The organism is Microbispora sp. CSR-4 (assembly GCF_008033685.1).
Classification (GTDB): domain Bacteria; phylum Actinomycetota; class Actinomycetes; order Streptosporangiales; family Streptosporangiaceae; genus Microbispora.
Genome location: NZ_VJVX01000067.1, coordinates 1 through 41,134, shown reverse-complemented (window position 1 = coordinate 41,134; position 41,134 = coordinate 1). Strand labels below are relative to the sequence as shown.

38 protein-coding genes are annotated in these 41,134 nt (G+C 72.6%); 27 read left to right on the top strand and 11 right to left on the bottom strand.

The genetic code is table 11. The annotated features are described in order from the left end of the window. Positions 1–601: RICIN domain-containing protein (locus FLV34_RS41925; RefSeq protein WP_222709730.1), on the top strand; the 601-nt coding region annotated here is incomplete at its 5' end. Between the two features lie 104 nt (positions 602–705). Here FLV34_RS41925 and FLV34_RS34255 read toward each other — a convergent pair. After that, positions 706–1,938: a PP2C family protein-serine/threonine phosphatase gene (locus tag FLV34_RS34255; protein ID WP_187280804.1), complete on the bottom strand. Its 1,233-nt coding sequence runs from the start codon at positions 1,936–1,938 to the stop codon at positions 706–708. Between the two features lie 275 nt (positions 1,939–2,213). Here FLV34_RS34255 and FLV34_RS34250 point away from each other — a divergent pair, with 275 nt between their 5' ends. Next, positions 2,214–2,480: a hypothetical protein gene (locus FLV34_RS34250; RefSeq protein WP_147945077.1), complete on the top strand. Its 267-nt coding sequence runs from the start codon at positions 2,214–2,216 to the stop codon at positions 2,478–2,480. 39 nt (positions 2,481–2,519) lie between these two features. Here the strand turns inward: FLV34_RS34250 and FLV34_RS34245 are convergent, their stop codons facing one another. Next, positions 2,520–2,723: a hypothetical protein gene (locus tag FLV34_RS34245; protein ID WP_147945076.1), complete on the bottom strand. Its 204-nt coding sequence runs from the start codon at positions 2,721–2,723 to the stop codon at positions 2,520–2,522. Positions 2,724–2,761: 38 nt separating this feature from the next. Here FLV34_RS34245 and FLV34_RS41920 point away from each other — a divergent pair, with 38 nt between their 5' ends. Both FLV34_RS41920 and FLV34_RS41915 read left to right on the top strand, forming a co-directional pair. After that, positions 2,762–3,178, top strand: coding sequence for a hypothetical protein (locus tag FLV34_RS41920; protein ID WP_222709729.1), 417 nt, complete (start codon positions 2,762–2,764; stop codon positions 3,176–3,178). Next, positions 3,175–3,726 (top strand): hypothetical protein, encoded by a 552-nt coding sequence (locus tag FLV34_RS41915; protein ID WP_222709728.1) that lies wholly within the window; start codon positions 3,175–3,177, stop codon positions 3,724–3,726. Before FLV34_RS41920 ends, FLV34_RS41915 begins: the two co-directional genes overlap by 4 nt. A gap of 12 nt (positions 3,727–3,738) precedes the next feature. On the opposite strand, the gene glpK (FLV34_RS34235) is transcribed toward FLV34_RS41915, so the two are convergent. Beyond that, positions 3,739–5,250: a glycerol kinase GlpK gene (glpK, locus tag FLV34_RS34235; protein ID WP_142652492.1), complete on the bottom strand. Its 1,512-nt coding sequence runs from the start codon at positions 5,248–5,250 to the stop codon at positions 3,739–3,741. A gap of 47 nt (positions 5,251–5,297) precedes the next feature. Continuing rightward, positions 5,298–6,089, bottom strand: coding sequence for an IclR family transcriptional regulator (locus tag FLV34_RS34230; RefSeq protein WP_147945075.1), 792 nt, complete (start codon positions 6,087–6,089; stop codon positions 5,298–5,300). 288 nt (positions 6,090–6,377) lie between these two features. On the opposite strand from FLV34_RS34230, the gene FLV34_RS34225 reads away from it, so the two are divergent. From FLV34_RS34225 to FLV34_RS34215, 3 genes are read left to right on the top strand one after another with little or no spacing between them, the layout of a single operon-like run. Further along, positions 6,378–7,202, top strand: a complete 825-nt coding sequence (locus tag FLV34_RS34225) for an MIP/aquaporin family protein (RefSeq protein WP_142652490.1) — start codon at positions 6,378–6,380, stop codon at positions 7,200–7,202. Between the two features lie 59 nt (positions 7,203–7,261). Next, on the top strand, positions 7,262–8,779 hold the full coding sequence (glpK, locus tag FLV34_RS34220; RefSeq protein WP_142652489.1) for a glycerol kinase GlpK: 1,518 nt from the start codon (positions 7,262–7,264) through the stop codon (positions 8,777–8,779). Between the two features lie 33 nt (positions 8,780–8,812). Next, positions 8,813–10,528, top strand: coding sequence for a glycerol-3-phosphate dehydrogenase/oxidase (locus FLV34_RS34215; RefSeq protein WP_147945074.1), 1,716 nt, complete (start codon positions 8,813–8,815; stop codon positions 10,526–10,528). Here the strand turns inward: FLV34_RS34215 and FLV34_RS34210 are convergent. Continuing rightward, complete coding sequence (locus tag FLV34_RS34210) at positions 10,525–13,743, bottom strand: cation-translocating P-type ATPase (RefSeq protein ID WP_147945073.1); 3,219 nt, start codon at positions 13,741–13,743, stop codon at positions 10,525–10,527. The two genes, FLV34_RS34215 and FLV34_RS34210, sit on opposite strands and share 4 nt — an antisense overlap. Positions 13,744–13,903: 160 nt before the next feature. On the opposite strand from FLV34_RS34210, the gene FLV34_RS34205 reads away from it, so the two are divergent. Genes FLV34_RS34205 through FLV34_RS34195 form a run of 3 tightly spaced genes read left to right on the top strand, consistent with a single transcriptional unit; the run spans position 13,904 to position 18,165 of the window. Beyond that, entirely contained in the window at positions 13,904–14,107 is a 204-nt protein-coding gene (locus tag FLV34_RS34205) for a heavy-metal-associated domain-containing protein (protein WP_142652486.1), read from the top strand. Then, positions 14,104–15,177: an NAD(P)/FAD-dependent oxidoreductase gene (locus FLV34_RS34200; RefSeq protein ID WP_147945072.1), complete on the top strand. Its 1,074-nt coding sequence runs from the start codon at positions 14,104–14,106 to the stop codon at positions 15,175–15,177. Before FLV34_RS34205 ends, FLV34_RS34200 begins: the two co-directional genes overlap by 4 nt. Before the next feature lie 42 nt (positions 15,178–15,219). Further along, entirely contained in the window at positions 15,220–18,165 is a 2,946-nt protein-coding gene (locus tag FLV34_RS34195; RefSeq protein ID WP_222709727.1) for a BTAD domain-containing putative transcriptional regulator, read from the top strand. Here FLV34_RS34195 and FLV34_RS40880 read toward each other — a convergent pair whose 3' ends face one another. Further along, positions 18,166–18,417: a heavy-metal-associated domain-containing protein gene (locus FLV34_RS40880; RefSeq protein ID WP_168066607.1), complete on the bottom strand. Its 252-nt coding sequence runs from the start codon at positions 18,415–18,417 to the stop codon at positions 18,166–18,168. A gap of 138 nt (positions 18,418–18,555) precedes the next feature. On the opposite strand from FLV34_RS40880, the gene FLV34_RS40875 reads away from it, so the two are divergent. The 3 genes from FLV34_RS40875 to FLV34_RS34180 are packed head-to-tail and all read left to right on the top strand — an operon-like array spanning position 18,556 to position 21,983. Continuing rightward, positions 18,556–18,708, top strand: coding sequence for a hypothetical protein (locus tag FLV34_RS40875; RefSeq protein WP_168066605.1), 153 nt, complete (start codon positions 18,556–18,558; stop codon positions 18,706–18,708). 18 nt (positions 18,709–18,726) lie between these two features. Beyond that, positions 18,727–19,437, top strand: coding sequence for an ABC transporter ATP-binding protein (locus FLV34_RS34185; protein ID WP_142652482.1), 711 nt, complete (start codon positions 18,727–18,729; stop codon positions 19,435–19,437). Positions 19,438–19,442: 5 nt separating this feature from the next. Next, positions 19,443–21,983: an ABC transporter permease gene (locus FLV34_RS34180; RefSeq protein WP_261986004.1), complete on the top strand. Its 2,541-nt coding sequence runs from the start codon at positions 19,443–19,445 to the stop codon at positions 21,981–21,983. A gap of 301 nt (positions 21,984–22,284) precedes the next feature. Here FLV34_RS34180 and FLV34_RS34175 read toward each other — a convergent pair whose 3' ends face one another. The 3 genes from FLV34_RS34175 to FLV34_RS34165 all read right to left on the bottom strand — a co-directional run bounded on the left by FLV34_RS34175 (position 22,285) and on the right by FLV34_RS34165 (position 25,950). Continuing rightward, positions 22,285–24,036 (bottom strand): YncE family protein, encoded by a 1,752-nt coding sequence (locus tag FLV34_RS34175; protein ID WP_147945069.1) that lies wholly within the window; start codon positions 24,034–24,036, stop codon positions 22,285–22,287. Positions 24,037–24,109: 73 nt separating this feature from the next. Continuing rightward, positions 24,110–24,784 carry an HAD hydrolase-like protein gene (locus tag FLV34_RS34170; protein ID WP_168066617.1) on the bottom strand — a complete coding sequence of 225 codons (675 nt, stop codon included), beginning with the start codon at positions 24,782–24,784 and terminating at the stop codon, positions 24,110–24,112. Positions 24,785–24,807: 23 nt separating this feature from the next. Continuing rightward, positions 24,808–25,950: an ROK family protein gene (locus FLV34_RS34165; protein ID WP_205831247.1), complete on the bottom strand. Its 1,143-nt coding sequence runs from the start codon at positions 25,948–25,950 to the stop codon at positions 24,808–24,810. Between the two features lie 105 nt (positions 25,951–26,055). Here FLV34_RS34165 and FLV34_RS34160 point away from each other — a divergent pair, with 105 nt between their 5' ends. The 14 genes from FLV34_RS34160 to FLV34_RS34095 all read left to right on the top strand — a co-directional run bounded on the left by FLV34_RS34160 (position 26,056) and on the right by FLV34_RS34095 (position 39,554). Next, positions 26,056–26,784: an amino acid ABC transporter ATP-binding protein gene (locus FLV34_RS34160; RefSeq protein WP_147945068.1), complete on the top strand. Its 729-nt coding sequence runs from the start codon at positions 26,056–26,058 to the stop codon at positions 26,782–26,784. Positions 26,785–26,806: 22 nt separating this feature from the next. Continuing rightward, entirely contained in the window at positions 26,807–27,736 is a 930-nt protein-coding gene (locus FLV34_RS34155) for a glutamate ABC transporter substrate-binding protein (protein WP_142652517.1), read from the top strand. Beyond that, the gene (locus tag FLV34_RS34150) at positions 27,736–28,380 is read left to right on the top strand and encodes an amino acid ABC transporter permease (RefSeq protein WP_142652518.1); all 645 of its coding nucleotides are present in this window, start codon (positions 27,736–27,738) and stop codon (positions 28,378–28,380) included. The genes FLV34_RS34155 and FLV34_RS34150 overlap by 1 nt, the downstream gene beginning before the upstream one ends. Continuing rightward, positions 28,377–29,210, top strand: coding sequence for an amino acid ABC transporter permease (locus FLV34_RS34145; protein WP_142652519.1), 834 nt, complete (start codon positions 28,377–28,379; stop codon positions 29,208–29,210). The genes FLV34_RS34150 and FLV34_RS34145 overlap by 4 nt, the downstream gene beginning before the upstream one ends. Continuing rightward, positions 29,197–30,147: an asparaginase gene (locus tag FLV34_RS34140; protein ID WP_142652520.1), complete on the top strand. Its 951-nt coding sequence runs from the start codon at positions 29,197–29,199 to the stop codon at positions 30,145–30,147. Before FLV34_RS34145 ends, FLV34_RS34140 begins: the two co-directional genes overlap by 14 nt. Positions 30,148–30,188: 41 nt before the next feature. Then, complete coding sequence (locus FLV34_RS34135; protein WP_147945067.1) at positions 30,189–30,935, top strand: copper homeostasis protein CutC; 747 nt, start codon at positions 30,189–30,191, stop codon at positions 30,933–30,935. 91 nt (positions 30,936–31,026) lie between these two features. After that, positions 31,027–31,743: an alpha/beta hydrolase gene (locus FLV34_RS34130; RefSeq protein WP_142652522.1), complete on the top strand. Its 717-nt coding sequence runs from the start codon at positions 31,027–31,029 to the stop codon at positions 31,741–31,743. Positions 31,744–31,783: 40 nt separating this feature from the next. Then, positions 31,784–32,686, top strand: coding sequence for a LysR family transcriptional regulator (locus tag FLV34_RS34125; protein ID WP_142652523.1), 903 nt, complete (start codon positions 31,784–31,786; stop codon positions 32,684–32,686). 306 nt (positions 32,687–32,992) lie between these two features. After that, positions 32,993–34,708 carry an ABC transporter substrate-binding protein gene (locus FLV34_RS34120; protein ID WP_147945066.1) on the top strand — a complete coding sequence of 572 codons (1,716 nt, stop codon included), beginning with the start codon at positions 32,993–32,995 and terminating at the stop codon, positions 34,706–34,708. 5 nt (positions 34,709–34,713) lie between these two features. Then, the gene (locus FLV34_RS34115) at positions 34,714–35,652 is read left to right on the top strand and encodes an ABC transporter permease (protein WP_260617559.1); all 939 of its coding nucleotides are present in this window, start codon (positions 34,714–34,716) and stop codon (positions 35,650–35,652) included. After that, the gene (locus tag FLV34_RS34110; RefSeq protein WP_147945065.1) at positions 35,649–36,506 is read left to right on the top strand and encodes an ABC transporter permease; all 858 of its coding nucleotides are present in this window, start codon (positions 35,649–35,651) and stop codon (positions 36,504–36,506) included. Before FLV34_RS34115 ends, FLV34_RS34110 begins: the two co-directional genes overlap by 4 nt. Further along, positions 36,503–38,326 (top strand): ABC transporter ATP-binding protein, encoded by a 1,824-nt coding sequence (locus FLV34_RS42870; protein WP_147945064.1) that lies wholly within the window; start codon positions 36,503–36,505, stop codon positions 38,324–38,326. Before FLV34_RS34110 ends, FLV34_RS42870 begins: the two co-directional genes overlap by 4 nt. Beyond that, positions 38,323–39,102, top strand: a complete 780-nt coding sequence (locus tag FLV34_RS34100) for an SDR family NAD(P)-dependent oxidoreductase (RefSeq protein ID WP_142652527.1) — start codon at positions 38,323–38,325, stop codon at positions 39,100–39,102. Before FLV34_RS42870 ends, FLV34_RS34100 begins: the two co-directional genes overlap by 4 nt. Positions 39,103–39,128: 26 nt before the next feature. Then, positions 39,129–39,554 (top strand): ester cyclase, encoded by a 426-nt coding sequence (locus FLV34_RS34095; RefSeq protein ID WP_142652528.1) that lies wholly within the window; start codon positions 39,129–39,131, stop codon positions 39,552–39,554. A 104-nt stretch (positions 39,555–39,658) separates the two neighbouring features. On the opposite strand, the gene FLV34_RS34090 is transcribed toward FLV34_RS34095, so the two are convergent. Both FLV34_RS34090 and FLV34_RS34085 read right to left on the bottom strand, forming a co-directional pair. Continuing rightward, entirely contained in the window at positions 39,659–40,096 is a 438-nt protein-coding gene (locus FLV34_RS34090) for an SDR family NAD(P)-dependent oxidoreductase (RefSeq protein WP_222709726.1), read from the bottom strand. After that, positions 40,093–41,134 (bottom strand): thioesterase domain-containing protein (locus FLV34_RS34085; protein ID WP_147945063.1); only part of this gene is annotated, 1,042 nt, incomplete at its 5' end. The genes FLV34_RS34085 and FLV34_RS34090, both read right to left, overlap by 4 nt.

Below are 41,134 nucleotides of genomic sequence, written 5' to 3'. Positions count from 1 at the left end.
GTCGTCGTGGACCCGCACCCGCTACGGCGACACAAGCACCCAGGCCACCATCGAAGGCATCAGCATCTCCGGCGTCGGCCACCAACTCCCCATGAACGGACAGCTCGCCTACGCCATCTCCTTCCTCGGCCTCGACAGCACCACCACACCCTCACCCTCACCCAGCCCCTCGGCGAGCCCTTCGCCCAGCCCGTCGGCGACCCCCACCACCGGTGGCGGTAGCGGGGCGATCAAGGGGGTGGCCTCCGGCCGCTGCCTGGACGTGCCCGGCGCGACCACCGCCGACGGCACCCAGGTGCAGCTGTGGGACTGCAACGGCCAGACCAACCAGACCTGGTCGTCCACCTCCGCCGGCGAGATCCGCGTGTACGGCAACAAGTGCCTCGACGCGGCCGGCACCGGCAACGGCGTCAAGGTTCAGATCTACAGCTGCTGGGGCGGCGACAACCAGAAGTGGCGCCTCAACTCGGACGGCTCCATCCAGGGCGTCCAGTCCGGGCTGTGCCTGGACGCCGTCGGAGCCGGCACCGGCAACGGCACCAAGATCCAGCTGTACTCCTGCCACGGCGGCACCAACCAGAAGTGGACCTGGAACGGCTGACCCCGCACTCGGCACCCGTCGCCGGGGACCGCGCGAGCACGTCCCCGGCGGCGGATGACGGTCCTGCCGTTCAGGCCCGGAGCTGGAGTGCCGCGCCGTACGGGTCAGGGACGGAGCTTCTCGTGCGCGTTGCCGTGCCACTCGACCAGCAGCACGGTGGCGTCGTCGTGCAGCCGGTTGTCGTGATAGTCCATAACGGTCCGGATCAGGCGGCGCAAGGTCTCGGGCACCGGCAGCCCGGCGGCGTTCTGCTTGATCATGAACTCGACGAACCGGCCGAGGCCGAACTCGCCGCTGTCGGGGCTGCGCATCTCGGTGATGCCGTCGGTGTAGAGGAGCAGCCGGTCGCCGGGCTCCAACTGTTCCTGGCAGGGCACGACGGGCAGGCCGAGGTCGAGCCCCATCGGGTGGGCGGGCGGGCAGTTCAGAGTGGACGTCCACCGGCCGCTGCGGATCAGCACCGGCGGGTGGTGACCACGGTTGACCCAGGTGAACAGGCCGGAGCCGAGGTCGAGGTCGCCGATGATCCCGGTGACGAAGCGGTCGCCCCGGCCGAACTCGTCGATCAGGACCCGCTCGATCTCCTCGCTGTTGCGTACCAGGCTCATGCCCTGCCGCCGGTGGTTGCGGCAGGCGGCCACGGCGAGGTTCGCGGTCAGCCCGGCGGCCACGTCGTGGCCCATCGCGTCGAAGACGGCCATATGCGCCATCGAGCCGGAAGTGGAGTAGTCGAAGGCGTCGCCGCCGATCTCGTACGCCGGCTCCAGCACCGCGCCGATGGTCACCGCCGGCGTGGCGAAGGTCAGCGGCGGCATGAGGTTCCACTGCATCTCGGCCGCCACGTTCATCGGCCGGCTGCGCACCAGTTGCGCGTGACAGTCGCTGAACGAGCGCGTGCTGACGATGATCAGCGCGATGAGGGACGCGATGTGCCGCATGCGCTCCCCGGTGTCGTCGCCCTCCGACACGGGGGTCATGCGGAGCACGCCGAGGCGCTCGGTGCCGTCCAGCACGGGAACCCACCACCGGACGGGGCCGTCGCCCTCCGAACCGCCCCGCAGCATGCGCACCTCCTGCAGGGCGTGCCCGGCGAGCGTGGTGTCGATCTTCAGCTCCTCCGGCTGGGCGTCGTCCCCGCCGGGGCCGCACAACCGGCGCAGCACGCTCTGCTGCAGGTCGGCCAGATAGACGGCGATCTCCTCGAAGCCCGCCTCGCGCTTGTGCCGGTCCACCAACGACGGGATGTCCTCGAACGCCACCAGATGGCTGCCGTCCAGCATGCCCGTCAGCGCGCGCAGCAGCCCACGATCGTGAGAAGGGGGGATGCCCTGCTCCATCTGCCCACCCCCGTGGTCCTCCGCCGCCTGCCCACCGATGTGCCACTACCCCTGGTGGAAGCCCGGACACCACGACGATCCGGGCACGTCGGGGACCCGGTGGCGCTCATCGGAGGCGGGCTCCCGGCCGTCCCTCGCCGGGATGCCGCCCGTCCCTCGCTCCGATCACCTGTCGTCCAGCCACCTGTCGTCCGGCGCTGGACGGCCGGGGCGTACGAATGACCGGCCTTTGCGAGGATGAATGAAGGCCACACGACGGGGGCAGGTGAGCGGTCATGCGCGATCCGCAGGCCGGGGGGACCGGCGGACAACAGCGAGGGCACGTGGGAGGAGACGCGGACGTGGTGGCGGAAAGATCAGGAGCGCGGGACGCGCGGGGCGCCTCGCCCGAGCCGCTGACGCCGGAGCCGGACGACGGGGGCCTGGAGGAGATGATCGGCGACGCGTCCGACATCGAGACGCCGGCCGAGGAGACGCCCCCGCCGACCGGGTCCGAGTCGGCGATGCCCGAGCCCGAGCCCGACGTCGGCCCGACGTCCTGAGCCGCTCCGGCTCCGCCCGGCCGCGCCGCCCGGCGGGTGTCAGACGGCGCCGGCCTGGGAGCCTCCGGTGTAGCCGAGCCGGCGGTCCTGCTCGTGCTCCTGGCGGGTCCACTGACCGGGCACCGCGTCCGCCTCGGCGAAGTGCTCCCCGACACGGGTCCCGTACCGGGCCTCCAGGTCCCGCAGCAGCTCACATGCGGGCCACCTCGCTGATCGAGTGCTCCACGGCCGCAGCCTAATCACTGGACCTTCTCGTTACGTCGACTTCTAGCGTCGGCGGCATGAGCACGCATCAGCCCTTCACCATCGCCGGTGTCCGTGTCTTCGGCGGCCGCGGCCTGATCTCCGGTGTGACGCACGTCCGCGTCAGCGACGGCCGTATCGCCGCCGTGGGGAACGAGTCCGTGACGCGGCCGGGCGACGAGGTGATCGACGGGTCCGGCGGGACCCTCCTGCCCGGCCTCGTCGACGCGCACGTCCACCTGCTCCCGGGGTGCACGCAGTTGGCGGCCCTGTTCGGCGTGACCACCGTCGTCGACATGTTCAGCAAGCCCGAGATCATCGATCCCGAGCGTGCCGCGGTCGCCGTCTCGGAACGCGGCCGGGGGCCGTCCTCGCCGACATACGCACGTCGAGCGTCGGCGCGACCGCTCCGGGCGGGCACCCCACGATCGCGTACGCGCCCTTCCCCTACGTGACCGGACCTCGGGACGCGGCGTCCTTCGTCGCCGGCAGGGTCGCCGAGGGGGCGACGCAGCGGATCCGGGACGTGTGGGTGCTCGGCCGGCGCGTCGATCCGCGCGCCTACGCCGGCGGTGAGGCCGAGCGCGAAGGCGTGCGCCGGCAGCGGGATTCGGCGGAGAAGATCGTCAAGGCGATCGGGGAGAGCCTGCCCGCCTTCCCCGCGCCGCACGAGGTGCGGCGCGACGACGGGGAACCGCTGGGCCGGGTGGTGCCGACGGCCGGAGGCTGGCAGGCGGTGACGATCTTCGGTGTGCCGCTCGGCGGCCCGGCAGGCCGGGACGACGCCGTCCGCATCCTGCATGACCGGGGGCTCGCCTGCCTCGCGGAGCCATGGTGGGCCCGTGTCGGCGACGACGCCGCCTGGCGGGAGGCCAGGATCGTCGAGGCCGCCCCAGACCGGGTCCGGCTGCGCTGGAGCGACCCGTTGGCCGATCAGCCGCCGTCCGGGGAGTGGTTCGGCCTCGACGACGTGGACCTTTCGCCGGACCCGCCCGCCTGCTGACCCCGCCCGGCGTCAGCCGGCCGTGGGCTTGATCCAGTCGAAGGCGCGCTCGACCGCCCGCCGCCAGTTGTCGTACTCCTCCTCGCGCCGTGCCGGGTCCATCGCCGGCGTCCACTGGGCGGCGCGGTGCCAGTTGCGCCGCAGGCCCTCCAGGTCGGGCCAGTATCCGACGGCGAGCCCGGCGGCGTACGCCGCGCCGAGAGAGACGGTCTCCGCGACCATGGGCCGCACCACGGGCACGTCCAGCACGTCGGCGATGAACTGCATGAGCAGGTTGTCGGAGGTCATGCCGCCGTCGACCTTGAGCGTGGTGAGCGCGATGCCCGCGTCGGCGTTCATGGCGTCCACCACCTCGCGGGTCTGCCAGCCCGTGGCCTCCAGCACGGCGCGGGCGAGATGGCCCTTGGTGATGTACGAGGTGAGCCCGACGATGACGCCGCGGGCCTCACTGCGCCAGTGGGGCGCGAACAGCCCGGAGAACGCCGGGACGATGTAGCAGCCGCCGTTGTCTTCGACCGTGCGGGCCAGGGTCTCGATCTCCGGGGCGGTGCTGATGATCCCGAGCCGGTCCCTGAACCACTGCACGAGCGCGCCGGTGATCGCGATGGAGCCCTCCAGGGCGTACACCGCGGGCTGGTCGCCGATCTGGTAGCCGACCGTGGTGAGCAGGCCGTGGGTGGAGGCGACCGGCTCGGTGCCGGTGTTGAGCAGCAGGAATGCGCCGGTGCCGTAGGTGCACTTGGCCTCGCCGCGGTGGAAGCAGGTCTGCCCGAACAGCGCGGCCTGCTGGTCGCCGAGCGCGGCGGAGATCCGCACGCCGGGCAGGACCCGCCGCGCCGTGCCGTACGTCTCGCTGGACGGGCGGATCTCCGGCAGCATCGCGCGGGGGATGCCGAAGAAGCCGAGCAGCACCGGGTCCCAGTCGAGGTCGCGAAGGTTCATCAGAAGGGTGCGGCTGGCGTTGGTCACGTCGGTGACGTGGACGCCGCCGTCCGGGCCGCCGGTGAGGTTCCAGATGAGCCAGCTCTCCATCGTGCCGAACAGTACGTCGCCGCGCTCGGCGCGCTCGCGCAGCCCGGGGATGTCGTCCAGCAGCCAGCGGACGGTGGGGGCGGAGAAGTACGTGGCCAGGGGCAGGCCGCAGCGCTCGCGCACCACGTGCGCGTCGGGGCGGCGGGACAGCTCGTCGACCATCGTGTCGGTCCGGGTGTCCTGCCAGACGACGGCGGGGGCGACAGGGACGCCGGTGTGCCGGTCCCACAGCACCGTCGTCTCCCGCTGGTTGGCGATGCCGACGGCGGCGACCTCGCCGGGCCCGATGCCCGCCTGGGCGAGCGCCTCGGGGCCGATCCGCTCAAGGTTGCGCCAGATCTCGACGGCGTCGTGCTCGACCCAGCCGGGACGGGGGAAGTGCTGCTTGTGCTCCCGCTGCGTCACCGAGACCAGCCGGCCGCGCTGGTCGAACAGGATGCACCGGGTCGAAGTGGTGCCTTGGTCGATGGACATCACATAACGCTGGGTCACGGCGGCCTACCTTCTGGCGGCTGAAGCGGTGTGGGGGGTGGAGAGGGTCACCAGCGGGAGGCGCCGAGGTCGCGGGAGACCGCCCGCGCCGCGTCGCGCACATAACCCACCAGGTCGGGGCGGGGACGCCCGCCGGAGTCGCAGATCCGCTCGGTGGCGCCGGAGATGCCCATCGCGCCCACCACGAGACCTCCGTACCCCCGGATCGGGGCGGCCACCCCAGCCTTGCCCATGCCGGCCTCGTCGACGTCCGACGCCCAGCCGTGCTCGCGCACGGTCGCGAGCATGCGCGACATCTCCCGGTGCGTCCGCACGGTGCGGCGGGTGAACTGCTCGAGCTCCCCGTCCTGTGAGGCGTCGTGTGAGGCGTCGTGCAGTGCGGCGGCCGCGTTGGCGTCGTAGGCGAGCAGCACCTTGCCGATCGCCGTGGCGTGCATGGGCATGAGCATGCCGACGTCGAGCGTCTGCAGGCTGTCGTCGGGCCGGAAGACATGGTGGACGACCAGGACCTTGCCCTGGAGGTGGGTGCCGATCCGCACCGCCTCGCCACTGCGCGCGGCCAGGGCGTCGGCCCAGTTGATCGCCCGGGAGCGGAGCTCGTTCACGTCGAGATAGCTGGTGCCCAGGTGCAGCAGCGCCGCGCCGAGCTGGTATTTGCCCGTGGCCTCGTCCTGCTCGACGAAGCCGACGAGCTGGAGCGTGCGCAGGATGCCGTGCGCCGTGCCGCGGGCCAGTCCCAGGGAGTTCGCGATCTCGGTGAGGCCGAGCCGCCCCGATCCCTGGGCGAGCAGCCGCAGGATCGCGGCGGCGCGTTCGATGGACTGGACCGGACCTGGCACGTTCCGGATCCTAGCGATGTCGAATGGTGTTCGACAATGCCGACACCTGGCCGGACATGGGGCGTTGAGCTGGTGAAAGATCTTCGGTCAGGGGATGGGTTTGCGCGAAATGTGGTTGTTCGCGTCATACCCGGGGAGCGTAGTACGCGGTTCTCAATGTGACCAGTGTTCGACAATGCCGACGATCATTCGTTGACGCTCCCTTGGGCGGCGTTTAACGTCCGGACGACCGGCAGTGCTCACAGCGGGCACTTCCGGATGTGACGGGCGCGGTCAAGGAGGAGACACATGGCGGAAGGGCGAAGCGACCGGCGGCTCCTCGGCGAGCTGGCGGCGGAGTTCGCGGGCACGGCGATCCTCATCCTGTTCGGCGCCGGAGTGGTCGCCCAGGTGGTGGCGGGCGGCATCGGCGACCACGACAGCATCGCGTGGGCATGGGGGCTGGGGGTGACCCTCGGCGTCTACACGGCCGCCCGCATCAGCGGCGCCCACCTCAACCCGGCCGTCACGGTCGCCCTCGCCGTCTTCAAGGGCTTCTCCTGGCGCAAGGTCCTGCCGTACGCGCTGGCGCAGACCCTCGGCGCCTTCGTGGCGGCGCTGCTCGTCCGGTGGAACTACGCCGAGGTCCTGGCCAAGGTGGACCCCGGGCACACGATCAAGACGCAGGGAGTCTTCTCCACCCTCCCCGGCAACGGCACACTGCCGGTCACCCAGTGGGGCGCGCTGCGCGACCAGATCATCGGCACGGCCATCCTGCTGTTCCTGATCTTCGCGATCTCCGACGAGCGCAACTCCGCGCCGCTCGCCAACCTCGCGCCGGTCATCGTCGGCCTGCTCGTGGTCGCGATCGGCATGGCGTGGGGGACCGACGCCGGCTACGCCATCAACCCCGCCCGCGACTTCGGCCCGCGCCTCGCCTCGTTCTTCACGGGGTACGGCTCGGCGTTCCGCGACCAGTACGGTGGGCTCTACTTCTGGGTGCCGATCATCGGCCCGCTGGTCGGCGGCGTCATCGGCGCCGGGCTCTACCAGCTCCTGGTCGCCCGCTTCCTGCCGCGTACGGACGTGCCCGAGCCCGGCCGTACGCCGGAGCCCGCGGCCCAGGCCGGCTGATCACCCCCGGGGCCGAGACCAGCAACGTCCACCTCATCAGAACGAGAGGCGCAACGAGAATGGCAGACTACGTCGGCGCGGTCGACCAGGGGACGACCAGCACCCGATTCATGATCTTCGATCACGGTGGCAACGAGGTCGCGCGCCACCAGCTCGAACACCAGCAGATCCTGCCGCAGGCGGGCTGGGTCGAGCACAACCCGACCGAGATCTGGGAGCGCACCCGGGCGGTGATCGAGACCGCGATGCGCACCGCGGGCCTGCACGCCTCCGACCTCGCGGCGCTCGGCATCACCAACCAGCGGGAGACCACCGTCGTCTGGGACCGGCGCACCGGCCGCCCGTACTACAACGCCATCGTCTGGCAGGACACCCGCACCGACCGCATCGCCTCGGCGCTGGAGCGGGAGGGCAAGGGCGAGGTGATCCGGCGCAAGGCCGGCCTGCCGCCCGCCACCTACTTCTCCGGCGGCAAGATCCAGTGGATCCTGGAGAACGTCCCCGGCGTGCGCGAGGCCGCCGAGCGCGGTGACGCGATCTTCGGCAACACCGACACCTGGCTGCTGTGGAACCTGACGGGCGGAGTGGACGGCGGCGTCCACGTGACCGACCCCACCAACGCCAGCCGCACGATGCTGATGAACCTGGAGACGCTCGACTGGGACGACGAGCTGCTGTCGTTCTTCGGCGTGCCCCGCCAGATGCTCCCCGAGATCCGGCCGTCCTCCAACCCCGACCTGTACGGTGTGACCCGCGCCGACGGCCCGCTCCGCGGCGAGGTTCCCCTCGCGGGCGACCTCGGCGACCAGCAGGCCGCGACCGTCGGCCAGGTCTGCTTCGAGCCCGGCACGGCCAAGAACACCTACGGCACCGGCAACTTCCTGCTGCTCAACACCGGCACCGAGCTCGTGCGCTCCCAGCACGGCCTGCTCACCACGGTCTGCTACCAGTTCGGCTCGGCCAAGCCCGTGTACGCTCTGGAGGGGTCGATCGCGGTCACCGGCTCTGCCGTGCAGTGGCTGCGCGACCAGCTCGGCATCATCTCGGGGGCGTCGCAGAGCGAGGCGCTCGCCCGGCAGGTCGAGGACAACGGCGGCGTCTACTTCGTGCCCGCGTTCTCCGGCCTGTTCGCGCCCTACTGGCGCTCCGACGCCCGCGGCGCCATCGTCGGCCTGTCCCGCTACAACACCAACGCCCACCTGGCCCGCGCCACGCTCGAATCGATCTGCTACCAGACCAAGGACGTCGTCGGCGCGATGGAGCAGGACTCCGGCGTCGTCCTCGACGTGCTGCGGGTGGACGGCGGCGTGACGGCCAACGAGCTGTGCATGCAGCTGCAGGCCGACATCCTCGGCGTCCCGGTGTCGCGTCCGGTGGTCGCCGAGACCACCGCGCTCGGCGCCGCGTACGCCGCCGGGCTCGCCGTCGGATTCTGGAAGTCCACCGACGACCTCAAGCGCAACTGGCACGAGGACCGCCGCTGGGAGCCCACCTGGACCGACGAGCAGCGCGAGCGCGGCTACGCCGGATGGCGCAAGGCCGTCCAGCGGACGCTCGACTGGGTCGACGTCGACTGAGCCGACTGTAAGAAACAAGGAGTCGATACCGATATGTCTGTACCCATGGGTCCCCGCGCTCGGGAGGCGGCGCTGCGGAGGCTGGCCGAGGACGAGTTCGACGTCCTGGTCGTCGGCGGCGGGGTGGTCGGTGCCGGGGTCGCGCTCGACGCGGTCTCGCGCGGCCTGTCCGTCGCGCTGGTGGAGGCCCGTGACCTCGCGGCCGGGACGTCCAGCCGTTCGAGCAAGCTGATCCACGGCGGGCTGCGTTATCTGGAGCAGCTCGACTTCCGGCTGGTGCGCGAGGCGCTCAGGGAACGGGGCCTGCTGGTGACCCGGCTGGCCCCGCACCTGGTGCGTCCGGTGCCGTTCCTGTTCCCGCTGCGCCACCGGGTGTGGGAGCGCGGCTACGTCGGCGCGGGCGTGCTGCTCTACGACACGCTCGGCGGCGCCCGCGTGCTGCCGCGGCACCGCCAGCTCAGCCACAGCCGGGCCCTGCGCGAGGCTCCCGGCCTGCGCAGCGACGCGCTCGTCGGAGCGATCCAGTATTACGACGCCCAGGTGGACGACGCCCGATTCACGATGACGGTGGCCCGCACCGCCATGCAGTACGGCGCCTGCGTCACCACCCGCACCAAGGTCACCGGGTTCCTGCGCGACGGCGGCAGGGTGACCGGAGCGGTCGTACGCGACCTGGAGGGCGGCGCGGAGCTGCACGTCAGGGCTCGTCAGGTGATCAACGCCACCGGCGTGTGGACCGACGAGATCCAGCGGCTCGCGGGGGCGTCGCCGGGATCGCGGGGGTCGGTGACGGTCCAGGCGTCGAAGGGCGTGCACCTCGTCGTGCCGCGGGAGAAGATCCGGCTCGACACCGGGCTGATCCTGCGCACCGAGAAGAGCGTGCTGTTCGTCATCCCCTGGGGCCCGCACTGGATCGTCGGCACCACCGACACCCCCTGGGACCTCGACAAGGTCGAGCCCGCCCCCACCCGGGCCGACATCGACTACATCCTGGAGCACGTCAACGCCGTGCTGCGGAGACCGCTCACGCACGACGACATCGAGGGCGTCTACGCGGGCCTGCGCCCGCTGCTGGGCGGGTCGGGGTCGTCCTCGCCGACCGTCAAGCTGTCCAGGGAGCACGCGGTCATCCGGCCCGAGCCCGGCCTGGTCATCGTCGCGGGCGGCAAATACACCACCTATCGCGTCATGGCCAAGGACGCCGTCGACGTCGCCGTGGCCGGCCTCGGCCGGAAGATGCCCGCGTCGGTCACCGACCGCGTCCCCGTCCTCGGGGCCGCCGGGTTCGAGGCGCTGCGCAACAACCGGCGCCGCCTGGCCGAGCGCGCGGGGCTGCCCGTCGAACGTGTCGAGCACCTGCTCGGCCGGTACGGCTCCTGCGTCGAGGAGGTGCTCGCGCTGGTCGAGGCCGACCCCGGCCTGGGCGAGCCGATCCCCGGCGCGGAGGGCTACCTCAAGGCCGAGGCCGTGTACGCCGCCACGCACGAGGGGGCGCTGCACCTGGAGGACGTCCTGGTCCGGCGCACCCGGGTCTTCATCGAGGAGCGGGATCACGGGCTCGCGGCGGCCCCCGAGGTCGCCGCGCTGATCGCGCCCGTCCTCGGCTGGGACGACGACCGGGTGCGCGCAGAGCTCGACGCCTACCGTTCCGGTGTGGAGGCCGACCTCGCCGCGCAGCGGGAGATCGACGACGCCGCGGCCAACGCCGTACGCGTCGCCGCCGCCACCCCGGCCGACCAGGTGGCCTAACGGGCCTCCACGGTGAATGTCGTGGTGAGGACCCGGCCCTCGGAGTCGCGGAACTGTCCCCACATGCGGTAGAGGCCGGGGCGGGGGAACCGGGCATGCAGTCCGAGCTCGGGCCCGAAGGTCTGACCCGGCAGAGCGAAGACGGGGCGGCCCTGGCCGTCCTCGGCCTCCGCGTGTTCGTGGGCGAACCCCTTGCCGTCGAGCGGCATGATCACCACGTGTCCGGCGGCGGCCAGATAGGGGCGCAGGCCGGCGACGGGCCTGCCGGTCGCGGCGTCGGCGAAGCGGAAAGTGAAGTCGCTCCTGCTCCCGACCTCGGCCTCACCGATGAGGGTGACCCGCAGGCCGCCGACGACCTGCTCGCGGGGCGACGGCGACGCCGTGTCCGAGGAGGTGAAGGCGCCAGGACGGCCGACTGTGATCTCCTGCCGGTCGAGGACGTCGGTCATCTCCCCGCGCAGCCGGAACTCGTTGTGGATCGTGTATCGGCCCTCGGTGGGGAACGTGAAGGGGACGGCGAACTCCCCTGGCCTGCCGGTGGGCCGCGGATGGATGTGGGCGAACGTGCCCAGGTCCTCCCGGGTGACGACGACGTGCATCCACGCCTCGTGACTGCGTACGACGTCCTCGACGGGCCGGCCGGTCCGGGCGTCGGCGACCCGGATGCGGAGGGTCGCCGGCCTGCCCGGGGCGACGCCGGAGGGTGCCTCGACGGAGACCTTCAGGCGGGCATCCTCGGCGGGGACGGGCTCCGACTCGGTGGTCATCATCACGCTCATGGCCGGGCGCATCGGCATGCCGGTGTCCTGAGCCCAGGCGAGCACGCCGTTCATCCCGCGCTGCGCCGCCTCCGTGCGGCTGAGCGCGGTGAACCCGGCGCCCACGGCCGCGGCGAGGCAGGCGATGCCCGCGAGGTAGCCCCAGTCGGCGAGCCGGGACACCCGGGAACCGGGCCGGAACCGGCGCAGGCGCAGCGCGTTGGTGACGACGCTGACCGAGCTCATCGCCATCGCGGCGGCGGCGAGGGAGGGGTCGAGGAGCACGCCGTTGAAGGGGTACAGCACCCCGGCGGCGACCGGGATCAGCAGCACGTTGTACGCGAACGCCCACAGGAGGCCCTGTTTGATCGTCCGCACGGTACGCCGGGACAGGTCGATGGCCGAGACGATGCCGCGCAGGTCGCCGCCGACGAGGGTGATGTCGGAGGCCGCGATGGCGACGTCGGTCCCGGTGCCGATGGCGATGCCGAGGTCGGCCGTGGCCAGCGCCGGGGCGTCGTTGATCCCGTCGCCGACCATGGCGACGACCGCGCCCCTCTCGCGGAGGGCGGTCACCCGGGCCGCCTTGTCCTCGGGCCGTACGTCGGCGATGACGTGGTCGATGCCGACCTGCCGGGCGACGACGTCGGCGGTGACCCGGTTGTCGCCGGTCAGCATCCACACCTCCAGGCCGAGCGCGCGCAGCCGTTCGACGGCCTCACGGGACTCGGGCCGGATGGTGTCGGCCACACCGATCATTCCGGCGAGCCGGCCATCGAGGGCGACGTACACGGGGGTCGCTCCCTCGGCCGCGGCCTCGGCGGCGATCCGCTCCAGCTCGCCGAAGCCGAAGCCGAAGTCGTTCCCGAGATGGCGGCGCATGAGTGCGGCGTTTCCGATGAGCACGGACCTGCCGCCGACGCGGGCCTCCACCCCGTGACCGGGCACGGCGTCGAAATGCTCGACCTCGGGCAGGCGGAGCCCCCGGTCCCCGGCGTGCGTGACGATCGCCTCGCCGAGAGGGTGCTCCGAACCCTTCTCGGCCGCGGCGGCGTACGCGAGAAGCTCGCCGGCGTCCCCGCCCGCGACGGTGACGAGGCGGGTGACCTCGGGCCGGCCCCGGGTGATCGTGCCGGTCTTGTCCAGGACGACCGTGGTGAGACGGCGGGCCTGTTCGAGCGCGTCGCCGCCGGAGATCAGGATGCCCGACTCGGCGGCCTTCCCGGTGCCCACCATGATCGCTGTTGGGGTGGCCAGGCCGAGCGCGCACGGGCAGGCGATGATGAGGACGGCGATGGCGGCGCCGATGCCGAACGTGAGCCGTCCCTGGCCGGGTCCGAAGACCGCCCAGACGACGAAGGTGAGCGCGGCGACGCCGATGACGGCGGGCACGAACCACCCGGACACCGTGTCGGCCAGGCGCTGCAGGGGCGCCTTCGACCCCTGCGCCCGCTCGACCAGCCGGACGATCTGCGCCAGTGTCGTGTCCTGCCCGACGGCGGTGGCCCGCATCACCACCGAGCCGGTCAGGTTGATCGTGGAGCCGATCAGCGGGTCGCCCTCGCCCCTGCGCACCGGCACGCTCTCCCCGGTGATCATGCTCTCGTCCACGGTGGAGACTCCGGCGGTCACGACGCCGTCCACGGGGACCTTCTCGCCGGGGCGCACCCGTACGAGGTCGCCGACGGCGACGTCCTCGACCGGGACCTCGACATCGCTGTCGCCGCGCAGCACCCGCGCCGTCTTCGGCCGCAGATCGAGCAGTTCCCCGATGGCGGAGGTGGTCCGCTTCCTGGCCCTCGCCTCCATCCACCGGCCCATGAGGACGAGCGCGATGACGACGACGGAGATCTCGAAGTACACGTGCGGCGGAAGCCCCAGCCGCTCCGCCGTGGCCGGCCACAGCGTGACGAACGCGCTGTAGCCGTACGCCACGGTCGTGCCGAGCGCGACGAGCGTGTGCATGTTGACCGCGCCGTGCCGGGCCGCCGCCCAGGCGGCGCGGTAGAAGGGACGGCCCGCCCAGAACTGGGCGATGGTGGCGACGACCAGCAGCAACGGCATCAGCCAGTCCATCGCGTCGATGGGCAGCGGCAGGTACATCAGCACCATCATCGACAGCCCCGCGGCGAGGGTGACCTGCCAGGTGCGCTTCAGCCGGATGACCTCCCGATCCGGCTCCGCATCCGGCTCCGGCGCGGTCTCGGGCGCGGACCCAGGCCGAGGCTCGGGCCCGGAGATCTCCGCGGTGTACCCGGCACGTGCGACCGACTCGGTGAGCATCCCGACGGTCACGCGGGCGGGATCGCAGGTGACGGTGGCGACCTCGGTGGCGAGGTTCACCTCGGCCGACTCCACGCCGTCGACCCGGGTCAGGGCCTTCTCCACCCTGCGGACGCAGGACGCACAGGTCATCCCGCCGATGTTCAGCGTACGCACGGTCGTCGTGACCGTCATCGCTTCACCTCCTGGTTGAGGACTTCGCTGCGACGGTCGCGCGCGTCGCTTTCCCGCCGCTGACCGTCCCCTGTCCGGCTCGGGACAGGGGATGGACAGCGCCGCCCGGCATGGTCGTGCCATCCGGGCCGTACGGAGCGGTCCGCGACGTGAAGGAGTCATGATGAACCAGCTCGTCCTGTCCGTGCCGGCCATCAGCTGCGGCCACTGCGTCAAGGCGATCGCGGAGTCCGTCGGCGAGGTGCCCGGTGTCGGTTCCGTGGCCGTCGACTTCACCGCCAAGACGGTGCTGGTCACCGGCACGGCGGACCCGGCCGCGGTGCGCACGGCCATCGCCGAGGCCGGTTACGAGGTGGCCGGATGAGCGCGGCGGCGTACGACACGCTGATCATCGGCGGGGGGCAGGCCGGGCTGGCGCTGGGATATCACCTGCGCCGCGCGGGTCTGCGGTTCGTCATCCTCGACGCGCACCAGCGGGTGGGAGACGCGTGGCGTCACCGGTGGGACTCTCTCACGCTGTTCACGCCGCGCCGGTACGACGCCCTGCCCGGCCTGCCGTTCCCGGGCGACCCCGACGGTCATCCGGGCAAGGACGAGGCCGCCGACTACCTGGAGACGTACGCCGAGCGCTTCGCCCTTCCGGTGCGGCTCGGCCGCCAGGTCACGGCCGTACGGCCGGAGGGGGAGCGGTTCCTGGTCGAGACCTCGGCCGAGACGTACACGGCGGCGCGGGTCGTGGTCGCGGTGGGGGCGTTCCACACGCCGCGCACGCCCGCCTTCGCGTCGAGCCTCGACCGAGGCGTCACCCAGCTGCACAGCAACCGGTATCGCCGTCCGGACCAGCTCCCCATGGGCGAGATCCTGGTCGTCGGCGCGGGCAACACCGGTGTGCAGATCGCCGATGAGCTGGCCGGCACCGGGCGGCGCGTCCGGCTGTCGGCCTCGTCGATGGGCCTGGCGCTGCCGCAGCGCATTCTGGGCCGTGACGTGTTCTGGTGGTTCTCCCGTCTGGGTTTCATGGACATCCGCGGCGACAGCAGGATCGGGCGCCGGGTCAGAAGCAGGGAACTGATCATCGGGACGGACGTCAAGCGGCTGCTGCGGCGGGTGGAGCGGGGGGGCCGCACCGTGGACGTCCAGGGGCGGGACGTCGTCCTCGCGGACGGCCGCCGCGTGCGACCCGACGGCGTCGTGTGGGCGACCGGTTTCCGCGCGCACTATCCCTGGCTGCACGTGCCGGTGCTGGACGAGCAGGGGGCGCCGGTGCACCGTGAGGGCGTCACGGCCTGGCCGGGGTTGTACTTCCTCGGCCTGCCCTGGCAGCGGACTCGCGGATCGTCCGTGCTCGGGTGGGTGGACCGCGACGCGCGTGCCCTGGCCGAGCGGCTGACGGCCTCCGCCAACACTCCCGGCAAGTCGCTCATCGCCCCTTAATATTGGGCAATCCCGGTGGAGTCGGGGATGACGAGGAGTGACATGCCGAACACCGCCGTGACGTTCGCGGTTCTCGGACCCACCGAGGTGCGGGCATCCGACGGCTCCGTGGCGGCGTTGCCTCCGTCCGTACGGGCGTTGCTGGCCCGGCTGGCCCTGTCCTGCGGCCGCGTGGTGCCGGTGGACGCCCTGACGGACGCGTTGTGGGGCGACGAGGGTGACGACCTGCCGGCCGACGCGGCGAACGCCCTGCAGATCCGGGTGTCCAAGCTGCGCCGCGCCCTCGCCGCCGCCGGGTTGGGCACGGACGTCCTGGTCACGCAGGCTCCGGGATACCGGCTCGCCGTGCCCGCCGAGGCCGTCGACGCGCACGTGTTCGAGCGGCTGCTCGTCCGCGCGCGGGAGGAGACGGCCGCCGGGAACGTCACCGCGGCGTCGAGCCGCCTGGACGAGGCGCTGCGGCTGTGGCGGGGCCCCGCGCTGGCCGACGTCGGCCGGACGACGTGGGCGACCACGGAAAGCGCCCGGCTGGAGGAGCTGCGGCTGGGCGCGGTCGAGGACCGGATCGAGCTCCTGCTGGAGTCCGGCGGGCACAACGAGGCGATCGCCGATATCGAGCGCCTGGTGGCACTGCATCCGCTGCGGGAGCGGCTGCACCGCCTGCTGATGCTCGCGCTGTATCGCGGCGGACGGCAGGCGGAGGCGCTGGCCGCCTACCAGGCGCTGCGCCGTGGTCTCGCAGACGAGCTCGGCATCGACCCGTCGCCGGAGCTGCAGGCCATCGCCGAGGCCATCCTCCGCCAGCAGGTCCCGGCCGCCGCCCAGCCGTCCGTCCAGCCGTCCGTCCCATCGTCCCCCGGGCCCGCCGGGCAACGAGCACCGGAAGGCGCCGAGCGGCTGCCGCGGCGGCTGACGTCGGTCATCGGCCGCCAGGACGACGTCGCGGCGGTGCTGGAACGGCTCGCCGAGGCGCGGGTGGTGACGCTGACCGGCCCGGGCGGGATGGGGAAGACGACGCTGGCGTTCGAGGTCGCACGCAGGGTGAGCGAGACGCCGGACGAGATGCCGGCCGATCGAGTGCTGCTGGTCCGCCTGGCCGCCCTGGAGCCGGGAGCCGATGTCGCCGGCGCGTTCGCCGCCGAGCTCGGCGTGGCGGCGCAGGGCACCGCGCCGGCCGACGTGGTCGAGGAGCACCTGCGGGACGGCCGCACGCTGCTCGTGGTCGACAACTGCGAGCACGTGGTGGACGACGTCGCCGTTCTCGTGGAGCGGCTGGCCGCGGCCTGCCCGCGCCTGCGCGTGCTGGCCACCAGCAGGGAGGCGCTGGCGATACCCGGCGAGGTGCAGGTCGCGGTCGGCCCGCTGGGCGACGATTCCGCCGTCCGGCTCTTCGAGGAGCGGGCCCGTGCTGTACGGCCCTCGTTCACGCTCGACGCCGGGAACGCAGCCGTGGTGGCGTCCGTCTGCCGCAGGCTCGACGGCATGCCGCTCGCCATCGAGCTGGCCGCGGCCAGGGTCAAGGCGCTGTCCCCGGCCGACATCGAGGCCCGGCTGGCGGACAGGTTCTCGCTGCTGACGGCGGGACCGCGCACCGGCGAGGCGCGCCACCGCACGCTGCGCGCCACGCTCGACTGGAGCCACGACCTGCTGACGGATGCCGAGCGGCGCCTGCTGCGCCGCCTCGCGGTGTTCCGCGGCGGCTGGACCCCGGCCGCCGCGGAGGAGGTGTGCGCCTTCTCCGGAGCAGGCGGCGGCGTCGGCAGAGGAGAGGTGCTCGACCTGCTGTTCCGGCTGGTCGACCGGTCGCTCGTGGTTCCCGAACCGGCCACAGGGCGGTTCCGGCTGCTCGTCACCGTACGCGACTACGCGTGGGCCCGACTGGAGGAGGCCGGGGAGGTCGCCGAATGCCGCGACCGTCACCTGGCCTGCTACGTGCGCCTGGCCGAGGAGAACGGGCCGTACGTACGGAACCTCACCGTCTTCACCCGGCTCTACGACGAGCACGACAACTTCCGCGCCGCCGTGGACCACGCCCTCGACCGCGGTGACGTCGAGAACGGCTTCCGGCTGGCCAACGCGCTCGTGATGTTCTGGAACTACGGCGTGCGCTACGAAGGCACGCGGGCGCTGACCGCGCTGCTGGAGACCGGTGGCGGGTCCGCGGGCGCACGGGGCCGGGCGTTGCAGGGCATCGGGCTCCTGCACGTGTACTATCCGACCCCGCACTCGGTCGCCGCCACGGAGGAGAGTCTTGCGATCTTCGAGGAGATCGGTGACGCGCGCAACGCCGCGATCTCCCGGCTCGTGATGTCCTGGGCCGGCCAGTACGGCGGGGACGCCGCGCATTACCGCGCCATGATCGAGCGGAGCAGGCGGGAACTCGGCGACTCCGACGACGGCTGGTGGCTGTGCATGACGGAGTATCTGGAGGCGCTGCTGGCCCTGCGCCTCGGCGACTTCGAGGACGCGGCCGTCCGGTGGCGGCGCGCCCTCGACCTGGCCAGGGCAGTCGGCGACCGCATCATCGGCAGCGCGATCCTCGCGCATCTCGGCATCGCCCTGCGCGAGTCGGGACGGCACGAGGAGGCTCTGGCCGTCCTGCGGGAGTCCGTGGACGAGGTGCGCGGCCGAAACTCCTTTCACGGGCTGACCTTCGCGCTCGTGCACACGGCCCACACCCGGCTGGACATGGACGAGGGCGACGACGCCTCGGCGCTGCTCGCCGAGGCGGACGAGGTCGCTCGCCGGGTGCGCAACCCCCGTTGCCAGGCGTGGGCTGCGTGGGGGCGGGCACGCATGGCCCGCGTGCGTGGGGACGCCGGTGCCGCCGTCCGCGAGTGCCGGGACGCGCTGGCGCTGTTGAAGGAGGGCGAGTTCCCCTGGGCCAGGGCTCGCCTCTGGTCGTTCCTGGCCGAGTGCGCGGAGGCGGCGGGCGTCCCCGACGAGGCCGCCCACGCCCGCGAGACGGCCGCCGCGCTCACGAGCTGATCACATACTGACATCCCGGTGTTCGCACCGGTCGCCCGAGAACCCCGCCGACGCCAGCGCCGCCCGCAGCTCCGCCGGGTCCACGACCCCGCGTACGCGCAGCAGGCCCCGCCCGGCGTCCACCTCGAACGAGGAGACGCCGGGAACGTCTCGTACGTGTCTGCTCAGGAGACGGACGCATCTGCGGCACAGCAGGGCCGGCACGCACACGGTCGTCTCCGCCGCCGCCCCCTGACGGCTCTGGTCTGCCATGCCGTTCAGCGTGCCGTCCCGGCCTGGCGAACGGCTGTCCGTCCGCTGTCCGGAGCTGTCCGGGTCTGTCAGGTGCCGCAGGGGACGCGCAAAGCCGGCGGCCAGCCCCCGGACAGCCCGGACCGCGACGCTCCTGACATGAACATCATCCTCCCCGTTCTTCCCGAGCTGATCCGGCTGAGGCATCACGAGCTGCTGCGGCAGGCCGAGCAGCACCGACGAACCCGGCAGGCCCGAGCCGTCCCCGCCACCCGGCGCTGGGTGCGGCGCGGCCCGCTCGACCTCCACTGATCACTCGAGGAGCACGCCATGACCATCACATCCGTGCGTACCGACGTCGCCGCGCTGGCCCGCGACGTCGTGAAGATCTACGGCCGCGGCGAGACCGCCGTCCGGGCCCTCGACGGTGCCACCCTGTCGATCCCCGCCGGGCGGTTCACCGCCGTCATGGGCCCGTCCGGGTCCGGCAAGTCCACGCTCATGCACGCCATGGCCGGTCTGGACACCGTGGACGAGGGACAGGTGCTCATCGGGGACACCGACCTCGGCCGGCTCAGCGAGCGGCAGCGCACACTGCTGCGCCGCGACCACGTGGGCTTCGTGTTCCAGAGCTTCAACCTGGTTCCCACGCTGACCGCCGCCGAGAACATCGCGCTGCCGCTGACCCTCGCCGGCCGGCGGGCCGACCAGGCGTGGATCGACGAGATCGTCGCGATGCTCGGGCTGGGCGACCGGCTGCGGCACCGCCCCGCCGAGATGTCCGGCGGACAGCGGCAACGGGTCGCCGTGGCCCGCGCGCTGGCCGCCCGCCCGCGGATCGTCTTCGCCGACGAACCGACCGGCAACCTCGACTCCCGGGCGGGGGAGGCGCTGCTCGGTTTCCTCCGCCACGCCGCCCACGAGCTGGGCCAGACCATCGTCATGGTCACCCACGACGCGAACGCCGCCGCGTACGCCGACCAGGTGGCCCACTTCGCCGACGGCCGGGTGGCCGGCGTCACCCGCAACGAGGAGAAGTGATCGCGATGTGGTACCTGATCATCCGCAACACCGTCGCTCGCCGGGGCAGACTGGCGCTGACCCTGCTCGCCGTCCTGCTCGGCGTCACCTTCGTCACCGGCAGCCTGGTGCTCACCGACACCTCACAGCGGCTGCTCGACGACCAGTTCCGTACGGCCGCCGCGGGGGTCGACCTGACCGTCCGCGACGCGGTCGCGTTCGACTCGGCGATGGGAGTGGAGGTCGAGCGCGACCCGCTGCCCGCCGAGGTCGCGGACCGCGTCCGCGCGGTGCCGGGCGTGGCCGCCGCCACCCCCGTCGTACGGGGCAAGGGACTGATCGGCGTCGGCGGGAAGACCATCGTCCCGGCGGGCCCGTCGCTGCTGCTGTCCTGGGACCCCGCACCGGTCGGCCCGTTCACCCTGCGCGCCGGACGCGCTCCGGTCACCGAGGGCGAGGTCGTGATCGACGCCGCGACCGCCCGGCGGCACCGCATCGGCCTCGGCGCCGAGGTGACCGTACGGGCCGAGCGCACGAAACGGCTCCGAGTGGTGGGGCTGGCCGGGTTCGGGCCGGGCGAGGGGCTGCCCGAGACCACGGTCGCCCTGGTCACGCTACCTGCGGCGCAGCGTCTGCTCGCCCTCGGCGGGGGCTCGTCGGAGGTCGCCGTCGTCGCGGCGGAGGGCGCGGACGTCCGGCGGCTGCGCTCCGCGGTGTCGGCCGCGCTCGGCTCCGGATATGAGGTCTCCTCCAGCCGGGACGTCGCCGCAGCCAGCGCGGCGGCGGCCAAGACGCAGATCTCCTCCCTGCAGATGATGCTGCTGGCTCTGGCGGCGGCGGCCCTGCTCGTCGGCGCGTTCCTCATCGCCAACACCTTCTCGATCGTCGTCACCCAGCGCACACGTGAGCTGGCCGTGCTGCGCGCGGCCGGGGCCACCGGCGGTCAGGTGATGCGCTCGGTGCTCGGCGAGGCGCTGCTGGTTGGGCTGGCCGCCTCCGTGGCGGGCGTGGGCCTCGGCGTCGCCTGCGCGGCGGGGCTGCGCGATCTCGCCGGCGTCTTCGGAATGACGCTGCCCGGCGGCGGGCTCGTCGTCACGCCCCGGACCTTCGCCGTCGCGTTCGTGGTCGGCGTCGGTGTCACGGTCCTGTCGGCGTTCGGGCCGGCTCGCCGCGCGGCCGCGGTGGCGCCGGTCGAGGCGATGCGGCGCTCGTCGGCCGACCATCTCTCCGGGCGGGCGGGCTGGGGCCGCACGGTCGCCGGCGCGGTTCTCACCGCGCTCGGTGCGGCCGGGCTGTCGATCGTCCTGGCCGGGCCGGGGTCGGTCGTCGTGCTCGGCGAGGCGGCGGTGAGCACCGTCGTGGGGCTGGCCCTGCTCGGACCGGCGGTCATCCCGGGCCTGGTCCGGCTGCTCGGCAGGCCGCTCGGCGTGGCCGGGGTCCCCGGACGGCTGGCGCGCGAGTCCGCCGCGCGGTCGCCCCGGCGGACCTCCGCGACCGCCCTCGCCCTGGCTTTCGGCCTGGCGCTCGTCAGCTTCACGACCGTGCTGGGGACCTCGATCAAGGAGTCGACCGCACGGTCGTACGCCGAGACGATCACCGCCGACTACGTGGTGGAGAGCGCACGCAACGAGATGCTCGGCGGGCTGCCCGCGCATGTCCATCACCACGTCAGCGAGCTGCCGCAGGTCGCCGTGGCCTCCCGGCTGCGCTACGGCCACTGGAAGGACGGGCAGTCGGTCGAGGCGCTCACCGCGGTCGACCCGGTCACGCTGCCCCGCGTGACCTCGCTCCACATGGTCGCCGGACGCCTGGACGCGGTCGCGGGCGGCGGCGTCGTCCTGGCGGCGAACGTCGCCAAGGAGCGGAACCTCAAGGTCGGCGACACCCTGGCGATGACGTTCTCCCGCACCGGCGTCCAGCGCCTCCCGGTGGTCGGCCTGCTGCGCGACCGCGACGCGCAGGCGCTGTCGACCGGCTACGTCATCTCCCTGGACACTTACGAACGGAACTACCGAGAGGACGTCGACGCGAGCGTCTTCGTCAAGGTGGCCGACGGAGTGAGCGGTGCGGACGCCAAGAAGGCCATCGAACGGGCCCTGGCCGACGCCCCGACCGCGCAGGTGCGCGACCAGGCCGCGGCCGTCGCCGGGCGGAACGCGATGATCGACCAGGTCCTGGGCCTGGTGAGCGTGCTGCTGATGCTCACCGTCCTCATCGCGCTGATGGGCATCACCAACACCCTGGCCCTGTCGATCATCGAGCGGACCAGGGAGCTCGGGCTGCTGCGGGCGGTCGGCATGACCGGTGCCCAGATGCGCTGGATGATCCGCGGTGAGGCGGTCCTCGTCGCGGCCCTGGCGATCGTGGCCGGGGTCGGCCTGGGCGTCGCGTTCGCCGCGGGCACGGTCACCGCCCTGGGCCGCACGACCGAGACCACGCTCACAGTGCCGGTCGGTCCGCTCCTGCTCGTCGTCGCGGTGGCCGCACTCGCCGGCCTGCTGGCCGGGCTCTTGCCGGCCCGACGTGCCGCCAGGCTCGACGTGCTCACCGCCATCGCCACGTCCTGACGCCCCCTGAGGTGCTCCTGAAGGGCTCCTGAGGGGACTCCGCCCCGAGAGGCACTGGCGCGAAGAGGGGATCAGCAGGCCCCAGGGCACATCGCAAATCCGGGCAAGAGGCGAACCGACGGGTAGCCGGATGGCAAGGGCCGTCGCCCGGAGGCGCTCACCACGGCGGCCTCAGCCGGTCTTCGGACCGGCCGAGGCCGCCGCGCACCGTCAGAGCAGGGTCAGCGCAGGGGGAGGAGAGGACGCGATGGCGTCCGCCGGGGAGCCTCCCCAGATCGGTCTCGTGTGGTCGCCGAGCCGGTCATTCCTGCGGTGCCTCTCCGACCGTCACATCGAAGGTGGCCGTCGTCGGCAGGCTCGCCTGATCTCCGGCCCACTCGACGCGATACGAGTACTCGCCCGCCTCGGTGGGTGTATCCGTGAAGGTGAATCTTCCGTCGAAGATGACCATGCGTGGGTGCGGCAGCTCGGTGACCACGGTGCCCTCGCTGTTGATTACCGTGCGTAGGACTTTCAACGGGATGGTGGAACCCATGGGCTGACCACCCTGGAAAAGCGCACCGCTCACCTTGAGCTGTGTGCCGACGGTGCCCGTCTCCGGTCCGGACAGGGTGATCGACGACTCTGCCTTGACCAAGGTGACGGTCGCCGAAGCGGTGCTCCAGTGCACGGTCGGGCTGCCGTTCCAGATCACGTCGTATCTGATCACCCCTGCGCTTCTCGGCCCGTCTGTGAAGGTGAACGTGCCGTCCTCCGCGGTCGTCACTTCGCGGGTGATTTCGGCGCTGTCGTTCACGTGGCGGGTCACCACGAGCGGCTGCTCACCCGGAGCCGACCCGTCGGGCATCGTGAGCCGGCCGGTCAGGGTGAGGACGTCGGCCCCGGTCCCGGTGGACGGAGCCGTCAGGGTCAGCGTGGACTCCGGGAGCGCGCCGGTTTCCAGCCGCCACAGGTGCAGATGGTGAGTAGCCAGGTCCTTCCACAGGGCGAAGAGGTCGTCACCCGAGAACGTGAGACTCTGCAGGTCCATAAAAGCGCCATGGTCCCTGAGCGTGCCGGTGTAGACCGGGGTCGTCGTCGCGCTGTCGTACACGGTCACGACCAGACCTGACTTGGTCCCGCGCCCGCCCGCGACGCGAGTTCCGTCCGGGCTGACCGCGACGACCGGCGCGTAGTAGCCGGAGGACGGATCCGGGCCGTAGGCGTGGACCTCTTGCAGACTGGTCGTGTCCCAGGCGAAGTATTCGGCCGAATTGAGGAATGCCGCGATGATGGTCGAACCGTCCGGTGTGATGGCGAGGTCTCCCAGGAAGCCCGCGTGGTAGTCGTGGCCGTCGATGATGCCGCGCAGGGTGGTATGGAACGCGTTCACGTCGTACACGCTCAGGGTGGCCGGGGAGAGCGCATCGCCGACCACCAGAGTATTTCCGGCGGCGGCGACCTTGGGGCTGGCATAGGTGGCTGCCACCCGGATCAGCCGTGATCGGTGTCCGGACGCCATGTCGATGCCGACGACACCGCCATCCCATTGGTCGCATCCGTATCCCACCCAGAGCCATCTGCCCGACAACGCCAAGTTCGTCGGGCATGGGTATTCGGCCAGGCTGATCTCCCGGGTGGTGTCGAGAGTGGCGGTGTCGAGCTCCATAATCTCGTTCAAATCGCGTAGCGCCACGTACAACCGTGTGCCGTCCGGTGTGATGGCAAGGCCCTGAATGCCGGGCAGGCTGAAGCCGGCGTTGCGCGTGCCGTTGGCGTTGACGACGAGGAGTTGGTCGTCCCCGGCGATGAAGGCCTTTCCTCCGCCCGCGACCACGTCACCGCCGCTCGTGATGCCCAGGTCGGTCGTGATGCCGGCGGCCGAGGCGGCCGGTGCCTGCACGACGAAAAGGCCGGCGGTCACCGCCAAAGCGGTTGCGAGGCAGGCCAGCAGCCGGGTGATTGACGACTTATGGAATCCGCCGCTCTCTTCGCGGGGCGACGAGCGCCCAGAAATTCCTGATTCCGATGTGCTGGAACGACTGGGACGTTTCGGAGGGAAAGTGATGATCACGAAAGTGATCTAGTCATGTCCATCCCGATCACGTCAAGGCGATTTCGCCTCGTACGCAGGCGTATTCGTGCGTTTACGACCCGCCGGGCGTATCCATTTCAGGGATGGCCGTTTGGGAGAGCACGTCGAGGATGCGTCGGGGCGTGTCCACAACGGCGATGAGGCCGGGATCGACGAACTCGGCCGCGTCGCCGAAACCCCAGGTGACGGCGATGCTCCGCACCCGGCAGGCGGCCGCGCCGGCGACGTCCTCCATGCGGTCGCCGATCATGACGGCGGCCTCGGGTGGAGCGCCGAGGACGTCGAGCGCGTGCCGGATGACGTCGGCCTTGTGCCGTCGTGACCCGTCGAGCGTCGCACCGGCGACGTACGTGAAGAAGCCGTCGAGCCCGAAGTGCACAAGGATCTTCTCGGCGTAGACGGCCGGTTTCGAGGTCGCCACCGCCAGGGTCCAGCCGCCGGCGACGAGCGCCTCCAGCACGGCGGGGATTCCCTCGATGACCTCGTTCTCGTACATCCCGTCGGTGTAGCGCTCCCGGTAGGCGCGCACCGCGTCGTCGACACGCTCCGGCGGCACGCCGAGCATGAGGAAGCCTTCCTGGAGGGGAGGGCCGATCATGGCGCGGAGCCGCTCGTGCTCCGCCTCCGGGACCCCGACGGCGGAAAGGGCGTGCCGCAGCGAGGCGACGATGCCGGTCTCGGGGTCGGTCAGCGTGCCGTCGAGGTCGAAGAGGCAGTAGCGGGTCACGGCCGTCCGTTCGGGGTCGGTGGTCAGGCGAGCACGGCGTCGAGCAGCAAGGATCCGGCGCCGAGCAGGGCGGCGTCGGGTCCCGACCGCGTGGTGGAGATCTCCAGGTCGCGGGTGGCCAGCGGCAGGCACCGCTCGTACACGGCCGCGCGGATCGACGCGATCAGCGGCTCGGCCGGCGACAGGCTGCCGCCGACCACGATCGCGTCGGGGTTGATGAAGTTGACCAGCACGGTCAGCACCTCGCCGATGAGCCGCCCGGCGTTGCGGACGAGGGCGGTGGCCTCGGGCACCCCGTCCTCGACCAGCGCGACGACGTCGGACGGCCGCCGCACCTCGATGCCCTGCTCGTTGAGCACGCTCATGAGGGCCGCACCGCTGGCGTAGGCCTCAAGGCAGTCGTCGTGCCCGCAGGAGCAGGTGACCGACGAGTCGCTCCTGACCCGCACGTGGCTGATGTCGCCGGCGGCGCCCCGCCCCCGATGGAGGGTGCCGTTCACGATCACGCCGCAGCCGATGCCGCTGCCGGCCTTGAGCACCATCAGCGTCTCGCACTTCGGCCACGCCCTGGCCTCGCCGGCCGCCATGAGGTTGGCGTCGTTCTCCACGAGCACCGGCAGGTCGAAGTGCGCGCCGAGGCGCTCGGCGACGGGGAAGTTGTTCCAGCCGGGCATGCGCGAGGGTGCGACGACCCGGCCGGTCGCCGGGTCCACGGGACCGGGGATGCCCGTGCCGACCCCGCGCAGCGGGACCCCGGGCGGGCCGTGCGCGGCCAGCAGGTCCTCGAACGCGGCGGCCATCCAGTCGATGGTCGCCTCGGGGCCGTCCGCGATCTCGCAGGGGCGCTCCTCGACCACCAGCGGGGTGCCGCTGAGGTCGAGGAGGCCGAGGCGCGCGTGGTGGGCGCCCAGGTCGGCGACCGCGAGCAGTCCCGCGCTGGGGCTGAGCCGCAGCCGGCGTGGGCGCCGGCCGCCGCGGGAGGTGCCCGCGCCCTCCTCCACCAGCAGCCCGCTGCCGATCAGCTCTTCGACGCGCAACGAGACGCTGGAGGCCGCCAGGCCGGACAGGCGGGCGAGTTCCGCCCGCGACTCGGCGTGGCCGGCGGCGACGAGGCGCAGGAGGTCGCCCTGCGCCCCCCGCACCGGCAACCTCTCTTTGCCTGGCATAGGGGTAAGAGATACCACGGTGTGACTTTGTCCGCCAACGCGTTGACTTCGCCCAGAATCATCCATTACGGTCCGCCATAACTTCGATTTCGAAGGAAGATGGCGATGATTCGGGTACGAGGCCTCAACAAGTGGTTCGGTGACCACCACGTGCTGCACGACGTCGATCTCGACGTGGCGCGCGGCGAGGTCGTGGTGGTGATCGGGCCCTCCGGGTCCGGCAAGTCGACGCTGTGCCGGTGCCTCAACCGGCTGGAGGCGGCCGACTCGGGCGAGGTCCTCGTGGACGGCGTCCCCGTGCCTGCCGAGGGCCGCGCGCTGGCCCGGCTGCGGGCCGACGTGGGGATGGTCTTCCAGAACTTCAACCTCTTCCAGCACAAGACCGTGCTGGAGAACGTGATGCTCGCGCCGATGAAGGTGCGCGGTGTGAGCCGCGCCGAGGCCGAGCGGACCGCCCACGAGCTGCTGGCCAGGGTGGGCATCGCCGAGCAGGCGGGCAAGCAGCCCGCCCGGCTGTCGGGCGGTCAGCAGCAGCGCGCGGCCATCGCCCGCGCGCTGGCCATGCGGCCGAAGGTCATGCTCTTCGACGAGCCCACCTCGGCGCTCGACCCGGAGATGGTCGGCGAGGTCATCGACGTGATGACGGGCCTGGCCGCCGACGGCATGACCATGGTCGTCGTCACCCACGAGATGGGCTTCGCGCGCCGCGCGGCCGACCGCGTGGTCTTCATGGACGGCGGCCGGATCGTCGAGACGGGGGAGCCGAACGCCTTCTTCGACTCCCCTCGGACCGATCGGGCCAGGGACTTCCTGGCCAAGGTACTCACGCACTGATCGCAAAGGATGGTGGACCCCGATGGTGTCCATTAAGCGGGTGGCCGCTGTCGCCGCCGTGGCGATGGCCGGCCTGACGGCCTGTGCCGGGACGGACTCGGCGAGCTCCGCCGTGCCGGGCGCGGCCCCGAGTGAGGGCGGCGGGAGCGGCGTGATCGCCAAGGCTCCGGTGGCCGCCGCCGCGGACATCCTGCCCGGCTCGACGATGGAGAAGATCAAGCAGCGCGGCGAGCTCATCGTCGGCGGCTCGCTCGACGCGCCGCTGCTGTCCCAGCAGAACCCGGCCACCGGCGAGGTGGAGGGCTTCGACGCCGACCTCGGCAAGGCGCTGGCCAAGTACATCATCGGGCAGCCGAAGGTCAAGATCGTCAACTCGGCGTCCGAGACCCGCGAGGCGCTGCTGAGCAACGGCACCGTCGACGTGGTCTTCCAGACCTACACGATCACGCCGGAGCGGGCCGAGCAGGTCGCCTTCGCCGGGCCCTACTACTCCTCGGGCCTGTCCATCGCGGTCAAGAAGGGCACGACGGGGATCTCCTCGCCGCAGGACCTGAACGGCAAGACCGTCATCGCCGGGGCCAACACCCCCGCGATCCCCGAGATCAAGAAGCTCGCTCCGCAGGCGAAGATCATCACCTTCGGCGGCGACCCCGAGTGCGTCCAGGCGCTCAAGCAGGACCGCGGCGTGGCCTACGTGCAGGACGAGACGCTGCTCGTCGCCGACGCCAAGAAGGACCCCGAGCTGGAGATCGTCACCAAGCCGTTCACCCAGGACCCGTACGGCATCGGGCTCAAGCACGGCGACGACCAGTTCAAGTCGTTCGTCAACGACTGGCTGAAGAAGATCCAGGCCGACGGCGTCTGGCAGGACATCTGGAAGAACTCCCTCGGCACGGTCGTGCAGGGTGAGGCCCCCACGCCGCCCGAGATCGGCTCGGTGCCGGGTTCCTGATGTCGGCACTGCTTGATCACCTGCCCGAGTTCTGGCAGGGGCTGGTCGTGACCCTCCAGATGACCGCGGCGTCCTTCGTGGGCGCCGCGGTCGTGGGGCTCGTGATCGTGGCGATGCGGGTCGGGCCGGTCCCGGTGCTGCGCGCGGTCGCGACGGTCTACGTCGAGACCCTGCAGAACCTCCCGCTGCTCGTGCTGCTCGTGCTCGCGGTCTTCGGCCTGCCCGAGATCGGGCTCAAGGCCGGCCTGACCACCACGGCCATCGTGGTGATCGCGCTGTACGAGGGCGCCTACATCGCCGAGGCCCTCCGTTCGGGCGTCAACGCGATCTCCGCCGGTCAGGGCGAGGCGGCCCGCGCCCTGGGGCTGACGTTCGGCCAGTCGCTGCGCCACGTCGTGCTGCCCCAGGCGCTGCGGACCGTCGTGCAGCCGATCGGCAACATCTTCATCGCGCTCACGATGAACACCTCGCTCGCGGCGGCCGTGGGCGTGGTCGAGCTGACCGCCGCCGCCAACCGGGTGAACCTGCTGGAGGCGCAGCCCATCCCGATCTTCGTGGGGGCGGGCCTGGCGTACGCCGCGATCGCCGCCTGCGCCGGGTTCGTGACCGGGCGGCTCGAACGGCGGCTGGCGGTGGCGCGATGAGCAACCTGCTGTTCGACGAGCCGGGCCCGCGCGCCCGCCGTCGCATCCGCCTCGCCACCATCGCGGGCGTGCTGGTGCTGCTCGCCCTGCTGGCCCTGGCCCTGCGCCAGTTCGCCGCCAACGGGCAGCTCGCCGCCGAGCGCTGGCAGCCGTACGCGACCTGGCCGATGTGGCGCTACCTGCTCGGCGGGCTGTGGTCCACCGCGCTGGCCGCCGTCGTGGCCGCCGCGCTCTCGATGGCGGCCGGGATCGCCCTCGCGCTCGGACGGCTGTCGCGGCGCCGGGCGATCCGCCTGCCGTCCGCCGCGTACGTCGAGGCCGTGCGGACCATCCCGGCCCTGCTGCTGGTCTACCTCGTGCTGTTCGCGCTGCCGAGATATGGCCTCGACCTGCCGCTGTTCTGGAAGCTCGTGGTGCCGCTCTCCGTGTCGAACGCGGCGCTGTTCGCCGAGGTCTTCCGGGCCGGGATCATGTCCGTGGAACGGGGACAGGGCGAGGCCGCCCTCGCCCTCGGGCTCACCCAGGGGCAGTCGATGCGCCTGGTCGTGCTGCCGCAGGCGGCCCGCCGGGTGCTGCCCTCGCTGGTCAGCCAGTCGGTCGGCCTGCTGAAGGACACCTCGCTCGGGTTCGTCGTCAGCTACGCCGAGCTGCTCTACAGCGGCAAGGTCCTGGCCAACTACAACGGCCTGCTCATCCAGACGTACATCGTCGTCGCGCTGGTCTACCTCGTGGTCAACGCGTCGCTGTCCGCGCTCGCCCGCTCCCTCGACCGCTCCGTGGCGGGCGGGGGCGGCCCGCGCAGGAGGAAGATCACTCGTGTCCCTCGCTGAATACGCCCCGCTCGCGGAGGTCGTGCGGTCCGGTTTCGTGGAGAGCGTCCACTTCGGCAGCGTGGTCGCGCTGTCGGCGGGCGGCGAGGTCGCCGTGGCGCGCGGCTCGGTGGACGCGCCGGTGCTGCCGCGCTCGTCGGCCAAGCCGTTCCAGGCTCTCGCCTGCCTGCTCGCCGGGGCCCACCTGCAGGGCCCCGCGCTCGCCATCGCCGCCGGCAGCCACACGGGGGAGGACTTCCACGTGCGGCTCGTTGCAGAGATGCTCGCCGAGGCCGGGCTCGGCTTCGACGACCTGCGCTGCCCGCCCGACTGGCCGGAGGACGAGGACACCCGGCAGGCCCTGATCCGGGCCGGTCTCGGACCGTCGCGGGAGCGGATGAACTGCTCCGGCAAGCACGCCGCGATGCTCGCCGCCGCCGTCGCCGCGGGCGCGCCTGCCGACGGCTACCTCGACCCCGGCCACCCCGTGCAGGAACGGGTCAGGTCGGTCGTGGAGGAGCTGTCGGGGGAGAAGGCCGCCCACGTCGCCGTCGACGGCTGCGGCGCCCCGCTGTTCGGGATCTCCCTGACCGGCCTGGCCCGCGCCGTACGCGCCATGGCCGTGTCCCCGCAGGGCACGCCGCCGCGCGCGGTCGCCGACGCCATGCGGGCCCACCCGGAGTACGTCGGCGGGACCGGCCACCTGAACACCCGCCTGATGCGGGCGCTGCCCGGCGCCGTGGTGAAGGGCGGCGCCGAGGGGGTGCTGGTCGTGGCGCTCGCCTCCGGGCACGCGGCGGCCGTCAAGGCGATCGACGGCGGCCCCCGGGCGACGACCGCGATCGCGCTCGCCGCGCTGCGGGCCGCGGGCGCCGACGTCTCGGCGGCGGCCGAGTTCACGACCGTCCCGGTGCTGGGCGGGGGAGTCCCCGTCGGCGAGATCAGTGCTGTTTTCTGAGCGGCCGCTTTCCGCGCGGCGGCTTTCGTGATGGGGGAGAGATGAGCCTGACGTACGAGATCTGCATCGACAGCACGGCCGGGGCGCTGGCCGCCGAGCGTGCGGGCGCGCACCGCGTGGAGCTGTGCGCCGCGCTGTTCGAGGGCGGCCTGACGCCCACCCTGGGCACGGTCGAGGCCACGCTCGCGGCCGTCTCGGCGATCCGGGTCCACGTGATCATCCGCCCGCGCGGCGGCGACTTCGTCTACGACGAGCACGAGGTCGCGGCCATGGTCCGCGACGTGGCGGCGGTGCGCGACGCCGGGGCGCAGGGCGTGGTGATCGGCGTGCTAACCCCGGAGGGGGAGGTGGACGTCGAGGTGGCCAAGCGGCTGATCGACGCCGCAGGCGGGCTCTCGGTCACCTTCCACCGGGCCTTCGACATGACGGCCGACCCGTTCGCCGCGCTGGAGACCCTCGCCGGCCTGGGGATCGACCGGGTGCTCACCTCCGGCCAGGACAGCTCGGCCCTGGAGGGCGCGCCGCTGATCGCCGAGCTGGTGCGGCGGGCGGGCGACCGGCTGGGCGTCATGCCGGGGGGCGGCATCACCCCGCGCAACGTGAGCCGGGTGGTCGAGGCGACCGGGGCCGGGGAGGTCCACTTCGCCGCCCTGGTGGACGAGCCCAGCCCGGCCGTCCACCGCAACCCGTACCCCTTCATGGGCGGTGAGCTGCGCCAGCCCGAGTACGTCCGCCGGGTCACCTCGCCCGCGCTGGTCGCCGAGGTGATCGCCGCCACGCGCGGCTGAAGCCGGAGCCGTGATCGCGCGGCCGAAGCCGGGCCGTGACGCGGTGACCCGCGGGCAGGAGGGGTAAATCCTGGGCGGGGGGTGATGGCCGATGGGCACGCCGGAGCGCAGCCGGCCCCATCCGGGGCCCGAGGAGGGCGTGCGGCACGGCCGGTTGTCCGCCCGCCCGGTGGCCGTCGCACGGACGGCCTCCCCTCTGGAGCCGGGGGTGCACCGCCTGGACGGGCGCGCCCTGTTCGCCGTGCCGCCCTCCCCGGCGGCCGGGCCGTCCCCGCTCGCCGTCGTGCTGCACGGCGCGGGCGGCACGGCGGAGGAGGCGCTGGAGTGGCTGCTTCCCCACGCGTCGGAGCTCGGCGTGCTGCTGCTCGCGCCGCAGGCCGTCTCCGCCACCTGGGACGTCATCGTCGGCGGATACGGCGCGGACGTCTCCAGGATCGACGCCGCGCTGGAGGAGGCGTTCGCCCGTGCGCCGGTCGCGGTCGGCAAGGTGGCCGTGGCCGGTTTCTCCGACGGCGCCTCCTACGCCCTGTCGCTGGGGCCGGCCAACGGCGACCTGTTCGGGGCCGTGCTCGCGTTCTCCCCGGGGTTCATGGTGCCGATGATCCGGCACGGCCGTCCCCGGATCTTCGTCTCGCACGGCGTCTCCGACCGCGTGCTGCCGATCGGCGAATGCAGCAGGCGGCTCGTCCCCGAGCTGCGGGAGAGCGGCTACGAGGTGACGTACGAGGAGTTCCGCGGCGGGCACCAGGTGCCGCCGGAGATCGCGGCCGCGGCCGTCCGCTGGTGGACCGGAGGTTCACAGCCCTAATTCTATGTAGGTAAAGTGGGTTTTAGGCTATGATGCGGCCATGGGAGCATTGCTCGATCTCGTGCAACTGCGAACTTTCGTGGCCATCGCCGAGTGCGGCGGCTTCGGGCGGGCCGCATCCGCCCTGCGGACCAGTCAGCCGACGGTAAGCCAGCATGTCCGGTCGCTGGAACGCGTCATCGGGCAGCCTCTGGTCGAGCGGACCGGCCGGTCGACCCGCTTCACGCTCGCGGGCGAGGCGCTGCTGGTTGAGGCGCGGCGGCTGCTCGCCGTGCACGACGAGGCGATGGGCCGCCTCGGCGCCGAGCGCCGGGCCGCCCTGAGCGTGGGCGCGGTCGAGCACGCGGGATGCGGGGCGCTGCCCGACCTCCTGGGCGCCCTGATGGCCGCGCTCCCGGCGCAGGACGTCGTGTTCCGGCTGGACCGCAGCACCACGCTGGCGGAGGCCACCATGCGCGGCACGCTCGACATGGCGCTGATCCTCGGTGTGGTGCCGAATGCCGGAGGCAGGCAGGTCGCCACGCTGCCGCTGCGCTGGCTCGGCGCCCCGGGCTGGTTCCTCCCGCAGCCGGACCGCCCGGTGCCGCTGGTCGCCTTCCAGGAGCCGTGCTCGCTCCGCGCGCAGGCCGTACGCGTGCTGGAGCGTCTCGGCTGGTCCGTACGCATCACGACGGAGGCCACCAACCTCGAAGGGGTGCTGGCGGCGGCCCGCGCGCGCCTCGGCCTCGCCCTGCTGCCCACCGCGTACGGCGTTCCGGACGGCCTGGAGGAGATCGCGCCGCTTCCCCGGCAGGAGGCCATCGGGCTGCGCCTGGTGAGCCGGCAGGGGCTGGACCCGGCGATCGGGGAGCGGGCGGGCGAGGCCCTCGAAGCGTTCTTCTCGTCCGTCACGCGTTTGTCCGGATCGCGTTCCGAACAGGTTTCCATTGGAAATTCGAATTGATATCGATCGGCGTTTACAATCGGTCGCGATAATGATGCTTTCATATTGACCGGCCCGCTCGGATATGGTGTGATCTAGCCGCCGCTCGAAAATTCGATTTCGCTGGCGGTCGTTTTCCGGGTCTCCGGGGTTCGGGCCGGCCAATGCGGAGGGCCTGTACGAAGGGCCGGTGCAGAGGCCGGCGCGGAGGGCGAGTGCGGCGGGATGGTGCGGTCCCGCCGCACCACCCCGTCTCCGGCGCTTCCGCACGCCCGTATCCCCGTGGTGTCCCCTTGTGCCCCATTGCGCGACAGAGAAGGTTCCGCCATGTCACTGAGCGACGACACCGCCACCCGCGTCGACGACGGGCCGGTCAGGAAGAGGCGCAGCCTGCGCTCCAGACGCCCGGCCGTCCTGGGGGCGGTCCTGGCGGTGATCGCCGTCGCCGCAGTCGTCCTGGTCGTCTCGGCAGGCGGCGGGGACGAGCGGCCGGCCGTCCGGGCCGCGGGCGGAGGCCCGGTGGCAGGCGGCACCCTCACCTACGCCCTGGCCGGCACGCAGGTGTCGCTCGACCCGGCCGTCGCGGCCACCGCGGTGACCGGCCTGATCGACCGCAACATCTTCGACTCGCTGGTCGCGCAGACCGGTCCGGACACCTTCGCGCCCTGGCTCGCCACCAAGTGGACCGTGTCCGGCGACGGGAAGACCTACACGTTCACGCTCAGGGAGGGCGTCACCTTCCACGACGGCACGCCGTTCACCGCCGAGGCCGTGAAGGCGAGCCTCGACCACGTCGTGGACCCGGCGACCAAGTCGGCCTACGCCGCCTCGCTGATCGCGCCGTACGAGAAGTCGCGGGTGGTGAGCGACCATGTCGTCGAGGTGACGCTGAAGCGGCCGTTCACCCCGTTCCTGCAGGCGCTGTCGGTGCCGTACCTGGGCATCCAGAGTCCGGCGGCGCTCGCGAAGCCCGTCGCGGACTACCGGCCGGTCGGCACCGGACCGTTCTCCTACGTCTCCTGGGAGAAGGACAAGCGCGTCACGCTGCGCAAGAACGCCGGTTATGCCTCGCCCCCCGCCGGCGCGTCCCATGAGGGCGCGGCCTACCTCGACACCCTGGTGTTCGAGTTCGTCCCCGAGGACGCCACCCGGTGGGGCGCCCTCACGAGCGGGCAGGTGCAGGCGATCGCCGGCGTCCCTCCGGTGAACGCGGGAAAGCTGCGGTCCCTCCCCGGGTTCGCGCTGAATTCCCAGGAGACGCCGGGCCTGAATTACAACCTCTATCTGAACCAGACCCGCGGGCCGCTGCGGGACGTGCGGGTGCGGCGCGCCCTTTCGGCCGCCGTGAACGTCGAGGAACTCGTGCGCAACATTTATTTCGGGCATTTCCCGGTCGCGCGCAATCCGCTCAGCCGCACCACCGCGTCGTACGACCCGACGGCCGAGAGCGAACTGGCGTCGTACGACCCGGACGCGGCGAGGCGGCTGCTCGACGAGGCGGGCTGGACGAAGACGGACGCCGACGGCTACCGCGTCAAGGACGGCAAGACCCTCACCCTCGTCTGGCCCTACTGGGCGGAGGGCAACAAGGAGCAGCGCGACGTTCTCGCCGAGGGCATCCAGGCGCAGGCCAAGCAGGTCGGCATCAAGATCGAACGGCCGGCCGTGGACACCGGGGCCTTCGTCGCCAAGTACCTCATCGGGGGCGGCTACGACCTGGTGGACGTCAGCTTCGCCCGGCCCACGCCCGACGTGCTGCGCTTCGCGTTCGCCTCGGGCAACACCTACGCCAAGGCCGGCGGCAACGTCGCGCTGGTGGACTCGCCGCAGATCGACAGGTGGGTGGAGGAGGCGGCGGAGACATCCGACCCGGCCACGGCGGACAAGGATTACGCCGCCGTGCAGCGCGAGGTGCTCCGGCAGGCGTACGTGCTGCCGCTCTACACTCCCGTGCAGCTCACCGCCTTCTCGGCGAAGGTGCGCGGCGTCGCCTTCGACGCCCAGACCTACCCGGTCTTCCACGGCGCCTGGCTGGGGGACTGATCCCGGTGGCTCCGCTGGCCATCCGGCTGGCCCGCAGGCTGGCGCTGACCCTGTTCGTGCTGTGGGGCGCGGCGACGCTGGCCTTCGCCGGCATGCGGCTGGTGCCGGGCGACCCCGCCCGGATCATCGCGGGCGGGGTCCAGGCCAACGCCACTCCCGAGGTGCTCGACGCCATCCGCGACCAGTACGGCCTGCGCGAGCCGGTCGGCGTGCAGTACGTCCTGTTCCTCGGCCGCCTCCTGCGTGCCGACCTCGGCGGCTCCTACCAGCTCGGCCGGCCGGTGAGCAGCGTGATCGGCGAGCAGCTCGGCTCCACCCTGTCGCTCGCGACGGGGGCGGCGGTCCTCGGCTTCTGCCTCGCGGTCGCGCTGGCCCTGCTCACGGCCGGCAGGCCGCGCGCACGGGCGATCTCCCGGGTCCTGGAGTTCTGCTCGATCTCGACGCCGAACTTCTGGATCGGCATCCTGCTGCTGGCCGCCTTCTCCTTCCGCCTGCGCTGGTTCCCCGTGCTCGGCGACGAGGGAGCGGCCGCGCTGGTGCTTCCGTGCGCGGCGCTCGCGCTGCCCATCGCCGGCGTGCTGGCCCAGGTGACCAGGGAGGGGCTCGAACGCGCTCTCGACCAGCCGTTCGCCCTGACCGCCAGGTCGAGGGGCGCCACCGAGAACCGCATCCGCGCGCGCCATGCGCTGCGGCACGCCGCGCTGCCGGTGCTCACGCTCTCCGGCTGGGTGCTCGGCGAGCTCCTCGCCGGGACCGTCGTCGTGGAGACCGTCTTCGCCCGCCAGGGCCTCGGCCACGTCGTGGTGGCGGCGGTGCGCGGCCGGGACTTTCCCGTCGTGACCGGCGTGGTCGTGCTCTCCGCGCTCACGTTCTCGCTGATCAACATCGGGCTCGACCTGCTCTACGGGCTGGTCGACCCCCGCGTCCGGGAGGCCGCCGCATGACCGCCCCGGCCTCGTACGGCCCGGCGGCGCTCCCGCGCCTGCGGGTGGGGGCCGCGCACGCCGGCGTGGCGCTGGCCGCCGCGTTCTTCGCGCTCGTCTGCCTCGCCGCTCTCGCCCCCGGCCTGTTCGCCCACGGCCCTGACCAGGTGAACCCGGCCCTCGCGCTGCGCGACCCGATGCCGGGCCACCCGCTCGGCACCGACCAGCTCGGCCGCGACGTGCTGGCCCGGCTGGTCTTCGGTGCCCGGCCGTCGCTGCTGGTCGGCGTCGGCTCGACGCTGCTGGCCGGGCTCGCCGGCTCCGCCTGGGGCCTGCTGGCGGCGCTGGGCGGCCGCCTCGTGGGCGAGGCGGCCATGCGGCTGGCCGACGTGCTGCTGTCGTTCCCGGCCATCCTGATGGCCCTGCTCGTCGTGGCCGTCCTCGGGCCGGGCACACGCAACGCCGTCCTGGCCATCACGGTGGCGCTCGCGCCGGGCTTCGCCCGAGTCGTCCGCGCGCAGGCGCTCGTGGTCCGCGGCTCGGCGTACGTGCGGGCCGCGGTCAACCTGGGGCTGACGCCGGGGAGGATCCTGCTGCGGCACATCGCGCCCAACGTCGTCGCGCCGCTGCTGATCCTGGCCACGATCAACGTGGGCACCGCGCTCATCGCCGGTGCCTCGCTGAGCTTCCTCGGGCTAGGTCCGCAGCCGCCCGCCCCCGAGTGGGGGGCGATGCTCGCGCAGGCACGCGACTACCTCGACGCGAGCTGGACCCTGGCCCTGTTCCCGGGGGCCGCCATCACGCTGACCGTCATGTCCGCCACCGTCGTGGGGCGGGCCCTGCAGGCCCGTTACGAAGGGCGGGAGGCCGGATGACCGAGGCACCCCTGCTGGAGGTCGCCGGGCTGTCGGTGGACTTCGCCACCCGGCGCGGCGTGGTCCGGGCCGTACGCGACGTCGACCTGTCCCTGCGTGCGGGGGAGTGCCTCGCGGTCGTGGGCGAGTCGGGCTCGGGCAAGAGCGTCACCGCCCGGGCGCTGCTCGGTCTCGCCGGCACGGGCGCGCGGGTGCGGGCGCGGACGCTGTCCTTCGAGGGGCGCGACCTGCGCCGGCTGAGCGGCCGCGAGTGGCGGCGGCTGCGCGGGCGTCGCATCGGCTACGTCCTGCAGGACGCGCTGACCTCGCTCGACCCGCTTCGCCGGGTCGGGCACGAGGTGGCGGAGGCACTGGAGGTGCACGGCCTGGCGGACCGCGACGACCTCGACGACCAGGTGATCGGGCTGCTCGCGGAGGCGGGCGTGCCCGATCCCGACGTGCGGTTCCTGCAGTATCCGCACGAGCTGTCCGGCGGCCTGCGGCAACGGGCGCTGATCGCCTCCGCGATCGCCGCCCGGCCGTCGCTGCTGGTCGCGGACGAGCCCACCACGGCCCTCGACGTCACCGTGCAGGCGCAGGTGCTCGACCTGCTCAGGGCACGCGTGCGGGCGGGCACGGCGGTGCTGCTCATCAGCCACGACCTGGCGGTCGTGGCCCGGCTCGCCGACCAGGTCTCCGTCATCTACGCCGGGCTCGTCGTGGAACGGGGACCGGCGGACGCGCTGCTGCGGGCCCCCGCCCATCCCTACACCGCCGACCTGCTGGCCGCCGTGCCCGCCGTGGACGGTCCGGCGCGGGAGCTGCCCCTCGTCCGCACCGGCCCTCCCGCCGCCGGCGGCTGCCCGTACGCGCCGCGCTGCGCGCTGGCCGACGACCGCTGCCGTGCCGAGCCGCCGCCGCCCGTGCCGTACGGGCCGGGCCGGGAGGTCCGCTGCTTCCACGCGGACCGGGAACGGCCCGTCCCCGCTTCAGGTGCGGCGGCGGCGCCGCCCCGGGTGAAGGACCACGCGGTCGTCTCGGTGCGGGGGGTGACCAAGCGGTACCGCTCCCCGGGCGGCTCGTGGCGTACGGCGGTGGACGACGTCTCATTCGACCTGCGCGCGGGCGAGGCGCTGGGCCTGGTCGGCGAGTCGGGGTCGGGCAAGAGCACCACCGCACGGATCGTGCTTGCCGAGATCGCCCCCGACGCCGGAACCGTGCTGCTGGACGGCGAGGCGTGGAGCGTGCCGCGGGAGCGCGACCGGCGCGCCCGCCGCTCTCGTATCCAGCTCGTCGACCAGGACCCGCTCAGCTCGTTCGACCCGCGGTTCACGGTCGAGCGGGTCGTCGGGGAGGCGGTGCCGGGAAGGATGTCGCGCCGCCTGCGGCGCGACCGGGTCGCCGGGCTGCTCGCCGAGGTCGGACTGGACGACGCCCTGCTGGACCGGCGCCCCGCCCAGTTGAGCGGCGGCCAGCGGCAGCGGGTGGCGATCGCGCGGGCGCTCGCCCCGCGTCCCGAGGTGATCGTCTGCGACGAACCGGTCTCGGCGCTCGACGTCACCGTCCAGGCGCAGATCCTGGCCCTGCTCGCCCGGCTGCGGCGCGAGGCCGGGGTGGCGCTGCTGTTCATCTCCCACGACCTGGGCGTCGTCCGCCAGGTCTGCGACCGGGTGGCGGTGATGAAGGACGGCGCCCTGGTCGAGACCGGCGACGTCGCGGACGTCTTCCGCGCCCCGCGTGCCGCCTACACCGCCGAGCTGCTCGCCGCCGTCCCGAGGATCGACGTGGGGTGGACGACGGAACGAGCCGCACCCGCTATGAATCTGGAGGGCCTGCCATGACCTCACCCATCCCCGGCCCGCGCGTCGTCCTCGTGACCGGCGCCGGCTCGGGCATCGGCCGGGCGACCGCCGAGCTGTACGCCGAGCGCGGCGTCGCCGTGCTCGCCGTGGACCGCGACGAGCACGCGCTCAAGGAGCTCGCCACGCTCGACCGCGTGGTGACGCTGGCCGGCGACGTGTCCCTGGAGGAGACCAACGTGGCCGCGGTCGCGCTGGCGGAGCGGGAGTTCGGCCGGCTCGACGCGGTCGTGCTCAACGCCGGCATCGGCGGCACCCGGCCCTGGGAGTCGCCCGGCGCGGTGGAGGCCGCCGACCGCATCCTCGCCGTCAACCTCCGGGGTCCGATCCTGGGCATCTGGGCCGCCGCGCCCGCGCTGCGGGCGGCGGGAGGCGGTGCGATCGTCGTCACCGCCTCCGTCGCCGGACTGCGCGGCGACCCCGGCAACTGGGCCTACAACGCCTCGAAGGGCGCGGTGATCAATCTCGTCCGCGCCGCGGCCATCGACCACGCGCCCGACGGCATCCGGGTCAACGCACTCGCCCCCGGGCTCACCTGGACGCGGATCAACGCGGGCGTCCGCCAGGACCCGGTGCTCACCGCCGAGATCGAGCGCCGAGTGCCGCTTCAGCGGTTCGCCGAGCCCCGCGAGCAGGCCGAGGCCGTCTGGTTCCTCACCTCGCCCGCCGCGTCGTACGTCACCGGGACCACGCTGGTCGTCGACGGCGGTCTCGACGCGAGCCTCGGAATCCTCCCGCTGCCGGCCGTACGCCGGTGACCCTCGCACAGAGAAGGAGACCACTCATGAGCACGACGGAGACGAGCACCACGGAGATCAACCGCGCGGTGGCCAGACGCTTCTACGAGGAGGTCGTCTCGCAGGGCCGGCTCGATGTCCTCGACGAGATCGTCGCCGACGACGCGTCGGACGCGGCCGGGCCCGCCGGGGGCGACCTGGGGCGTGCCGGATTCGTCCAGCACATCACCTGGCTGCGCTCGGCGGTCGAGGGCGTGACCGCGACCGTGACGGACACCGTCGCCGAGGGCGACCGGGTCGTCGTCTACTGGACCATCGAGGGGGTCCAGCGCGGCGAGGTGTTCGGCGCCCCGCCGAGCGGACGCCGCTTCACCGGCCAGAGCATCAGCACGATCCGGTTCCGCGACGGGCGGATCGTCGAGTACGAGGTGCTCCCCGACCGGCTGGGCATCGTGCAGCAGCTCATCGGCTGAAGCCGGAAGTGGGTCGCGGGCGCTTCCCTTCCCGCGGGCGGGGAACGCGTCCAAGCCGGACACGACCGCCTCCTGTTCGCGTGGACCGCGGGCCGATCGGTGATTCAGCGATGACGAATATGGCGCGTTACGTCGCGTTGTAGGCCCAGACGCCCGGGTCGCCGGCCAGCCCCGACACCGACGCGGTCAGCACGATCGCGCCGCCGCCCCGGGCCGCGCAGGTTGACCGCGACCATGCGGTCGAACCGCTCCACCGCGCCGGGAGCCTCCAGCGGAGGCGTGCCGCCGATGCCCGCGTTGAGCACCACTGTGCCGAGGCTCCCGAAGCGATCGAGCGTGAGGCGGACGGCCGCCTCGTTGACGGCCTCCTCCGCCACATCCCCGGCCGGCGGCACGATCCCGGGGGTCCGCGCGAGGTCGGCCGGCGGCGGCTCGGCGAGGGCGACCGCGACCACGCCGTAGCCGCGCTCGGCGAACAGCTCCGCGACCGCCCGCCCGATGGCCGCCGCCGCACCGGTGACGACGGCCGCAGGCCGTGTCACGCCGCGGGCTCCTCGATTCTGAGCGTGCCGATCCAGGCGCGGATCGCCTCCGCGGTCGTGCCCGCGTGCTCCTCCAGCGTGGTGAAATGATCGCCGGGGATGTCGACGGCATCGTGCGGCACCGGCCAGTACGCCTTCCAGCGGGCCGGGTCGTCCGCCTCGATCGTGGTACCGCGCAGCGGCTCGACGGCACGCAGCAGCAGGATCGGGGCGTCCACCGGCTTCGGCTGCCAGCCGATGAACAACCGGTTGTAGACGCCCATCGTCGTCAGCCTCGTGTCGTGGAGCGTCATGTCGAACCGGTCGATGCGTTCGAGCATGCCGCCGATCATCGCGCCCTGCCACCAGCCCATGCCGTCCTGGGCGGAGGCGTCGATCGGGTAGCTGTCGATCAGCGCCAGCCCGGCCGGCCGCAGGCCCTGCTCCTCCAGGGCCACCGTGACGGCGTGCGCCACACAGCCGCCCATGGAGCGGCCCACGACGACGAACGGCTCGTCGCCCACGCATTCGCGCAGGCCCTCGACGTTCATCTGGATCAGCGTCTCCAGCGAGTCGGGCAGCGCGTCGTCCTCCCCGTCGGTGAATCCCGGGGACGGCACCACGTACACGTTCCGGTCGTCGCGGAAGGCCTGGCCGAACCGGGAGTACTCGTGCGGCCCGGAGATCGCGCTGAGCGCGGGGAAGCAGACCACGGAGACCCCGCCGGGTCCCGTCGCCAGCCTCACCGGCGGCAGCGCGTACCGGTCCCGGTCCTGCGCACCGAAGTGGCTCCGCGCGTGCGACGCCGCCACCAGCAGTTGTGCTGCCTCGTCGTGCTTGCCCGTCTCGTGCATCCGCCGGTGCAGGGCGGCCAGACCACCGCCGGACCCCGCGTCCGTACGGCGGGCCGGTCCGGCCGGGCCGCTCGCCAGGCCGGGCAGCTCCCGGTCGAGGTACGCCGCGATGGCGCGGGGGGTGGGGTGGTCGAAGGTGAGGGTGGCGGGGAGGCGGAGGGTGGTTGTGGTGGTGAGGCGGTTGCGGAGTTCGACGGCGGTGAGG

What these genes read in the sequence shown, in the direction of transcription:
- FLV34_RS34200 (WP_147945072.1), top strand. Translation starts at nt 14,104, where the DNA reads ATGAGCGCGGCGGCGTACGACACGCTGATCATCGGCGGGGGGCAGGCC.
- FLV34_RS34110 (WP_147945065.1), top strand. Translation starts at nt 35,649, where the DNA reads ATGACCGCCCCGGCCTCGTACGGCCCGGCGGCGCTCCCGCGCCTGCGG.
- FLV34_RS40875 (WP_168066605.1), top strand. Translation starts at nt 18,556, where the DNA reads ATGAACATCATCCTCCCCGTTCTTCCCGAGCTGATCCGGCTGAGGCAT.
- FLV34_RS34150 (WP_142652518.1), top strand. Translation starts at nt 27,736, where the DNA reads ATGTCGGCACTGCTTGATCACCTGCCCGAGTTCTGGCAGGGGCTGGTC.
- FLV34_RS40880 (WP_168066607.1), bottom strand. Translation starts at nt 18,417, where the DNA reads ATGGCAGACCAGAGCCGTCAGGGGGCGGCGGCGGAGACGACCGTGTGC.
- FLV34_RS34145 (WP_142652519.1), top strand. Translation starts at nt 28,377, where the DNA reads ATGAGCAACCTGCTGTTCGACGAGCCGGGCCCGCGCGCCCGCCGTCGC.
- FLV34_RS34210 (WP_147945073.1), bottom strand. Translation starts at nt 13,743, where the DNA reads ATGACGGTCACGACGACCGTGCGTACGCTGAACATCGGCGGGATGACC.
- FLV34_RS34160 (WP_147945068.1), top strand. Translation starts at nt 26,056, where the DNA reads ATGATTCGGGTACGAGGCCTCAACAAGTGGTTCGGTGACCACCACGTG.
- FLV34_RS34130 (WP_142652522.1), top strand. Translation starts at nt 31,027, where the DNA reads ATGGGCACGCCGGAGCGCAGCCGGCCCCATCCGGGGCCCGAGGAGGGC.
- FLV34_RS34255 (WP_187280804.1), bottom strand. Translation starts at nt 1,938, where the DNA reads ATGGAGCAGGGCATCCCCCCTTCTCACGATCGTGGGCTGCTGCGCGCG.
- FLV34_RS42870 (WP_147945064.1), top strand. Translation starts at nt 36,503, where the DNA reads ATGACCGAGGCACCCCTGCTGGAGGTCGCCGGGCTGTCGGTGGACTTC.
- FLV34_RS34185 (WP_142652482.1), top strand. Translation starts at nt 18,727, where the DNA reads ATGACCATCACATCCGTGCGTACCGACGTCGCCGCGCTGGCCCGCGAC.
- FLV34_RS41920 (WP_222709729.1), top strand. Translation starts at nt 2,762, where the DNA reads ATGAGCACGCATCAGCCCTTCACCATCGCCGGTGTCCGTGTCTTCGGC.
- FLV34_RS34180 (WP_261986004.1), top strand. Translation starts at nt 19,443, where the DNA reads ATGTGGTACCTGATCATCCGCAACACCGTCGCTCGCCGGGGCAGACTG.
- FLV34_RS34125 (WP_142652523.1), top strand. Translation starts at nt 31,784, where the DNA reads ATGGGAGCATTGCTCGATCTCGTGCAACTGCGAACTTTCGTGGCCATC.
- FLV34_RS34250 (WP_147945077.1), top strand. Translation starts at nt 2,214, where the DNA reads ATGCGCGATCCGCAGGCCGGGGGGACCGGCGGACAACAGCGAGGGCAC.
- glpK (WP_142652489.1), top strand. Translation starts at nt 7,262, where the DNA reads ATGGCAGACTACGTCGGCGCGGTCGACCAGGGGACGACCAGCACCCGA.
- FLV34_RS34215 (WP_147945074.1), top strand. Translation starts at nt 8,813, where the DNA reads ATGTCTGTACCCATGGGTCCCCGCGCTCGGGAGGCGGCGCTGCGGAGG.
- FLV34_RS34155 (WP_142652517.1), top strand. Translation starts at nt 26,807, where the DNA reads ATGGTGTCCATTAAGCGGGTGGCCGCTGTCGCCGCCGTGGCGATGGCC.
- FLV34_RS34120 (WP_147945066.1), top strand. Translation starts at nt 32,993, where the DNA reads ATGTCACTGAGCGACGACACCGCCACCCGCGTCGACGACGGGCCGGTC.
- FLV34_RS34100 (WP_142652527.1), top strand. Translation starts at nt 38,323, where the DNA reads ATGACCTCACCCATCCCCGGCCCGCGCGTCGTCCTCGTGACCGGCGCC.
- FLV34_RS34195 (WP_222709727.1), top strand. Translation starts at nt 15,220, where the DNA reads ATGCCGAACACCGCCGTGACGTTCGCGGTTCTCGGACCCACCGAGGTG.
- FLV34_RS34225 (WP_142652490.1), top strand. Translation starts at nt 6,378, where the DNA reads ATGGCGGAAGGGCGAAGCGACCGGCGGCTCCTCGGCGAGCTGGCGGCG.
- FLV34_RS34135 (WP_147945067.1), top strand. Translation starts at nt 30,189, where the DNA reads ATGAGCCTGACGTACGAGATCTGCATCGACAGCACGGCCGGGGCGCTG.
- FLV34_RS34095 (WP_142652528.1), top strand. Translation starts at nt 39,129, where the DNA reads ATGAGCACGACGGAGACGAGCACCACGGAGATCAACCGCGCGGTGGCC.
- FLV34_RS34205 (WP_142652486.1), top strand. Translation starts at nt 13,904, where the DNA reads ATGATGAACCAGCTCGTCCTGTCCGTGCCGGCCATCAGCTGCGGCCAC.
- FLV34_RS34165 (WP_205831247.1), bottom strand. Translation starts at nt 25,950, where the DNA reads ATGCCAGGCAAAGAGAGGTTGCCGGTGCGGGGGGCGCAGGGCGACCTC.